This is a genomic window from Wolbachia endosymbiont (group A) of Scambus nigricans, assembly GCF_947251485.1.
Classification (GTDB): Bacteria; Pseudomonadota; Alphaproteobacteria; order Rickettsiales; family Anaplasmataceae; genus Wolbachia; species Wolbachia pipientis.
Window position 1 is genome coordinate 400,701 of the sequence record NZ_OX366356.1, and the last position, 57,671, is coordinate 458,371.

At 35.1% G+C, this 57,671-nt stretch carries 59 protein-coding genes, 2 tRNA genes, 1 other RNA gene and 8 pseudogenes (1 of these 70 only partly in view); 27 read left to right on the forward strand and 43 right to left on the reverse strand.

Annotated features, from left to right (window positions below; genetic code table 11):
* Positions 1-40: 40 nt before the first annotated feature.
* Entirely contained in the window at positions 41-862 is an 822-nt protein-coding gene (locus OPR46_RS02230; RefSeq protein WP_265043798.1) for a uracil-DNA glycosylase, read from the reverse strand.
* Positions 852-1,391, reverse strand: coding sequence for a peptide deformylase (def, locus tag OPR46_RS02235; RefSeq protein ID WP_265043801.1), 540 nt, complete (start codon positions 1,389-1,391; stop codon positions 852-854). The genes OPR46_RS02230 and def overlap by 11 nt, the downstream gene beginning before the upstream one ends.
* Positions 1,392-1,529: 138 nt before the next feature.
* On the opposite strand from def, the gene ftsA reads away from it, so the two are divergent.
* Together ftsA and map are read left to right on the forward strand one after the other, a co-directional pair.
* On the forward strand, positions 1,530-2,768 hold the full coding sequence (gene ftsA / locus OPR46_RS02240) for a cell division protein FtsA (RefSeq protein WP_265043803.1): 1,239 nt from the start codon (positions 1,530-1,532) through the stop codon (positions 2,766-2,768).
* A gap of 132 nt (positions 2,769-2,900) precedes the next feature.
* Positions 2,901-3,683: a type I methionyl aminopeptidase gene (gene map / locus OPR46_RS02245; RefSeq protein WP_265043807.1), complete on the forward strand. Its 783-nt coding sequence runs from the start codon at positions 2,901-2,903 to the stop codon at positions 3,681-3,683.
* A gap of 27 nt (positions 3,684-3,710) precedes the next feature.
* Here the strand turns inward: map and OPR46_RS02250 are convergent.
* A pseudogene (locus OPR46_RS02250) lies at positions 3,711-4,996 on the reverse strand (MFS transporter).
* A gap of 283 nt (positions 4,997-5,279) precedes the next feature.
* Between OPR46_RS02250 and rsmH the strand changes: the two are divergent.
* Together rsmH and ftsL are read left to right on the forward strand one after the other, a co-directional pair.
* On the forward strand, positions 5,280-6,161 hold the full coding sequence (gene rsmH, locus OPR46_RS02255; protein WP_265043809.1) for a 16S rRNA (cytosine(1402)-N(4))-methyltransferase RsmH: 882 nt from the start codon (positions 5,280-5,282) through the stop codon (positions 6,159-6,161).
* Complete coding sequence (gene ftsL / locus OPR46_RS02260) at positions 6,158-6,463, forward strand: cell division protein FtsL (protein WP_265043811.1); 306 nt, start codon at positions 6,158-6,160, stop codon at positions 6,461-6,463. Before rsmH ends, ftsL begins: the two co-directional genes overlap by 4 nt.
* A 51-nt stretch (positions 6,464-6,514) precedes the next feature.
* Here ftsL and OPR46_RS02265 read toward each other — a convergent pair whose 3' ends face one another.
* A complete protein-coding gene (locus OPR46_RS02265; protein WP_265043812.1) occupies positions 6,515-6,814 on the reverse strand; it encodes an ETC complex I subunit in 300 nt (99 codons plus the stop codon).
* A gap of 145 nt (positions 6,815-6,959) precedes the next feature.
* Between OPR46_RS02265 and OPR46_RS02270 the strand changes: the two genes are divergently transcribed.
* Together OPR46_RS02270 and pth are read left to right on the forward strand one after the other, a co-directional pair.
* Positions 6,960-7,571, forward strand: coding sequence for a 50S ribosomal protein L25/general stress protein Ctc (locus OPR46_RS02270; protein WP_265043813.1), 612 nt, complete (start codon positions 6,960-6,962; stop codon positions 7,569-7,571).
* The gene (gene pth, locus OPR46_RS02275) at positions 7,571-8,119 is read left to right on the forward strand and encodes an aminoacyl-tRNA hydrolase (RefSeq protein WP_265043815.1); all 549 of its coding nucleotides are present in this window, start codon (positions 7,571-7,573) and stop codon (positions 8,117-8,119) included. Before OPR46_RS02270 ends, pth begins: the two co-directional genes overlap by 1 nt.
* 494 nt (positions 8,120-8,613) lie before the next feature.
* On the opposite strand, the gene ubiH is transcribed toward pth, so the two are convergent.
* From ubiH to OPR46_RS02295, 4 genes and pseudogenes are all read right to left on the reverse strand, one after another.
* Positions 8,614-9,762, reverse strand: coding sequence for a 2-octaprenyl-6-methoxyphenyl hydroxylase (gene ubiH, locus OPR46_RS02280; RefSeq protein ID WP_265043817.1), 1,149 nt, complete (start codon positions 9,760-9,762; stop codon positions 8,614-8,616).
* Between the two features lie 460 nt (positions 9,763-10,222).
* Positions 10,223-11,233, reverse strand: a complete 1,011-nt coding sequence (locus OPR46_RS02285) for an Mrp/NBP35 family ATP-binding protein (RefSeq protein WP_265043819.1) — start codon at positions 11,231-11,233, stop codon at positions 10,223-10,225.
* A 7-nt stretch (positions 11,234-11,240) separates the two neighbouring features.
* A pseudogene (locus OPR46_RS02290) lies at positions 11,241-11,552 on the reverse strand (nuclease/transposase family protein); the annotation flags it as partial.
* Positions 11,553-11,647: 95 nt separating this feature from the next.
* Entirely contained in the window at positions 11,648-11,923 is a 276-nt protein-coding gene (locus OPR46_RS02295) for an HNH endonuclease signature motif containing protein (RefSeq protein WP_264723744.1), read from the reverse strand.
* A gap of 194 nt (positions 11,924-12,117) precedes the next feature.
* Here OPR46_RS02295 and OPR46_RS02300 point away from each other — a divergent pair, with 194 nt between their 5' ends.
* A complete protein-coding gene (locus OPR46_RS02300; RefSeq protein WP_151807816.1) occupies positions 12,118-12,420 on the forward strand; it encodes a transposase in 303 nt (100 codons plus the stop codon).
* 37 nt (positions 12,421-12,457) lie between these two features.
* Positions 12,458-13,027 carry a transposase gene (locus OPR46_RS02305; RefSeq protein WP_406833324.1) on the forward strand — a complete coding sequence of 190 codons (570 nt, stop codon included), beginning with the start codon at positions 12,458-12,460 and terminating at the stop codon, positions 13,025-13,027.
* A 232-nt stretch (positions 13,028-13,259) separates the two neighbouring features.
* Here OPR46_RS02305 and ispG read toward each other — a convergent pair whose 3' ends face one another.
* The 16 genes and pseudogenes from ispG to OPR46_RS06555 all read right to left on the reverse strand — a co-directional run bounded on the left by ispG (position 13,260) and on the right by OPR46_RS06555 (position 24,552).
* Positions 13,260-14,540 (reverse strand): flavodoxin-dependent (E)-4-hydroxy-3-methylbut-2-enyl-diphosphate synthase, encoded by a 1,281-nt coding sequence (ispG, locus tag OPR46_RS02310; protein ID WP_265043822.1) that lies wholly within the window; start codon positions 14,538-14,540, stop codon positions 13,260-13,262.
* A gap of 16 nt (positions 14,541-14,556) precedes the next feature.
* Positions 14,557-15,177: a TRP75-related protein gene (locus OPR46_RS02315; protein WP_265043824.1), complete on the reverse strand. Its 621-nt coding sequence runs from the start codon at positions 15,175-15,177 to the stop codon at positions 14,557-14,559.
* Positions 15,178-15,391: 214 nt separating this feature from the next.
* The gene (locus OPR46_RS02320; protein ID WP_265043826.1) at positions 15,392-15,910 is read right to left on the reverse strand and encodes a hypothetical protein; all 519 of its coding nucleotides are present in this window, start codon (positions 15,908-15,910) and stop codon (positions 15,392-15,394) included.
* A gap of 154 nt (positions 15,911-16,064) precedes the next feature.
* Complete coding sequence (locus tag OPR46_RS02325; RefSeq protein WP_265043828.1) at positions 16,065-18,191, reverse strand: FtsK/SpoIIIE family DNA translocase; 2,127 nt, start codon at positions 18,189-18,191, stop codon at positions 16,065-16,067.
* Positions 18,192-18,470, reverse strand: coding sequence for a YggT family protein (locus OPR46_RS02330; RefSeq protein WP_006279515.1), 279 nt, complete (start codon positions 18,468-18,470; stop codon positions 18,192-18,194).
* Positions 18,471-18,787: 317 nt separating this feature from the next.
* Positions 18,788-19,021, reverse strand: coding sequence for a type II toxin-antitoxin system RelE family toxin (locus tag OPR46_RS02335; RefSeq protein WP_265043829.1), 234 nt, complete (start codon positions 19,019-19,021; stop codon positions 18,788-18,790).
* Positions 19,012-19,233, reverse strand: coding sequence for a hypothetical protein (locus OPR46_RS02340; RefSeq protein WP_320109362.1), 222 nt, complete (start codon positions 19,231-19,233; stop codon positions 19,012-19,014). The genes OPR46_RS02335 and OPR46_RS02340 overlap by 10 nt, the downstream gene beginning before the upstream one ends.
* An 83-nt stretch (positions 19,234-19,316) precedes the next feature.
* Entirely contained in the window at positions 19,317-19,565 is a 249-nt protein-coding gene (locus OPR46_RS02345; RefSeq protein WP_265021295.1) for a type II toxin-antitoxin system RelE family toxin, read from the reverse strand.
* A gap of 43 nt (positions 19,566-19,608) precedes the next feature.
* Complete coding sequence (locus OPR46_RS02350; protein ID WP_095742622.1) at positions 19,609-19,830, reverse strand: hypothetical protein; 222 nt, start codon at positions 19,828-19,830, stop codon at positions 19,609-19,611.
* 102 nt (positions 19,831-19,932) lie between these two features.
* A complete protein-coding gene (locus OPR46_RS02355) occupies positions 19,933-20,226 on the reverse strand; it encodes a type II toxin-antitoxin system RelE family toxin (protein ID WP_320109363.1) in 294 nt (97 codons plus the stop codon).
* On the reverse strand, positions 20,207-20,425 hold the full coding sequence (locus OPR46_RS02360; protein ID WP_006279413.1) for a hypothetical protein: 219 nt from the start codon (positions 20,423-20,425) through the stop codon (positions 20,207-20,209). The genes OPR46_RS02355 and OPR46_RS02360 overlap by 20 nt, the downstream gene beginning before the upstream one ends.
* Before the next feature lie 200 nt (positions 20,426-20,625).
* Positions 20,626-21,063, reverse strand: a complete 438-nt coding sequence (locus tag OPR46_RS02365; RefSeq protein WP_006279412.1) for a ClpXP protease specificity-enhancing factor SspB — start codon at positions 21,061-21,063, stop codon at positions 20,626-20,628.
* Positions 21,064-21,086: 23 nt separating this feature from the next.
* Positions 21,087-21,416: a transfer-messenger RNA gene (ssrA, locus tag OPR46_RS02370) on the reverse strand.
* 124 nt (positions 21,417-21,540) lie between these two features.
* Positions 21,541-22,131, reverse strand: coding sequence for a CvpA family protein (locus tag OPR46_RS02375; protein ID WP_015588828.1), 591 nt, complete (start codon positions 22,129-22,131; stop codon positions 21,541-21,543).
* Between the two features lie 57 nt (positions 22,132-22,188).
* Positions 22,189-22,785, reverse strand: coding sequence for a riboflavin synthase (locus OPR46_RS02380; RefSeq protein ID WP_265043833.1), 597 nt, complete (start codon positions 22,783-22,785; stop codon positions 22,189-22,191).
* Between the two features lie 67 nt (positions 22,786-22,852).
* Positions 22,853-24,552 (reverse strand): annotated as a pseudogene (locus OPR46_RS06555) (hypothetical protein).
* A 146-nt stretch (positions 24,553-24,698) separates the two neighbouring features.
* Between OPR46_RS06555 and pheS the strand changes: the two are divergent.
* A complete protein-coding gene (gene pheS / locus OPR46_RS02400) occupies positions 24,699-25,742 on the forward strand; it encodes a phenylalanine--tRNA ligase subunit alpha (protein ID WP_265043840.1) in 1,044 nt (347 codons plus the stop codon).
* The gene (glmU, locus tag OPR46_RS02405; protein ID WP_265043841.1) at positions 25,743-27,035 is read left to right on the forward strand and encodes a bifunctional UDP-N-acetylglucosamine diphosphorylase/glucosamine-1-phosphate N-acetyltransferase GlmU; all 1,293 of its coding nucleotides are present in this window, start codon (positions 25,743-25,745) and stop codon (positions 27,033-27,035) included.
* Positions 27,036-27,677: 642 nt separating this feature from the next.
* Here the strand turns inward: glmU and OPR46_RS06870 are convergent.
* Complete coding sequence (locus OPR46_RS06870; protein ID WP_265043842.1) at positions 27,678-27,863, reverse strand: hypothetical protein; 186 nt, start codon at positions 27,861-27,863, stop codon at positions 27,678-27,680.
* Positions 27,864-28,146: 283 nt separating this feature from the next.
* Between OPR46_RS06870 and rplU the strand changes: the two genes are divergently transcribed.
* The 9 genes from rplU to OPR46_RS02455 all read left to right on the forward strand — a co-directional run bounded on the left by rplU (position 28,147) and on the right by OPR46_RS02455 (position 32,901).
* Entirely contained in the window at positions 28,147-28,449 is a 303-nt protein-coding gene (rplU, locus tag OPR46_RS02415) for a 50S ribosomal protein L21 (protein ID WP_265043843.1), read from the forward strand.
* A 10-nt stretch (positions 28,450-28,459) separates the two neighbouring features.
* On the forward strand, positions 28,460-28,729 hold the full coding sequence (gene rpmA, locus OPR46_RS02420) for a 50S ribosomal protein L27 (protein ID WP_006279564.1): 270 nt from the start codon (positions 28,460-28,462) through the stop codon (positions 28,727-28,729).
* A gap of 9 nt (positions 28,730-28,738) precedes the next feature.
* A tRNA-Ile gene (locus OPR46_RS02425) sits at positions 28,739-28,815 on the forward strand.
* A gap of 57 nt (positions 28,816-28,872) precedes the next feature.
* A complete protein-coding gene (gene metK, locus OPR46_RS02430; protein ID WP_151807781.1) occupies positions 28,873-30,045 on the forward strand; it encodes a methionine adenosyltransferase in 1,173 nt (390 codons plus the stop codon).
* Between the two features lie 251 nt (positions 30,046-30,296).
* The gene (locus tag OPR46_RS02435) at positions 30,297-30,497 is read left to right on the forward strand and encodes a hypothetical protein (protein WP_265043844.1); all 201 of its coding nucleotides are present in this window, start codon (positions 30,297-30,299) and stop codon (positions 30,495-30,497) included.
* Positions 30,488-31,036 (forward strand): head-tail connector protein, encoded by a 549-nt coding sequence (locus OPR46_RS02440; RefSeq protein ID WP_265043845.1) that lies wholly within the window; start codon positions 30,488-30,490, stop codon positions 31,034-31,036. The genes OPR46_RS02435 and OPR46_RS02440 overlap by 10 nt, the downstream gene beginning before the upstream one ends.
* Before the next feature lie 135 nt (positions 31,037-31,171).
* Positions 31,172-31,582 carry a tail completion protein gp17 gene (gene gp17 / locus OPR46_RS02445; protein WP_265043846.1) on the forward strand — a complete coding sequence of 137 codons (411 nt, stop codon included), beginning with the start codon at positions 31,172-31,174 and terminating at the stop codon, positions 31,580-31,582.
* Positions 31,557-31,946, forward strand: a complete 390-nt coding sequence (locus OPR46_RS02450) for a phage tail protein (protein WP_265043847.1) — start codon at positions 31,557-31,559, stop codon at positions 31,944-31,946. The genes gp17 and OPR46_RS02450 overlap by 26 nt, the downstream gene beginning before the upstream one ends.
* A 169-nt stretch (positions 31,947-32,115) precedes the next feature.
* Entirely contained in the window at positions 32,116-32,901 is a 786-nt protein-coding gene (locus OPR46_RS02455) for a hypothetical protein (RefSeq protein ID WP_265043849.1), read from the forward strand.
* A gap of 444 nt (positions 32,902-33,345) precedes the next feature.
* Here OPR46_RS02455 and OPR46_RS06955 read toward each other — a convergent pair.
* From OPR46_RS06955 to OPR46_RS02505, 9 genes and pseudogenes are all read right to left on the reverse strand, one after another.
* Positions 33,346-33,624, reverse strand: a pseudogene (locus tag OPR46_RS06955) (IS3 family transposase); the annotation flags it as partial.
* A 103-nt stretch (positions 33,625-33,727) separates the two neighbouring features.
* Positions 33,728-34,661 (reverse strand): annotated as a pseudogene (locus OPR46_RS06960) (IS3 family transposase); the annotation flags it as partial.
* Positions 34,618-34,818: a hypothetical protein gene (locus tag OPR46_RS02475; protein WP_265043852.1), complete on the reverse strand. Its 201-nt coding sequence runs from the start codon at positions 34,816-34,818 to the stop codon at positions 34,618-34,620. The gene OPR46_RS02475 and the pseudogene OPR46_RS06960, both read right to left, overlap by 44 nt.
* 283 nt (positions 34,819-35,101) lie before the next feature.
* Entirely contained in the window at positions 35,102-35,359 is a 258-nt protein-coding gene (locus OPR46_RS02480) for a hypothetical protein (protein WP_265043853.1), read from the reverse strand.
* Positions 35,360-35,452: 93 nt separating this feature from the next.
* A complete protein-coding gene (gyrB, locus tag OPR46_RS02485; RefSeq protein ID WP_265043854.1) occupies positions 35,453-37,840 on the reverse strand; it encodes a DNA topoisomerase (ATP-hydrolyzing) subunit B in 2,388 nt (795 codons plus the stop codon).
* A gap of 95 nt (positions 37,841-37,935) precedes the next feature.
* A complete protein-coding gene (locus OPR46_RS02490) occupies positions 37,936-38,280 on the reverse strand; it encodes a hypothetical protein (protein ID WP_265043855.1) in 345 nt (114 codons plus the stop codon).
* Positions 38,281-38,310: 30 nt separating this feature from the next.
* Positions 38,311-38,919: an SCO family protein gene (locus OPR46_RS02495; protein ID WP_265043856.1), complete on the reverse strand. Its 609-nt coding sequence runs from the start codon at positions 38,917-38,919 to the stop codon at positions 38,311-38,313.
* 44 nt (positions 38,920-38,963) lie between these two features.
* Positions 38,964-39,659 (reverse strand): DNA polymerase III subunit epsilon, encoded by a 696-nt coding sequence (gene dnaQ / locus OPR46_RS02500; protein ID WP_265043858.1) that lies wholly within the window; start codon positions 39,657-39,659, stop codon positions 38,964-38,966.
* A 24-nt stretch (positions 39,660-39,683) separates the two neighbouring features.
* Complete coding sequence (locus tag OPR46_RS02505) at positions 39,684-40,334, reverse strand: Tim44/TimA family putative adaptor protein (RefSeq protein WP_265043859.1); 651 nt, start codon at positions 40,332-40,334, stop codon at positions 39,684-39,686.
* A gap of 164 nt (positions 40,335-40,498) precedes the next feature.
* On the opposite strand from OPR46_RS02505, the gene secB reads away from it, so the two are divergent.
* The 3 genes from secB (at position 40,499) to putA (ending at position 46,886) form a co-directional block, all read left to right on the forward strand.
* On the forward strand, positions 40,499-41,002 hold the full coding sequence (secB, locus tag OPR46_RS02510) for a protein-export chaperone SecB (protein ID WP_006279761.1): 504 nt from the start codon (positions 40,499-40,501) through the stop codon (positions 41,000-41,002).
* 14 nt (positions 41,003-41,016) lie between these two features.
* The gene (gene acnA / locus OPR46_RS02515; protein WP_265043860.1) at positions 41,017-43,611 is read left to right on the forward strand and encodes an aconitate hydratase AcnA; all 2,595 of its coding nucleotides are present in this window, start codon (positions 41,017-41,019) and stop codon (positions 43,609-43,611) included.
* Positions 43,612-43,745: 134 nt separating this feature from the next.
* Positions 43,746-46,886: a bifunctional proline dehydrogenase/L-glutamate gamma-semialdehyde dehydrogenase PutA gene (gene putA / locus OPR46_RS02520; RefSeq protein WP_265043861.1), complete on the forward strand. Its 3,141-nt coding sequence runs from the start codon at positions 43,746-43,748 to the stop codon at positions 46,884-46,886.
* A gap of 141 nt (positions 46,887-47,027) precedes the next feature.
* On the opposite strand, the pseudogene OPR46_RS06655 reads toward putA, so the two are convergent.
* Positions 47,028-47,869, reverse strand: a pseudogene (locus OPR46_RS06655) (transposase); the annotation flags it as partial.
* Here OPR46_RS06655 and OPR46_RS02535 point away from each other — a divergent pair.
* Both OPR46_RS02535 and OPR46_RS02540 read left to right on the forward strand, forming a co-directional pair.
* Positions 47,861-48,091, forward strand: coding sequence for a hypothetical protein (locus OPR46_RS02535; RefSeq protein ID WP_265043862.1), 231 nt, complete (start codon positions 47,861-47,863; stop codon positions 48,089-48,091). The pseudogene OPR46_RS06655 and the gene OPR46_RS02535 sit on opposite strands and share 9 nt — an antisense overlap.
* Before the next feature lie 102 nt (positions 48,092-48,193).
* Complete coding sequence (locus tag OPR46_RS02540; protein ID WP_265043863.1) at positions 48,194-48,424, forward strand: hypothetical protein; 231 nt, start codon at positions 48,194-48,196, stop codon at positions 48,422-48,424.
* Here the strand turns inward: OPR46_RS02540 and OPR46_RS02545 are convergent.
* From OPR46_RS02545 to OPR46_RS02570, 6 genes and pseudogenes are all read right to left on the reverse strand, one after another.
* Positions 48,377-48,724, reverse strand: a complete 348-nt coding sequence (locus OPR46_RS02545) for a DMT family transporter (RefSeq protein WP_265043864.1) — start codon at positions 48,722-48,724, stop codon at positions 48,377-48,379. The genes OPR46_RS02540 and OPR46_RS02545 overlap by 48 nt on opposite strands.
* Before the next feature lie 12 nt (positions 48,725-48,736).
* Positions 48,737-49,051, reverse strand: a complete 315-nt coding sequence (locus OPR46_RS02550; RefSeq protein ID WP_010082606.1) for a DMT family transporter — start codon at positions 49,049-49,051, stop codon at positions 48,737-48,739.
* A 99-nt stretch (positions 49,052-49,150) separates the two neighbouring features.
* Positions 49,151-50,257: a D-alanyl-D-alanine carboxypeptidase family protein gene (locus OPR46_RS02555; protein WP_265043865.1), complete on the reverse strand. Its 1,107-nt coding sequence runs from the start codon at positions 50,255-50,257 to the stop codon at positions 49,151-49,153.
* Positions 50,258-50,753: 496 nt separating this feature from the next.
* Complete coding sequence (locus tag OPR46_RS02560; RefSeq protein ID WP_264339297.1) at positions 50,754-51,512, reverse strand: cell division protein FtsQ/DivIB; 759 nt, start codon at positions 51,510-51,512, stop codon at positions 50,754-50,756.
* A pseudogene (locus OPR46_RS02565) lies at positions 51,493-52,438 on the reverse strand (D-alanine--D-alanine ligase). Before OPR46_RS02565 ends, OPR46_RS02560 begins: the two are co-directional and overlap by 20 nt.
* A 493-nt stretch (positions 52,439-52,931) precedes the next feature.
* The gene (locus OPR46_RS02570) at positions 52,932-53,306 is read right to left on the reverse strand and encodes a ferredoxin family protein (RefSeq protein WP_010082601.1); all 375 of its coding nucleotides are present in this window, start codon (positions 53,304-53,306) and stop codon (positions 52,932-52,934) included.
* A gap of 61 nt (positions 53,307-53,367) precedes the next feature.
* On the opposite strand from OPR46_RS02570, the pseudogene dprA reads away from it, so the two are divergent.
* A pseudogene (dprA, locus tag OPR46_RS02575) lies at positions 53,368-54,559 on the forward strand (DNA-processing protein DprA).
* Between the two features lie 74 nt (positions 54,560-54,633).
* On the opposite strand, the gene OPR46_RS02585 reads toward dprA, so the two are convergent.
* Positions 54,634-55,362 (reverse strand): triosephosphate isomerase, encoded by a 729-nt coding sequence (locus tag OPR46_RS02585; RefSeq protein WP_265043871.1) that lies wholly within the window; start codon positions 55,360-55,362, stop codon positions 54,634-54,636.
* Positions 55,363-55,386: 24 nt separating this feature from the next.
* Positions 55,387-55,459, reverse strand: a tRNA-Thr gene (locus OPR46_RS02590).
* 78 nt (positions 55,460-55,537) lie between these two features.
* Here OPR46_RS02590 and rsmA point away from each other — a divergent pair.
* Complete coding sequence (gene rsmA / locus OPR46_RS02595; RefSeq protein ID WP_265043873.1) at positions 55,538-56,350, forward strand: 16S rRNA (adenine(1518)-N(6)/adenine(1519)-N(6))-dimethyltransferase RsmA; 813 nt, start codon at positions 55,538-55,540, stop codon at positions 56,348-56,350.
* A 116-nt stretch (positions 56,351-56,466) separates the two neighbouring features.
* On the forward strand, positions 56,467-57,671 hold the 5' portion of the coding sequence (guaB, locus tag OPR46_RS02600) for an IMP dehydrogenase (protein WP_265043875.1). 289 nt of this gene lie beyond the right edge of the window; only the first 1,205 of its 1,494 coding nucleotides appear in the window; it begins with the start codon at positions 56,467-56,469; its stop codon lies beyond the right edge, outside the window.

The following is a 57,671-nucleotide window of genomic DNA, read 5'->3' on the forward strand; positions in this document are numbered from 1 at the left end:
AACATGCTGCAAAAAACTATGCAAGAGGTCTACCACTTTATTAGGTATTTGTGCAGTTATTGGTGTTATCAAGATACTCCCTAATCTTCTTCAAGTCCTCCCAGGCTAAACGTTTTTGTGCCGGTTGGCGAAGTAGGTAAGCTGGATGAAATATAGCGGCTGTGGTGATTGAATTGGACAAATATTGGTTAGTGTACGTATGAAATCTACCACGCAAATTCGATATAGTTTTTGTGCTGTCAAGAAGGCTATAACATGCGATTCCCCCGACTAAAATTAGAATTTGTGGTGAAACCAGTTCAACATGCTTCTCAACAAATGGTCTGCACATATCAAGCTCTAGGTCGGTTGGCTTTCTATTGCCAGGTGGGCGCCAAAATACAGTATTGCTTATGTATACCTTAGTGCGATCAAGATTGATTGCATTTAACATTTTATCGAGCAACATTCCACTTGCACCACAAAATGGTATGCCTTGAAGGTCTTCATTTGCTCCTGGAGCTTCACCAACGAGCATAACTTTTGCGTTTGGATTACCATCGGAAAAGACAGTATTAGTTGCAGTTTTTTTTATCTCACAACCTTCAAATGATTCAACTGCACTTCTTAGTTCATCCACACTATTACATTTGCTTGCAAGTTTCCTTGCTTCGATTATCCAGTCACTTGGAAACATGTCTTTTCCATCTTTAGTGTCACCCCAGCGCGTATCTGCATCTTTCTTCTTGGTCCCAGTTTGGATAACAGAGGGTTGTACACTCTCTTTGCTCTCCAATTTTTTTTCCTCTTCACCCTCCATTAGTGTGCAATCAACGCCCACTTCATGGTAAAATTTTAATAATTCTAGGTCTTTATTGCTCATAATGCTTTTTAACCTTTTGTGCTTTTTTCATGGCCATATCATACTTTAATTTAGATAAATGTCTAATATATAATATGCCGTTTAAGTGATCTAATTCATGCTGAATACACCTTGCAAGCCAACCACTAGCTTTTAGCGTCTGTTCTTCGTTATTTAAGTCTCTGTATTTCACAGTTAGATACTTTGGACGCTTAATTTCATGACTTTGCTCTGGAATTGAAAGGCATCCTTCCTTGAGAATTACTTGTTCATCGGATAATTCTGTAATCTCAGGATTAATCATGTAAAATTTGCCAGTTGAGCCATATCCTGCTGGCTCATTTTCAATCGTTTCTAGCTGAATATCCATAACAAAAATTCTCTTTAACACTCCAACTTGCACTGCAGCAAGGCCAAGACCTTCTGCATCATACATAGTTTCGAACATGTCGTTTGCTAATTCTTTAATTTTATCGTTTATATCTGTTACTTCACTGGCACGTGTGATTAGTCTTTCATCAGGGGCAATTACAATTGGTAATATGGACATAAAAATTATAGTTCTATGTTTTGCTTTTCCTTTTGTCCAGAATTTAGTGTATATTAAAATGTTGCTATATCTATAATAGAAATATAAATTATTAAAGAAAGCTACAATTTAAATGAAATTGCGTAATAAGGTTAACTAATGTACTCTGCAGTAATAGCAAAACCAAAGAGAAATGTTTTTGCTGTTTTAGACATAGGTACAACAAAGATTATTTGTCTAATCGTTAAGATAAATGGCAACTTCAGCTATAAAGTAACAGGAACGGGTTATAAGATTGCAGAAGGTGTAAACGGTGGATCAATAACTAATGTAAAACACGCAAATTACTCCATCTCATCAACTATAGGTTTAGCTGAACAAGTATCAGAAGAAACCATAGATCAGATATATGTGAACATTGCTGGATGTGGCATCTCATCTTTCAATGTACATAATGAAATTATTGCAGCTAACCATGAGATTTCTGAGCGTGATATAAGACGTGTAGTTTTTCAAACATTTGAGAAATATATTGAAGACAATGTTATCATTCACAATATACCACTAAAATATCACTTAGATGACATGACTGACATAAAAGAAGTTGGTGGATTGTACGGAAAAAGACTATCTGCTGATGTTAATGTTGTCACTGCTTCGCGTCCAGCGCTTACCAATATTGAAAACTGTATTACCAATAATGGTGGATTAAATATGGCAGGTTGTATTGCTTCTGCATATTCTGCAGGTCTTGCCTGTCTGAGTGGAGATGAAAAAGAGCTCGGGACTGCTATTGTTGATATAGGCGGTGGGTGGACTGCAATTGGAATTTTCAAAAGAGGGAAACTTGTGTATGCAAGCAGCGTTCCAATTGGTGGTGTTCATATCACTCGAGATATTGCTTACGGGCTATGCACAAGCATAGAACGTGCAGAGTATATAAAAATACTGTATGGCAGCACTATCGTAACTTCAATAGATGAGAATGAGTACATTACAATGCAAAACAACGAAAATGATGAACCTACTCAAGTATTCAAATCTGAGCTTATTAACATCATAAGACCAAGAGTTGAAGAAATACTTGAAATGGTAAGAGAGCAATTTCAAGAGCAGAAAGATCCAATTAATAAAGTAGTGATCACAGGTGGAACTAGTCAACTCACAAGCATGAAGGAAATTGCAGGCTATATATTCAATAAGCAAGTTCGAATTGGGTGCCCTGAGTCTTGTAGCGGTCTTGATGGCGAATATGATAAAAATCCTGTATTTTCTGCTGCTATAGGCTCTATAAAGCTAATAGTTGACACTTTTTATAAAAATAATTCTGGTATTTTAGGTCAGGATGGTAAAATGAGTAAATTGTATAATTGGGTTAAATCAAAAGTTACAGTCTAGATTTCTGTTTTACCACCTTTCATACAAATGACTTGACACTAGGATCCATAGGACTTATTTTTATAATATGTAAAATTATTATGTTTATGTACTTGCGAGTAAGCGTACCAATTACAATAAGACATGGAAAATATGAACATAACTATACACTCACAAGAAGATTTTGAATTTATGCGCAAGGCTGGCAGGCTTGCTGCTGAAACTCTTGATTTCATTGCACCGTACGTAAAGGTAGGGGTGACAACTAATGAATTAAATGATCTATGCCATGACTTTATAATTAATGCAGGTGCAATTCCAGCACCACTAAATTATAGGGGGTATCCAAAATCAATCTGCACCTCAAAAAATGCCGTTGTGTGCCATGGTGTTCCTGATGATACACCGCTTAAAGATGGGGATATTTTGAATATTGACGTTACGGTGATTTTAAATCGCTGGCATGGTGATACAAGTCGCATGTTTTGGGTTGGCAAGCCATCAATAAAAGCAAAACGTTTATGTGACGCTACTTATAATGCGTTGATGGAAGCAATCAAACAAGTTAAGCCCGGCAATAAGTTAAATGAAATAGGGCTTGCTATAGAGAAATATATTAGAGATTTTGGATATTCTATCGTACGCAGCTACTGCGGACATGGTATAGGAAAAGTCTTTCATGCTCCACCAAATGTAGTGCATTTCTATGATCAAGATGAAGATCTTGTCTTAAAGGAAGGTATGTTTTTTACAATAGAGCCAATGATTAATGCTGGAAAACATGAGACTCTGCTCAGTAAACTCGATGACTGGACAGTAACAACACGCGATCTTTCACTTTCTGCTCAATTTGAGCATACACTTGGAGTAACAAAAGATGGTGCTGAAATATTCACATTATCACCTAAGAATTGGCATTTCCCACCTTATAATTAGATTTTTTTAAATTCTGCTATACTGCAACTATACTTGGTTTACTTTGGGTAATTTTGAAGAAAGCTCACCCTTAATTTGCGATATAGCAACTAGCCCAATTAATGCACAGAAAATCATGTAAAAACTAGCTGAAGTCTCTTGTCCTGTAACCTTGATAATTGTTGTGCATATAAATGGTGCAAGGCCGCCAAAAAATCCAGCAGCTATATTTCTTGATAAACCAAATCCACTGTACCGAACCTTTGTTGGAAATAATTCGCACATAAGTGCACTGACAGGACCAAGCGATGCAGCTATTGGAATTATAAAAAGAATGTGTGCCAGCAAGTATAGCCTTTCTTATAATAGTCCGAATGCGATAAGATATGTGTTTATGGCTATAGCAGGCCAGTAGCATATTACGGTCTGTTCGGATTATTGTAAAAAGAGCTATAATTGCCACTACATAACATTGAAAAAACTGGATAACTCACTATTACAAAAGCTATAAATGCAAATTTCATAACTTTTTCTCTTCCTACCTTATCAGAAAGTATTGCAAACAATATTGTCAATCCTCCGAGCGCAATTTGACTCAGTATTTCCACTATATGATTAAAATGAGTATTTACTGTTAATATTTTATTCATAAGCACATTGAAAAATACCAAATATATATATAGAGAGACGCATTTTCAACCAAGTCAATACCTATTGATATTAGAACAGGCTTTTGTAATTGTTTAATAACTCTTTTAGTGGCAATTTAGACGGATTTTTTTGTCTTTTATACTCTGGGCTTTCATCAAGTATATATCTCATATATATGCTAATTAATCCCATTGCTAAACTGAAAATGAAAGGTAATCTCCACCCCCAAGATTCAAAATCAGATACTTTTTTGCATATGAGTACCGCTATCAGGCTTAATACTGAACCAAAAATTGCGCTTAATACTTCAATGCTGCCAAAAAATCCTTTTTTGTTTTTAGGAGCATGTTCTATTAAAATGGTGCATTTCCTGCTTCTCCTCCAAGGGATATACCCTGCAATAGCCTTAAACAAACTACCAGAATTGATGCTAGTATTCCAATGCTTTGATAACCTGGAACAAAAGCAATTAATACGGTTGATAAAGTCATTAATATAATCGAGAGCAATAAGGCAACTCTTCTGCCATGTTTATCACCAATGTGACCAAATATAGCAGCACCGACTGGTCTCATTAAGAAACCCACTGCAAACACTCCAAAAGCCTTCAATACGCTGGTTAGTTGATCATCCGATGGAAAAAACACACCACCTATTATGTTTATTAAGTGGCCAAAAAGCATGTGGTCATACCACAATAAAGTGTTACAAATCAAACTTGAAAATATTACTTTTGTTATTTGCTACATAATTTCCCTATAGCCTGTTTGATCTTATATATAAAAAAAATGTGAACGTTATGTGAATATTATATTAACAATATTAAACCTTGATTTTAATATTATTGCTCATATATTCCGATAAGATACCATATTTTGGCAAGAAAATCTATGTACATAAATAAAATTGATGTGAAGAGTAGAGTAGAGTAGGATATCTACACCAACTGTACTTAAATTTTTTGATATGACACACACTTCAGTTTTGTTAAAAGAGATGCTATCACTACTATCACCGCAGGATGGTGGCATATACGTGGACGCCACATTTGGAGCTGGAGGGTATAGCAAAGCAATATTGGAGTCAGCTGATTGCAAAGTATATGCAATTGATAGAGATGAAACGGTAACTAAGTTTTATGATGATTTAAGCGTTAGATATTCAGATAGAATAAAACTATTCATTGAGAAGTTTAGTAATATTAAAAATTTATTAGATAGCAACAATATTGAGGGTATCGATGGAATAGTTTTTGACATCGGAGTTTCATCTATGCAGCTTGATAACGGGGATAGAGGGTTCTCATTTTTACATGATGGTCCACTCGATATGAGTATGGATAACTCTTCTTATATAAACGCTTCAACGTTTGTTAACGCTTTACGCGAAGAAGAAATCGCAAATACTATATATAACTACGGAGGCGAACGTCATTCTCGCAAAATCGCAAGAGCAATAGTAAATGCACGGAAGAAGAAAACTATCAAAACTACATTTGAGCTTGCGGATATTGTACGTTCCGTGGTATTTCGTGGAAAAAGCAAAATTGATCCTGCAACCAGAACATTTCAGGCAATCAGAATATGGGTAAACGATGAGCTGGGAGAACTTGAAAAGGGCATTAAAGCTGCATCTGAGATTTTAAGTGAGAATGGCAAATTAATTGTCGTCACCTTTCATTCCTTAGAAGATCGTATAGTCAAAACTTTTTTTAAAGATTTATGTGCTACTGATTGCAAGACATTCTCTCTGCTAAATAAAAAAGTGATCGAAGCAAGTATAGAAGAAGTAAGTGCAAATCCGCGTTCACGCTCAGCAAAACTAAGAGCTATACAGAGGTTGTCGTGAGAACTTTCTGCATCATCTCAATAGTTATGTTTTTTCTTAGCATTGTAGGACTATTTAAGGTAAAATTACATGTTCAGTCATTAAATAGAGAGCTAATAAAAATAAAAAGTGAAATTAATTTAGTGCAAAGTGATATAAAAGTTTTACAAGCAGAATGGAGCTATTTGAATAATCCAAAAAGGCTTGCAAGTCTTGTAAAGAAATACCTGAAAAATAACTCTTTAATACTGGCTAGCCAGGTTAAAAATCTTGACTCTTTAAATGGCAGCAGCGTGCTAGCACAACTTAAAACCCAGAATTAAATTGGTTATATTAAGCCTTACCTTTTACAGACAAGCACACCACAATAAACCTTACTTTAGTATGAAATTGCTTGCGTAAGATTTTGGCAGCCTCTTAACATTTTTTGGCATTTCAATTATGTATTTAACGTTGCATTTTTTTGCGTAGAATACTGCTTTTTCAAGAGAATCAAACTTTAATAAAATCTGTTTTTTTGGATCTTTTGAGCCAACCCAACCCATTAAAGGTTCAATGTAGTAAGAACCAGATTCAATTTTTAGGTGCCAGAAATTTGTATTACCTAAACCAGATTGTGTTGCAGTTCTTGTTGGTCTATAAATCCTAAAAACTACTTTATCGTCAATGCCCATAGTTCTTGTTAAATAAGCTTAAATATATATCCAAATAAATCCTTTCACAAACAATTAGTATGAAAGAATGAAGTTTGAAATAAATATTTTTATGTTATATTATTATTAAATTATATTAAAAGGATTAGCTGAATAGGAGTAACCGATGACGCAACAGGAAATAGTAACAATTAATGCAGAGTTACGTGACATAACAAAAACAAAAGCGATGCATTCTCTAAGGAAGAAAGGAAACATCCCTGGAATCATATATGGAAAGGGCCATAATAATGTAAATTTGACATTGTCTGCAAAGGAATTCACAAAGCAATATAAGTCAGGTTCTCTTTCTGCACATTTGATAGAGCTGAATATTTCGGGCAAAAAGGAATATGCTCTTGTTCGCGATATCCAATTGCATGTAGTAAAGGATACTGTGCAACATGTTGATTTTCAATTTGTTGATAAAGGCAGCGAAATTAAAATAGACATACCTCTATCATTTGTGAATGAAAGTAAAGCCCCAGGGGTCAAGTTAGGTGGAGTGCTTAATGTTTTGTGTCGTTCTATTGCTGTTAAATGCTCTCCTGATAAAATACCTCAGGTTATTGAAGTTGATTTATCCGGTAAAATGATTGGCCAGTCTATACATATTAATGATGTAAAATTACCAGAAGGTGTTAAGTTTGTAGCCCATGAAGAAGAAAATTTTACCATTGTTACAATTTCTGCTGCCGATAGTGACGTTGAAGAACCTCAAGCAGAAACAGAGGAATAGTGGAGCTGATAGTTGGGCTTGGTAACCCTGGTAGTCAATATGAGTTAACTCATCATAATATCGGCTTCATCGCCGTTGATGCAATCTGCAAATATTGGGGTTTTCAGTTGTTCTCTAAAAAAGCCGATTATCTGATAACCTCTGGCATGATTAATGATAATAAAATCATGTTAATAAAGCCTTATTCATTTATGAATAATTCAGGCATCCCTGTTGCAAAAATACGAAACTTTTACAAATTATCGCTAGATAATATCGTTGTCATACACGATGACGCTGATTTGGAACTTGGAAGAATAAAAGTAAAGAAAGGTGGTAGCTCTGCTGGACATAATGGACTTAAATCCATAGATAGTTTTATTGGCAACGATTATTGGCGCTTGAGATTTGGAGTGGGTAGACCTGAAGATCAAAAAAGCTTAGCAGATTATGTATTATCAAAATTTTCAAATTTTGATAATGTTACTCCCTTAGTAGAAAAAATAGCGAAAAATATACACTTAATGCTGCAAGGAGATAATACAGCTTTTATCAATTCGATTATATAATACTACGAAACACAAAAATAAATTTCACATAATTAAAATAACAGATTTCTTGCATAAGCCACAATTGTCATTCAGTAGGAACGAAAAATTTCCTTGACAAACTCCGCCAACCTCCTTATTACAGCATTAAGGGTGTTTATGACTCAAAACTTGTTTTTGACCTGCAGGTTCAATGACAAAATTCAGTAAAAAACTCAGGGTATCTTTTGGCGGATTACATAAAATTATAGCGGCTGCATGTCTTTTAAAATTTTTCTACATTCAGCCAAATCGCGCTTAAACTAAGCGTCAGAACATTATTACAGCGCCAATTTAAAGTATTAAAGGGTCAAAACTCGCACCACGGAGCTTCTTTGCCTTTTTTTTGTTTGGTAAATTTCTTAATGTTTGTAGCTAAACGACAACCGTCATCCCGCTACGTGTTAGCGGGATCTAGAGATACCGCGGCGGTATGACGTGGGAAACCTGACTTGCATTAACTATAAAATAGTGGTTTATATAAACCCCATAGCATGCCGAATGAAGCTTTTTTTGAGAAAATTTGAATTTTCAACTGCAATCAAGCCAAGATTTCTTAGTGCTTTAGCGCAGAATATTCTGTTGGAGAACATCCTATTTAATCCATCAGTTGCAAGCGCCATTGTAAAATTATCAAAGTATCTGTTACGTGAAATTTTCTTTAATAAATAACTACTGCCAACATCAATACCAGATGCTTTTGCGGCAACTACGTGCTTTATAATACTTTCTACATCTCTAATTCCAAGATTAAGCCCTTGACCTGCAACTGGATGAATTGAATGTGCTGCATCGCCGATAAGCAAAACTCTACCCTTATATAACTTTTTTGCGAAAACAAAACTTAAAGGATAAAGTTTTCTTTCACCCTCTAGTTTTATCTCTCCTAAATAAGAACCAAATCTTTTTTTAAGCTCTATAATAAATTCTTCTTCAGACAGATCCATTAGCATTTTTGAAATTTCAGATTTTTCTGTCCAGACTATTGAAGAAGTATGGCCACCCTTCACCGGTAGAATTGCAAATGGACCGCCAGGAAAAAAACGCTCTACAGCTAAGTTTTGGTGATGCAGTTCATGCTTTACATTAAATACTATGCTACTTTGTTTATAATCAAATTTCACTGTCGGTATAGAAAATAACTCTGGTAGTTTAGAGTTTTTGCCTTCAGCGCAGATAAGTAGCGATGATATTAATTCCTGGTTATTATCAAGAATAACTTCCACATATCCTGAATCACAAGCAATTGTTTTATAGGAATGTGGAGAGTATATATTTAGTTTATTCAGAAAATTATTGTTGATTGCATTCCATATAGTAGCATTGTTAATAACATAACCCATTGGTTCTTCACCAACCATTTTGTGATTGTAATGCACAGTAACCGCATCTAATATGCATATATCAAGTATTGGCTCAGCTTCGCTTTCTATAAACTGCCAAATCCCTAATTTTTCCAATATTTTTTTCGAGCCTTGAGAAATAGCAAATGCTCGATTATCATCTACTACACGTGGCAAACTATTTTTTTCAATTACAGCTACAGACACAGAGTTACAACTGAGGCCAATTGCAGTAATAAGACCAAGCAACCCACCACCTGAAATGATTACATCATAATTCATTTTATTTACGCTAATTGTAAAATTATATTTTATCTATTTTGAAAATAGTTTATAGCCTTTCTTATAATAGTCCGAATGCGATAAGATATGTGTTTATGGCTATAGCAGGCCAGTAGCATATTACGGTCTGTTCGGATTATTGTAAAAAGAGCTATAAGTAGAAAAAAGGCAACTCCCCTGTCATCCCAGTAGCCCTCTTCTTGTCATCCCAGTGCGTGACACTGGGATCTTATTTTACTTTATAATGATGTCATTCCAGTCTGGAATCCAGCCTTTCCATAATCATCAAAACGTTGTATTTTAACATAAAACAGCTATTTTTATACTTAATAAAATTCCTGGATCCCAGACTGGGATGACACCCTTCTGGTAGACAATGTTCGTACAGTTGTGGATTCATTCGCGGTATAAATTCCGCTAACTAGTAGCGGAATGACGGTTTTTCAAATTGTAGGTAAACCTAAGCCACTTTAGCTATAACATCTTTAGCAATGTCTTCATAAATCTCTGCCAAATCTTCACTTAGCATTAAAGGATTTCCACAATCAGAAGCATGACATATTTGTGGATCCAGAGGAATCCTGCCTAGGAGTTTGATGCTCAGCTCCTCAGACATTCTTTTTGCGCCGTCTTTTCCAAATATGTATATTTCTGAGTCATTTTGAATGAAATAACTCATATTTTCCACAATGCCAATAATCGGTATACTGAGCTTCTTAAGCATATCATAAATTTTGCGAGCATCGATTAAAGAGAGCTCCTGTGGAGTTGAAACTATTATCGCCCCGGTTAAGTTAAAGTTTTCCATAAGACTTAAATGCACATCGCCAGTTCCAGGTGGTGTATCAACTATCAAATACTCTATATCGGACCATTTTGTTCCCATGAGCAGATTATAAAGTGCTTTTGTGATCATAGGTCCGCGCCATATTGCTGCACGATCCTTGTCAACAAAATAGCCGATTGAAATAGTATGCAGTCCATACCTTTCTATAGGTATTGCTTTTCCACCCTGTATTTCTGGCTTTAATTTTTCAGTGCTAAGCATTTTAGGAATTGAAGGACCATATATATCTGCATCAACCAGAGCAACTTTGTGTTTTAACTTTGCTAATGAGAGAGCAAGATTTAGCGCAACTGTGGATTTACCTACGCCTCCTTTACCAGAGGCCACAATAATTATATTTTTCACTCCTTCGATATGTAATTTAGCTTTTTGTTGCCCAGTTTGTTTTTGACAAGTAGCAACCACGGTCACTTTTGTCACCCCCGGTATAGCTTTAACAGCTTGCTCACAATTTCTTCTTAATTCTTCGTTTGCTTGCGTGTCACCGGCAACTTCAAGCGCAAAACCAATGTCCCAGCCTTTAATAATGATTGAGGATATTATGCCAAGAGCGATCACATCTTTACCGCTTTTTTGCTCTATGACTTTTTTTAAGTTCTCTCTTACAATTTCTTCGTTGATCATTAGCCTTTTAGGTGATTTCTTCCTGAAGTCGTTTAATCTCAGCTTGAGGAAGGCCGGTTGTCTGAGAGATAATATCAATAGAGATGTCAGCTTTAAGTAGGTTTTTTGCTACTTCAATCTTTCCTTCAATCTTTCCCTCATCAAGTTTTTTAGCGAGGATGCCTTCTTCTTTCCGCAGATCCATTATTCTTTCTTCATATGCTACTAAATCTTTTTCATTCCAGCTAAACCTGTCTGATTCATCGTAGGCTAACTTTATTATTGGTGCTTTTTCTGCTATTTTCCTTAAGTCTTCTTCCGTAGTTTCATCTGCATACTGTTGTCTAAGTGAAGAAGGTCGCCCCTCCTCACTCGACTTCAAAACCGTACGTGAGACTTTGCGCCTCATACGGCTTCTCTCTAATTTGGTGCTTGTCATGCACACCTCCTGTGTAATTCATCGTGACAATGTCCATGTAACAAAGATAAGTTTTTGATCATGTTGTTTCGTCTATTCCGGTCTTTGTGATGTATTTCTATTATATCATCACTTTTAAACCATAGTCTACAATTATCACATTTACTTTGTTGTAACTTCAATAGTTTTATTACTCTTAATGGCTTATCTGGTATTTTTCTCAGACGTTTACCCCAATAAACCCAATCACCATCATATGGAGATCTGGTTTTTTGCACTTTGTTTAATAACATGATTGCTGTGTGTAATAAGATGTATCTTGTTACTTGTCATAAAACGCCAGTTATCGTTATTATATTTTTTAAAGTATTTTCTTTTTATCCAGCATTTCCCTTTGTTTGGGTGCCTAAAGACTGCCCTTACCCAGAAAAAGTGGAGAGAAAGAAAGGAGTTTTTTCGGGTAAAATAAAATTTTGGAGGATTAGAAATGGTAAGAGAATATACGGCAGAATTCAAATTGGAAGCTGTTAAGCTGGCAAATGAACAAAGAAAGGTAGGTCAACCAGTTGCAAAAGTAGCAAGAGATCTAGGAATAAGGGATAGTGTATTAGGAAAATGGATGAAGAAATATAACGAAAAAAAGTCAGCGGCAAATGCATTTCCAGGTAGAGGTAACATGGCTCCTTATGACAAAGAGAGGTTTGATTTACAAAGCAAGAGTAACAAGGGAAAGAGACATTTAAAAAAAAGCCCTGGCCAGTCAAAAAGAGTAAAATATTTTTTTATATAGTATAGCTCTTTTTACAATAATCCGAACAGACCGTAATATGCTACTGGCCTGCTATAGCCATAAACACATATCTTATCGCATTCGGACTATTATAAGAAAGGCTATAACTGAAGAACAGTCTATGGCCAGAAGAAGGAAAGCTAATAGATTAGCAAGATCGCAGGGATATACATCCTCTAAAAGAAATCAAAAATTGTTGAACTGGTCAATATTTATAACTAATGTTCCAGAAAATAAAATTAGTGCTGAGCAAGTATTAACGATTTACAGAGTAAGGTGGCAAATTGAGTTATTATTTAAATTGTATAAAAGCCATATCAGGCTTGATAAGCTAAAAGGAAAGCCATGCAGAGTATTATGTGAACTATATGCTAAATTGTGCGCAATTCTTATATTTCACGGCATAGTTGGTTGCACAGAAGTGAAAAAGAATACAGAACTTAGCTTAACAAAGGCATTTATTGAGCTAAAAAGGCGGGTTAGAAAGTTATTTTTAGTATTAACCAAAATTAATAGTTTAAAAGAATTTCTTAAAAAACTCACTATAACTTGGTCGCGATTTTCATTAAAAGACAAACGTAGAAGGGCTAGAGTATCCACTTTATAGCTCTTTTTACAATAATCCGAACAGACCGTAATATGCTACTGGCCTGCTATAGCCATAAACACATATCTTATCGCATTCGGACTATTACAAGAAAGGCTATAACCTCTCTAAATTTGCTCACAATCTCTTAACTTGACGCGTATGCTTTTTTGAACATTCCCAACGAAAAAAGAAAAACAAGGTTTAATTTTCTTTTTTATTTGCGATTTATCTATTAATTAACCGTGAAAGGTTACGTGTAATGCTTCTTCACATAATTATCAATAATTGCCTTAAATTCTTCAGAGACATTATCACCTTGTAAAGTTTTGAAATATTTGCCGTTTTTGTAGACTGCTGAAACAGGTTTTTCTCCATATCCAGGTAAGCTGATTCCCAAATTTGCGTGTTTGCTTTCTCCAGGACCATTTACTATGCATCCCATAACAGCAATGTTCATATGCTCTACACCTGGATTTTTTTTCTTCCACATCGGCATATGAGTTTTTATATAGCCATTCACTTCTTCAGTTAATATACGAAAACGATCGCTGCTCGTGCGCCCACAACCAGGACATGAATTAACCTGAGGGTTAAAGTATCGCAAGCCTATAGACTGCAATATTTCCTGACACACCACCACTTCATTAGTACGCGATTCACCAGGACGTTGAGTCAAAGAAGCCCGTATTGTATCTCCAATGCCATTTTGCAATAAATAAGTAAGCCCTGCTGCGGTATTTACCACACCTTTATTGCCCATACCAGCCTCAGTTAAACCCAAATGCAGCGCATAATTGGAAGATTTTGCAAGTGCCATATAAACTAGAATTAAATCTTGCACTTTGCTAACTTTACATGAAATGATTATTTTGTTTGAATTTAGACCAATTCCTTCAGCTTTTTTTGCACTATCAAGAGCAGACATTACAAGTGCTTTGCGCAGTATAACATCAGAAGGCCTTGAATTACTAAGCGAAGAGTTTTCATCCATTAATTTTTGCAAAAGGTATTTATCAAGACTACCCCAATTTACCCCAATTCTAACCGGAAGATCGTGCATTATTGCATACTCTATCACCCTTTCAAACTTCTCATCACGTTTGTCGCCAAAGCCTATATTGCCTGGATTGATTCTAATTTTACCCAGCATTTTGATGTTGTCTGGATAATCTTGAACTAATTTATCTAGCTCATATTGACCGCAGCCTACCAATATTTTACCGTCAAAACCTTCTTTATTTATCTCTTCTACCATATAAGGTATTGCTCTTGCTACCTCCTCTGAGTTCAAGGCAATTCGCACCAATTCTGAACCTGTACGCGCTAGTTCTGTTATCTCTTTTGCATAATGTTTTGCGCTACTTTTTATATTATCAGAATCTATATGCACACCAAGCGCCATAGATTGTACAACTACAGGATTATTTCCGCCTATCTTTACTTTTCCAACTTCTACAACATGAGTTTTGTGCCTGGAAATTGGCGATAATTCACATGCATCGTCATTCAATATCAGGTCTGTATCTAGCATATTATTAATTGTGATACTATTTTACTGTGTCAGCTACGCTGCCAAACGAACTTGAACCATTCAAACTATAAGCATCTACGTTATCCAAATTAGCAATAGAATCATGTGAGCACGTTCTTCTTGAAGGAGTTTCTTTTACAGTGATATTTATAGGAGAAACTTTCTTTTCTCGTGTTGAAGTAACTTTCTTCCCTTCTTGTTGTTCACTTTCATGCTGCTTACTTTCATACTGAGAAACTGGCTCTTGATCTATAAATACAGCACCCTTTAAACGTGCGATATTAATACCATGCTGATTTATCATAGCGCTCTCTTCATCGTCGACTATGCACGCTTCCATGTCATTTGGCTCATTATCAAGACTAGCAATTTTTTTCTCTTTTAATTTTTTGATTAGATCTTCTTTATTTATAGCTCGATCTTGTGACTTTTTTTTCTTGAGCAATTCCCTACGCTTCTCATACAGTTTATATGACTCAGCAAAATCCTCATCTGTATGAAAGTTTGCACCACCAGGGTTACCAGGAGGTATGTATCTCTTACTGAGCTTAGATTTAGCTCCAGCACTATGCACAGTAAAAAAGCTAGAAACCAAAAACATTAATATAAACAAAACTTTAGAAAAAATCCTAAGCATATGGTGCTATAGTAAATATCGTGTTTTAAAAGATAGCAATTAACAAACTTTAAGTAAACCAGAATCTTTACTAACTTTACAATACAAATATTTTTCTAAAAAGTGATATGTTTACTATCAAAAAATCTACATAGGCTAAGAGAAGAGGAAGATGTTACAAGTTGCGTAACACCTTTTCAAGAAAAGTGTTATGCAGCTATATGTTTGTCAACTTTTAAGTCATCCGTAGTTTTTTAGTACCATCGTTAGCATCTACATTATTAAGTTTTGCGTCTGGTGTATCTTTAGACAAGTTCTTTTCTTTCTCCCTTTCACACTTAACTCCCTGATAGATACAGAATGCAACAAAACTAGTTATCGCTATTACGGCAACAGCAGTGGCTATGGTACAAATTAGTAGTGTTTTTTCTTGATCTGCTACTGCCTCTGCAAGTGTTTCCACTTTTTTTTGCAGGCCGTTTAAGTGCTCTTGCATACCTTGAAACTGCTCAGTACCAATCTTGTCTTTTAATGCACTAAAAACTTTTTCAAACTGCTCAGCATCTATCTTTTGAGCTTCTTGCCATTCTTTTAATGCACTAAATACCTCTTCAAACTGTTTAGCATCTATCTTTTGAGCTTCTTGCCATTCTTTTAATGCACCAAAAACTTTTTCAAACTGCTCAGCATCGATTTTTTGACTTTCTTGCAATTCTGTTACACCTAACCAATTGCACAAAATTCCTTTTACCATTTTAACCCCCTAGTTAATTAATATATTATAATTTTACATTCCCAATGTTTAAATTATTATTAAATTAACTGTCATTATGTATTGACCTTTTAATAATTTTGTTTGACTTGCTTTTTGAAAGTGCGGAAACTTAAATTAAGGTATTACAAGATTGTTATTCAACCAATATCTCTCTTTTCCCTGAGTAATTTGGAGCGCTGACAATACCTTCCTTTTCCATTCTTTCAACGATGTTTGCTGCTCTGTTATAGCCTATTCTAAGCTGCCTTTGAATGTAACTGGTTGAAACTTTTTGATCTCTTTGAATGATGGCCACTGCTTGGTTATAGAGGTCATTTTCTTCATCCTCCGTTTCATCGTGTGACTCTGTAGAAGAATTTTCATCTTCTTTAGTGATTTCCTCCATGTAGTTTGGCTCACCTTGCATTTTCAGATGATCAACTATATCTTGCACCTCATTATCACTTACAAATGGGCCGTGAACTCGAATGATCTTACCACCAGAGGCCATATAGAGCATGTCACCCATGCCGAGCAATTGTTCAGCCCCTTGTTCGCCAAGTATTGTACGGCTATCTATCTTAGAAGTAACAGCAAAACTGATTCTCGTTGGAAAGTTCGCCTTTATCACACCTGTGATCACATCCACAGATGGGCGTTGTGTTGCCATTATGATGTGTATTCCTGCAGCACGAGCCATCTGAGCTAAGCGTTGAATAGAGCACTCTATTTCTTTGCCGGCAACAAGCATCAAATCTGCCATTTCATCCACGATCACTACAATATATGGAAATGTTTCCATCTTGATTGGTATTTTTTCAAACAAAGGTTTGCCTGTTGTTGAGTTAAAGCCAATCTGCACAACGCGCTCCAATTCTATTCCACTATTCATCGCTTCTGTGATTTTTTGATTATAGTTTATGACATTGCGTACATTCAAATACGACATCATGCGATAGCGGTTTTCCATTTCTTTCACGATCCACTTAAGAGCGACTACAGCCTTTTTTGGCTCTGTTACTACTGGCGTTATTAGATGTGGTATTGCATCATATATTGAAAGCTCAAGCATTTTGGGGTCGATCATTATCATCTTGCATTCGTCAGGACTTAATCGATAAACGAGTGAAAGAACCATAGTGTTAATCGCAACTGATTTACCAGACCCTGTGGTTCCAGCAACGAGCAAGTGAGGCATTTTAGTTAGATCTGCAATAACTGGTTTTCCACTTATTTCTTTGCCAAGCGCAATTGGAAGATTTAAGTTTGCATTTTGGTATTCTGGTGATTCAAGCAAATCACGCAGCATTACAATTTCCCGTTCCTTGTTCGGCAACTCTATTCCCATAGCATTTTGCCCACGAATTATTGAAATACGTGCAGAGAGTGCACTCATCGAACGTGCAATGTCATCTGCAAGGCCAATTACTCTTGCAGATTTCGTACCAGCTTGTGGTTCAAGTTTGTATAAAGTCACAACCGGCCCATAGCATACACTGATAATTTTTCCTTGCACGCCAAAATCACTCAGGACTTGTTCCAGCAGAGATAAATTTTTATTGCTCTCCATCTCATTCAGCTGCTTTCTCTGCAAAGACTCTTCTGCTTTAGAAAGTAAATGGATACTTGGAAACTCGAACTCACTGGAAGGTTTAAAAATTTCTTCAGTCTGTCTTTTTCTTGGTTGCTGTCTAGTAGTGACTTGAGCTTTATGTTTTTCTTCTACTACTAATGGTGCAACTGAATATTCAGCAGTTTTACGTGATCTGAAGAATAGAACATTTACAAATAAGCAAGCTATTTTTTTGAATAGGAAAAATATAGAGTAAGTTGTTCTCTTCCAACCAACCAATCCTACAAGACCTATTGATGTTACTATCACAAATACATAAAACGGACAGTGATTAACGAGTACATTCCCTATTATTCCACTGTGTCTGTACCTTGCAATGACGCCTAGCGAAAGTTGTGGTAATATAGCACATATCCCTAAATTGATTAATATTAAACAGAGAATTTTCAGCAGCCTTTTTGCTGGCCTGAAGATCAACAAGTAAACTATGGTTGTAGCTATTGTAACACTAGTTAATCCGAGAAATTGAACCAATATATCAGCTAAATATGAACCTACTATTCCACCTAAATTTGTCACTTCCTCATTTGTAGCCGTGTTTAAGGAAGGATCTTTATAGTTATAGCTAAAAACTGATATAGATATATATATATATATATATATTAAAAGGGATAGATATATTGCTGATTTTAGACATTTTTTTAACATCTACCTAAAGTAGTAAGCTACTGTATATTTTACAAAGTGAATTGTTATTAGCAATATCATTATAGATAAATCTAATCCGTTGAACGGTGGTATATATCTTCTAATAATCTTTAGTGGTGGATATGTCAATTGGTTCAAGATGTGCATTATGCTACTGACAGTTTCATTATATATGTTCACCATATTAAGTTTAACCAGCCAGTTTAGGACAACCCAACATATTAGAATGAAGCTATAAAGATCAAGTAACGTATTGAGTAGATATATGATTGGATGCATACATATCTATTACACGAAAGTTATATAAAAGACAAGTATTTAGCCTTTTCAAACTCAAAATGTTGTTTTTGCTGAACCAAAAAAAACTTCATTTTTTGAGCTGCGCAAAGCCACCTAAAGTAGAGAATGGACAAGGAAGGAGGAGTGTATAATATATATTAATGTTGATATTTATTTCTTATAAATATCAACTCTATGTCCTATCTCTGTGATAGTTATAGCTCTTTTTACAATAATCCGAACAGACCGTAATATGCTACTGGCCTGCTATATCCATAAACACATATCTTATCGCATTCGGACTATTATAAGAAAGGCTATACTATATGATCTAATTGATTTACTCTGTAAATTACACGATAGTCACCAACTCTTAGCCTTCTACGTCCTTTTAAGTTATGATGTAGTGGTTCACCAAAATTTATTGGGTCAACTGTAAGACGTTCTTTTATAGCCTTTTGAACTCTTAGCCTTATTGTCTTTGGAAGGTTTGGTAAATCTTTTTCAACAACACTCTTTAGAGACTTAACCTTGTAACGCTCTAATCCCACTTAATATCTTCAAAATCAACTGTTTCTGCACCTTCAACATCACGCTCACCAGAAATTTTAGATACTAAAAAATCCTCCATTTCAAGCTCAACTGCTTCTCTAAATAGTTTTCCTGCTAATTCTTGAACGGGCTGTTTAGTAAATTCAGATAATTCAGCAAGATGCTTTAAAGTTTCTTCGCTAAGAGCTATGTTAATGCCTGAATTTGCCATATGTTTTACCAAAGTCCACTAATAATTATACAACATTTTTTTTAATTTTTCAATAAAGAAAGGAGTGGTGTATAAAAATATATTTAATGTTTCAGTAGGTCCAATATTGCCTGCTTGTAAATATTGTCCCTGTGTCCTATTGAAACAATAATTACTATACGTTTTGCAGTATTTACACGGTAGACAATACGATAATCATCAGCAACTTTTATTCTTCTATGTTCCTTTAATCTCTTGCGTAGCAACACACCGTTACCAATAGGATCAGTCTCAAGATACTCTTTTATTGCATCTTTAATACTTGGCTTTACATCTTCCGGCAAGGAAGACAAATTTCTTTTAAGAACATGCTTTAGATATTTAATGGTGTATTGCTTATTTCCAGATGTCTTCACTATCCTCTACTTCTTCTGCATCATCAGAATTTAACTCCCTAATAATTTTGGAAAATGCAATATCTTCCGCTTCAAGTTCGATTGCTTCCTTGACTAGCTTTTCTGTTAATTTTTGAACAGACTGCTTGGTGGCTCTAGCTAGTTCAACAAGATGCTGCGAAGTTTCTGGGTTGAAAGTTACACTAACTTTTGAATTTACCATAAGTTTTACCAAAGTCTACTACTATAGCTATTTTACAACATTTTTTTTAATTTTTCAATAAAGAAAGGAAGGAGGGCTGTATAAAAATATATTTAATGTTTATCAAGTAGCCTTCTCATAAATGGTGTCTCTATGTCCTGCTGTAGCAACAAACACCTTATGTTTTGCAATATTTACAGTATAAATAATTCGATAATCACTAACCCTTGTTCTTCTATACCCTTTTAGCCTGCCACGTAATGGTTTACCAAATTTAATTGGATCAGTTGTAAGCCGCTCGTTTATCGCTTTTGTAATCCTTGATCTTATTGTTTTTGGAAGATTTAGAAAATCTCTTTCAGTAAAGTTTTTTGAGTAGACAATATCGTATTTCAGTTTATGTCCTCTCCCTTTCAGATAGTACTGTGTTCCAGTCTACATCCTCACATTCCTTAATAGTTTTATATAACGCAATATCTTCTACTTCGCACTCGATTCCTTCGATGACTAACCTTTTTGCTAGTTCTTGAACGGATTCCTTGGTGATTTCAGCTAACTTAGTAAGATTATGTGAAGTTTTTGGGTCAAAAGTTATACTAATTCCTGAATCTGTCATATGTTTTACCAAAGTCTACTAATAATTATACAACATTTTTCTGAATTTTTCAATAAAGGAAGTTGATGATATGTAAGAAAAATTTTGCCACCTGCGTTAATAAATAATTAAAGATTTAGCATATTTATCTACCCTCTATTCTATTGCTTAAGTTAGACCACTTTTTTCTATTAATATTTTTTGTTTATAAAGATGAGCAGTTACTCATCACGCAGTTGATCTATGGATATAATACTACCGTTTGATAGTTTTTCAGTACATTTTTCACTTTTGTATTCTTTATCAGAGTCGATACTGATTTTGTCAAATATTAAAACATCTCCTGAAATTTTATCACGAAACTCACTAATAGCAAAAAACGGTATAGTAATTCGCTCTTGTTTTCCTTGAAAACTCAAACTGACGCTAAATTTATCCTCAGAAACTTTTAAATCATAGAATTGATGCTGTAATATAATAAGCATTTGAGTAGGGTATGACTTTTTCAAACGATCTGGCATGGTCACACCATTAAAATATGTGAAAAATAATATTTCTAAGTGAGGGATAAAACCATTACCTGATATAACATCTAAAGTCTTTTTGATAACTTGAAACTTAGCAGAATTGAGCAGTTTTTTGTAATCTGTTTGCTCCATATAACTTTCACATACGTAAATTTTGGGGGAACTTCTGTTACCCGGCGTTCCCTAAACCGTGCTTTAGTAATAAACCGGTTGTGCTAAATTAAGCAGCAACACGATATTCTTCAGCAGCAAAATTATCGTTTGCATTTAAATTATGAACTCTTAGCGGTGGTGTCTAACCGAGCAAAGCTACCATCTTTACTATGCATGTCGATCCTTAATCGCCCCCGTATAATTAAAAAACATGGTGGAGGCGCCGAGCACTGCCCTCGGGTCCAATACACCTATTACAAGGTAATTTTATTGCTATAGTACACAAAATGTACATAGCTATTATATAGCAACATTAAATAAATGTCAAGATATTATGACCTTAAGTTGATTTATTGCTAAAACAAAATTAATATTTCCAGTAAAAAATTCTGTGCTCTTAACCTGACACATATGGCTTTTTGAATACTCCCAATGAAAATATTTATAAATAAATATTTACTCTTCTTTTTTATTGTTTTTAGGTTTTTCTTGATCAACCATTTCTCCACCGATCTCTTTTATTTTTAGTATCAACGACTCTGGTACATACATGTCAATTACTTCTTCTGCTGTCACAAATAAAGCCTGATAAGAGTGTGAATTTATTATCCAATTAGGCAATATGTCTTCTGCTTCTATTTTATACTCTCCCTCTTTTTTGTCATATACTGTGTAGCAATATAAGTGCACAGCAAAAAATAATACATAAGAGAGCAATATTCCTTTAAGCACTCCGAGAAAGATTCCAGTAACTCTATCGATAAACCCCAACCTTATGGGTAATAATATGTACATTAGCCAGTTATTTATTATCATGAATATAAGATTAAGTATAATAAATACAGAGATTGTAGAAAGTATGTTTAGTGTAACTTTAGAATCAAAATATTTACTATAATTTGGAGTGAAAAAATCATAGTGATTAGCTGTCAGAAAGACCGATAAAAATAGAAACATTAGTGCGCATAGCTCTTTTATAAAGCCTCTAGTTACCGAGATTATTACGCATAGAACAACAATGAAGATAATTAGGCTATCGAAAAGCATGTTTTATATCTATATGGTTTTCAAGATATAATAGTTGTAAATAACAAGGTTGTAAAATTAATTGTATTTATGCTGCATCAATTGATCTAAATACCTAGCGATCATGTCAATTTCTAAATTCAAATAATCATTTACTTTGTTGTACTGAAAAGTTGTATTTTCCCATGTATAGGGAGTGATATTTACTGTAAATTCCTGATTAATAACTGAATTCACTGTGAGGGAAACCCCATCTAGTGTAACGGAGCTTTTTTTTGCAACAAATTTAATTAATTCTTGTGGGCACGATAGTTTGATTTCATGAGAATCTAAATTTTGATTAATTGTTAAAAATTTTACTATCCCATCAACATGACCCTGAACCAGGTGGCCATCGATCTTATCGCTTAATCTCATTGCTTGTTCGAGATTTATTTTTTTTCCTATTCTCAACGTATTTAAGTTAGCAACCTTCATAGTTTCTTGAGATGCTTGGACTGTAAATATATCGCTCATTATATCAACAACAGTTAAACACACACCAGAGCAAGCTATTGAATCTCCTTTATTTATAGAGGATAAATTTTGTGTCTTGATATGGAAAATTTGATCAGAGTTGGAGTGAGTGGTAGTATCAGTTATAGTCCCGATATCCGTGATAATTCCTTTAAACATATGGTGAAAATAAATAATTTTACCATGAAAGATCTCTTAGGACAACTTGTTTACATTTTGGGTAAGTTTAAATACGAGAAGGAGATTTGTTCTGTTCAATAGATTCTATAGAATATTCAGAATATATAAAGCGAGCTAAATTCAAAATACACAGCGCGATTAATATTGGCAACCCTATGTTCAATGCTAACCCAATACTTTCCCTTTTTTCTGGTGGCACTAATCCTTTTAACATTGACACTTTTCCTAATGGAAAATGCCATAAGCAAAGTGTTGATGCAGATGCTACTATTATAAATAGACAAAAATAAGCCTTTTTTGAGGAAAATACAGTTTTTAACGGTGATTTGAGTGTAATGTTAGTAGGTGGTAGAGTTTTAGCTTCATTTGTTGCTGGTGAAAGATCTTTAATTGGTAAAGGGTTTGTAGATTTATGAGGAGTATTTTCATGTTGTGGAGAAGGTTGTTGTATATAAACACCTGAAACTAATTTAAGCAATTGCTCTTTTTTTTCTATATACTTGTTTTTGTAAATATTCTTTACCTAAAAGTGAGTTACTAAGAGGTTGTGGCCTTTCGAGTATCTGTAATACTTCTGATATTTCGCCTGGCTCTAATATTGCATGTAATTGTTTATCTTGAAAGTAAACAATATTGAATACTGAGCTGAAAATATTGCAAAATGTTTCTGGATCTTGATTTTTGTATCCACTCATCACTTCAATAAATATTTTATCGAGTTTTTCCCCTGTGCTCAATTTGGTTATCTATCATAGCTACTCTAGCATCATTTTGTGCTTGTTTTATGGCTAATGGTTTTTCTTTCTCTGATAGTTCTTTGGTCTGCTTTTTTGACTTCTTTTTTCTGTTAGCCTTAAAATACTCTGTGTGCGAAGTAGTTTGACCGAAATCAGAAATAAGCATTGTGACGTCTTCTATTCTTCTTTCGTCGATTCCATCTTTTTGTGTTACCTTGTCCTGTTTTGTCTCTTGAAGTGTTGGATGGTAAGTCAAAGCCCTCTGGTTTCGTATGGACAGTTTTGGTGGCTGTTGAAAGAAGAATTGTATTGTATTAAAAAAATTGGATAGCCGAAAAGAAGATCCAAACCAAAAAAAATTGTCACGTATTGCAGCAACAACTATTGGAACCCGCATCACTTGCTTTTTACTACTTGTTAAATTATAGCCAAACAGGACTGTAACTGGTACGATTTGTTTATTTTGTGCATTTTTTTGGTTAGTTTCACTCTGTTCTTTTTTGTCTTCATTTTCAGTTTTTTCTGCATGTTGTAGCTTTTCATTTAGAAATAACTCGATTTGGTACAAGTTGTCCAGGTTAATGTTTTCAACGTCTGTTTGTAGCGTTATCGTTGTGCCCTGCAGAAGGATTTGAGGCGGAGCACTATTTACGAATTCTTCTACAGTTTTATAACTGTTAGTTTTACAGTAGTTATTATATAGTTCACTGCTTTCTTTGGGCACTTTTATGTTGGCTGTAAATTTTTTTTCCCGGGAAAGGCAGATTTTGAAAAAATCAATTAAAGGGTTTATTCGAAATAATCTTATATTAAAGGTGTCTTTATCTGTTGCTGTTAGCTCAAATGAAAATTTTTGTATATTGCTTTCAATACTTCTCGAGCGAATAGCACTGATCTTAATTGTTTCGCTAGAAAATGCTTTACTTATGTTTCTGGATTTTTCCTTAAAGAGCTTAGGTAAATCCTCTATTTTATACTTATTCTTAGTTTCAGTGTTACTGTTGTGCATAGTTGATACAGCAAATTCATCAACGCAAAGGTAAATGAAAAAGATTAATTAGTCAATAAATTAATAATCAGAATAGGGCAATTTTTCGGATTGTTGATGATATTTAAAATTTCACTATAATGAAAGTTTAAGCCAGCGTTTTTAAGATGAATAAAGAGTTATTAGATGACATACTTTCACTTGAAGATAAAGCAGTTTCCGAAATTGAGAATGCTTCTTCTTTACAAGATTTAGAAAAAGTTAGGCTATCATATTTGGGAAAAAAGGGTGTAATTAAAGCTTATTTTGACAACTTAAAAGAGATAGAAGACGCAGGAAAAAAGCGCAATTTAGGCGAAGTCATCAACGTTTTACGTAATAAGCTAGATCAGCTTATAATGAATAAGGAGAATATACTAAAAGCCGAAGAAGTTAACTTTAAATTGCAGAACGAGGCAGTTGATATCACGTTGCCTGCGAGGCCAGAAAAAATTGGCAAGGTCCATCCACTCAGTAAGGTTCTAAATGAAGTAAAGCTTATTTTTGCACATATGGGTTTTAAGGCAGTTGATGGCCCTGACATTGAAGATGAATTTCATGTATTTGATGCACTGAATACTCCAAGTCATCATCCTGCACGAGAGGAGCAAGATACCTTCTACTTAAAGAATAAAATAGATGATAAAAGAATGGTACTGCGCACTCACACCTCATCTGTACAGATTAGAACCATGGAAAAAACAAAAAAATTCCCAATTAAAATAGTAGCCGCAGGTAGAGTATACAGAAACGACTTTGATGCAACTCACACCCCTATGTTCCATCAAATAGAGGGGTTATATGTCGATGAGAATGTCAATATGGGCCAGTTAAAATTTACTATTCATCACTTCCTTAATAAGTTCTTTGGCAATAAAGGGCTGAAGATACGTTTTCGTAATAGTTTTTTCCCTTTTACCGAGCCTTCTGCGGAAGTGGACATAAGTTATAAAGGTAGTAAATGGATAGAAGTACTGGGATGCGGTATGACGCATCCAAATGTATTTCAAAATGTTGGAATAGACCATACTAAATACAACGGTTTTGCGTTTGGCATTGGTATAGAAAGGCTTGCAATGCTAAAATATCAAATTAGCGACCTGAGGAGCTTTTATGACAACAAAATCAGCTGGCTTGATCATTACGGTTTTCATTTTTCATCTTTAAGATAAGTGATAAGTAAAACTCATACGTTCGTTATACTTGCTGCAGGGCATGGCAGGCGGATGAATTCAGATTTGCCTAAGGTCCTGCACAAAATAGGCAATTTTTCCATGCTCCAGCATGTCATTTACAATGCAAAACAGTTAAATCCTGAAAACATAGCTGTTGTAGTTGATCTGCCTTTAATTGAAAGACTAAAGTGCTTTGAGGATATACAGTTAATTACACAAGAATCAACACTCGGCACGGGAGATGCAGTCAAAACTGCGATGAGAAACCTGAAAGAATTGCCAGATTCGAACATAGTTGTTGTGCAGTATGGAGATACTCCGCTCATAAAAAGCAGCACAATAACTAAAATGGTTAGTTGCTTAGAAGGCAAGGCTCTAGTTTGCCTAGGTTTTAGGACAAGCAATAAAGAATACGGTAGGTTAATTATTGAGAATGGTTCCTTAAGAGAAATCGTAGAAGCAAAGAGTGATAAAAATAATCATGAAGAATTTCTTGCAAATGCTGGAATAATGGTTGCATGTGCAAAGAATTTACGTGAATTGGTGGAGAAAATAGAGTGCAATAGCTCAACTCATGAATATTACTTGACCGATATAGTTTCCATTGCAGTGAAGAGTAATTTAAATGTCGGTTACGTTATTACCGGTGGAGAAGAAGCAACGGGAATAAATAACAGAAATGACCTTATAAAAGCTGAGTTTTACTTTCAAGAAAATAAAAGAAAAATTTTTACCGACTCCGGAGTAACGCTTGTTGCACCAGAGACTGTTTTCTTTTCTCTTGATACGCAAATTGCCAGAGATTCAGTGATTTACCCATATGTTTTTTTCGGTACTGGAGTGAAAATAGAGTCTGGTGCGAAAATACTGCCATTTTCGCATTTAGAAAACTGCTTAATTAAAAGTAATGCTGAGGTCGGTCCATTTACCAGAATACGGGGAAACACAACAATTGGTAATAAGGCAAAAATAGGAAATTTTGTGGAAGTGAAAACAAGTGAAGTTGGTCAAAACACTAGAATAAAACACTTAAGTTATATAGGAAATGCTAAAGTAGGGCAGGAGAGTAATATAGGAGCAGGCACTATTGTTTGTAATTATGATGGGAAAAATAAACATGAAACGAATATAGGGAGCAATTGCTTTGTTGGCGCCAATAGCTCACTAATTGCGCCGCTTAATATTCATGATGAATCTGTAATTGCAGCAGGTAGTGTTATAGTTGAGAATGTACCAGAAAAAAGCCTTGCAATAGCAAGAGAAAAGCAAGTAACTAAGAGAATAAAGTAGTCTAATTTAATTATGTTGTTGTGTCATTTTTAATATTAGACTTCTTGCATAACCATATAACAAACTTTTATTGGGAATAGAAACGAAAAAACTTCCTTGACAAACTCCGCCAGCCCCTTTATCACGGCAGTGAAGCTATTGTATTTGCTTTCGCCAATCTGCAGATTAAAAGGTAAGGATTACTTAATGTATCGGCGTCTTATGTTTAATTTTTTGCAGTATATAGATACTGTATGTCTTTACAAAACTTCATCTACATCTAGATTTTTATCTAAATAAGCTGAACGCGCTTATAAAGCGTTACAAGACATCAAAAAATGCCAATACTCGACAGAGATAGTAAAAGACTAGCTAACTCGGGGATTCTTTGTCTTTTTTTCTGCTTAGTAAATTTCTTAAACATTTGCAGCGTAGGTTAGTTGCAATTAAAAGCAGCTGAATTTCCCTTGTCAAGCGTTTAAAACATAAAAAACGCCAATATTTTAAAGCGGACAATAACCACGGGGCTTCTTTTGCCTTTTTTTTCGCTTGGTAAATTTCTTAATGTTTATAGCAACATGAATTGGGCAGGAAGGTGTAATTCCAGTGCTCCTTTTTTCGTCACCCGAGCCCCTATGATGTCATTCCAGCGCCTCTATGATGTCATTCCAGTGCTTGACACTGGGATCCAGTTTTCCATATAATCTCATCGAAAATGTTGTAACCACTTTCTATGCTAGTTTGCTTGCTCACAAGCAAACTTTCCTGGATCCCAGTGTCTGGGCACTGGGATGACAGAAGAAGGAGGCGCTGCCGTCTTGGATGGAAACCAGTGTCAGCTACTTTCATGACATCATCATAAGGTAAACCAGTGTCAAGCTACTCGGATGACAGGAGAAGGGGCTACTTGCATGACGGTGTCGGTAAACTTAGAGCTATAATAACTATTTGCCTTTTTTCTGCTTAGGTTATGCAAGAAGTCTACTGTCTGAGAAAAGGTAGATAAAAGATGAAAACAGATAGAAGTATTTTAGTAGCTCAAAAAGAACGTTAAGTCATGCTTTTTATTTATATTGACAGCGTATATGACATCGTTTACGATTAAAGCTAATAACAATAATTTATATTTATCATGTTTGCAGTAATTGAGACTGGTGGAAAGCAATATTTAGTAAAAGAAGGTAGTATAATAAAGGTAGAGAAGTTAGAAGCTGAAGAAAAAAAAGAGGTGGAAATCAATAAGGTGATTTGTATTTCAAATAATGGCTTATCTTATTCATCTAATGCTACTGTTAAAGCTGAAGTGTTGGAGCAGTGCAGGGGGAAAAAAATTATAATCTTTAAGAAGAAAAGAAGAAAAAATTACCGTAGGAAAACTGGTCATAGGCAGTATATAACTGTTCTTCGTATAAATGAAATTAGTCTTCAAAAGTAAGAGGTAAGATATGGCAACTAAAAAATCAGGTGGTAGTTCATGTAATGGTAGAGATTCAGCGGGTCGTAGGTTAGGAATAAAGAAGAATGGGAAGGTTATTCCTGGTAACATAATTGTGCGCCAAAGAGGCACAAAATTCCATCCTGGAAAGAATGTTGGTATAGGTAAAGATCATACGATTTTTGCTAAAATAGAAGGCTGGGTCAGCTTTAGAAGGTCAGCAAATAAAAAGACTTTTATTGATATCGTGCCTACAGATAATATGAAAGCTTCAGCTTGAATAAATCATGGGTCTGTAGCTCAGGTGGTTAGAGCGCACGCCTGATAAGCGTGAGGTCGGAGGTTCAACTCTTCCCAGACCCACCATTTAGTAGTTACTAACTGTGTTTTCTATAGCGGTTTTGATATTGTATAAGCAAAAACATGAGTTTATATAAAAATTTAGTAACCAGTGAATCAGTGGCGGCTGGTCATCCAGATAAAGTAGCAGATCAAATTTCAGATGCAATACTTGATGAGTACCTTTTTACTGATCCTTTTGCGCGAGCTGCAATAGAGACTTTAGTCACCAAAGATAACGTTATTATAGCTGGGGAAGTGTTTGGGCCTAACATCAAAAATAGCAGGATTGAAAGTATTGTACGGAATACAATAAAAGATATTGGTTACAAGCACGATGGGTTCCACTGGAGAAAAGTGAAAGTAAATATATTGCTGCATGAGCAATCAAATGACATTGCAATAGGGTTGGATCAAGGTGCTGGAGATCAGGGCATAATGTATGGCTATGCAACAACAGAGACAGAAAACCTTATGCCGGCACCCATTTTTTATGCACACTCGATTCTGAAAAATATCATGAGCGCAGTTAAAGAAGCAAAACTTGGTCCAGATGCAAAGTCACAAATCACTTTGGCATATGAGAATAACCTCCCGGTACGTGCTGAAAGTATTATTGTCTCAATACAGCACCCTGAGGATTTGGATCAATCAAAAGTAAAAGAAATAATTTACCCTTACATAGTTTCATCTTTACCTGAAGGATGGATGTGTCCTGAGGAAAATCTCTTAGTCAATCCAACTGGTAGATTTGTTATTGGTGGACCGGTTAGTGATTGTGGATTGACCGGACGAAAAATTATGGTTGATACTTATGGAGGTTATATTCCACACGGTGGAGGAGCGTTTTCCGGAAAAGATGCAACCAAAGTTGATAGATCTGCGGCTTATATGGCAAGATATCTTGCTAAAAATATTGTCTTTGCAGGTTTGGCTGAACGTTGTCTTGTGCAGCTTTCTTATGCAATTGGTGTATCAAAACCTACTTCATTCTATATTGATACATTTGGTGCGAATAAGGTAGAGGAAAGAGTAATTAAAAAGTTTATCGAGAATAATATAGATTTATCAACAAAAGGCATAATCAAGCATTTATCGCTTAATCATCCTATATATAAACGTACAGCCTGTTATGGACATTTTGGTAAACAGTCGGAAAGGGACGGTGGATTTTCTTGGGAAAACATGGACTTATCTGCTGATCTTTGTAGAGAATTCAATATAGAAGGTAATAGTAAAATTTCTTTAGATTGCTAAAATTTTTGATTTACAGCCCCATATTTATATACTAGCTTATTGTTAAAGCATAGCACGCTTTTTCATAATAATTATACTACATTAGTAATAATTTTTATATTCAATTTTTATTGTGAGGCTTATATAGCCTTTCTTATAATAGTCCGAATGCGATAAGATATGTGTTTATGGCTATAGCAGGCCAGTAGCATATTACGGTCTGTTCGGATTATTGTAAAAAGAGCTATATTTATCAATTCAACATTAAAAGGGTGTTCTTTTATTTTATCAATAAGATCAGAAAACTCTTTTACAATTACGTTGTACAGTTCTCCTTCTATTTCGTTATACACTTTATAGCTCTTTTTACAATAATCCGAACAGACCGTAATATGCTACTGGCCTGCTATAGCCATAAACACATATCTTATCGCATTCGGACTATTATAAGAAAGGCTATATTATGTCAATAAGATCTACTTCACCAAGAATATCTGTGCAACGTAAATCTAAGCTTAAATCTTTTCCGGTTACTTTAGAAGAGGTTAAATCTTTTTTACGCATTGAGAACGACCAGGATGATAAGTTGATTTCAGATCTAATTTTTATGGCTACTGATTATGCTGAGTGGCATATGGAAAAGTCACTAGTAAAGCAAACATGGCAAGTTTCATATGAAGATTATGTACCTCGTAGGATCTATTTAAGCTATGGCCCTGTGAGTAAGATAGTATTGGCTACTGCAATGATGTCTAAAAATCAAGAGAAGAGAACACTTAAGTATTATTTTAGTGATGTAGGGGGCTACGTTGAGTTTTTCAATTGTTTGAATGCAATAAGAGTTGATGTTGTATACGAAGCTGGTTATGACAATGTTCCTGAGCAGATAAAACTAGGTATTATGCGGTATGTTTCTGCTCTTTACAAAAATCGTGAATCGGAGGTAAGTAGCCATTTATCTGAAGTGAAGAAGGTATATTCTCCATTTCGCGAACCAAAGGTTGTTTTGTAGATAAGGATGAAATATAGCTAAAGTAAATAAGACTTGCCAACGTCATACCGCGATTCATTCGCGGTATCTCTTAACATAGATCCCGCTAACAAGCAGTGGGATGACGAGTTTCTATATATCTTTCGAGGGTTAATCATGGAAAAAATTCAAGCTATAAACGAGTTGTACAATAGCGTTTATGCAGCACTAAAAGCAAATTCTGATTTAAGGAAATATGTTACTAACATTTATGACTACTTACCTAAACAGGTCACCATTCCTTACTTGAGATTGCGCGCAGTGAATTATAGCAACCTGCATATGCTGTCCAATTTTGCTACAAAGGCAAGATTTTCATGCGACATATATACTTATCATATAGACAGTATGTTTGCCATTATAAGGCATATTAACTTGATACTTAAGAGTATTAAATATTCTGATAATGAAACTATTTTGGAAAGTAATTGTGCTATGGATCAGCACGATGAAATTTTACATTCAACAATTAATTTTGATATTTTAATAAAAGGAGGTGATAATGAGCAAATTACAGCTAAAAATTAAAGATCATGACAATAATTTTATTGTGTTAAATAATATAAGAAACCTAAGGTTTACTTTGCGTAATAACAGAGAAGAGGTGAGAGATATTTCTTCTTTTGGCTGGAGAAAAGTATTGGACTCTGCTGGAAGCAGACATATTACGATAAAAATTAATGGAATTTTAGACTCTGTATTAGCTGATGAATTATTACGTAATTCTGCTATGCTGAACTCTAATAATGATTATGAAATTAGTTTTAATGCTAAAGAAAAGATAAGGCTTAGGTGTTCAGTTGAACTGTATGAGAGGTATTATGACCCCGCTGCTTTTGACAGCTTTACTGTCGTTTTAGCCAGTGCTGAAGTTGTAAACGCTTTTCATTAATGTTAATTTAATCTTTTTATATACAATAGTATAGCCTTTCTTATAATAGTCCGAATGCGATAAGATATGTGTTTATGGCTATAGCAGGCCAGTAGCACATTACGGTCTGTTCGGATTATTGTAAAAAGAGCTATAACTGGTGAGAATTTTAACTAAATTAAAAAAAATCATGAACGACAAAGACCTTTTCGAGGAAGACGGTGATAATATTGAAGAAAATAACGATGATAAAAGAGAGAAAAGTTTAGAAAATGAAAATCAGCAAAATCAAGAAGAACAACACAAAGAGGAAGATAAGCAATACATAATACAGTATATTCAAGACTATTTGAAAGTTTTTGAGGATATTCTAAATCAGATCGACGAAGGAATTGATAATTCGGATAGTTACGAAAGGACTATGCAAATAAAGCGAAGCATAGACAGGCTCATAGAGACTTTATATAGTCAGGCTGAGTCTGAAGATATTGATGCAGAATTTGAAACTACCAAACACACTCGCGATAAATCAGAATCTATGAAAAGAGTTAGAGAGAAGAGAAGAAAGCAAGTGATAGAAGAAGTATTAAGTAGCATGTTTGCCCAGCAACAAAAGGAGCTAATGAACGCTAAACACTTAAGTCATGGACATGAAACAGCAAAAGATGGGGATGTCCACGAAGCAAAGGAAAAAGTGAAGTCTTCAATCAGGGGAGTGTTGTTTTCGGTGATTGCTCATAGGATGGATCCAAGAAGGAGGGCAGGGGAAACTGCTGACGGTAACGAAAAGCAAGCTCATATATATGGCAGGGAAGCAGTTGGTGGAGCTTTAGGTGCATTGTTAAAAACGTTTTTAACAGCAGTTATTGCCGTTGTGTGTGAAATTGCTAAGCCACTTCAGAAACCGGAAACATCTTTTGCAAAACAAGTTGAAGAAAGCAGAAACGCAGATTCACAAAAGGGTCGATCTGTGTAGATTTCTCCTTGTAATAATCTTTCGATTCTACTGTCTGTTAATTCAAATTAGGGTTATAAAATTTTAGAAGCCAGCTCTTATATAACCAATTTATAGCAAGAAATTACGATACAAAAATCAGCGTCCGTTAGAAAATAAACATAACACAGGGTGATAGAGTTGCCCCTATCCATAAGCGTCAGTTAAGCTCAAAATTGTAAGCTTAAAATATGGTTGAATAATTATTAATAATAGTATATAATTATTAACGTTTTTCAGGCATTTTTGTTATGGGTGCGCCAAGTAAGCGTTTAGAATACAATTGGTGAAAATCCAACTGACCTTACCCAGAAAAAGTGGAGAGAAAGTGTGGAATGTTTTTTACAAAAAGAATGATGCATCAAATTGTTCTGGAATGCAATAGTTATAGCTCTTTTTACAATAATCCGAACAGACCGTAATATGCTACTGGCCTGCTATAGCCATAAACACATATCTTATCGCATTCGGACTATTATAAGAAAGGCTATAATAGTGACGTTGTTTGTTATAAAAAATTTCTATGTATTCAAATATTGCAGTTCTAGTGTGTTGAGCAGAGTGTTGTGAAGTATCAATAAGTATTTCTCTTTTCAATTAGCTAAAGAAGCTTTCTGCAACAGAATTGTCGTAACAACAGCCTTTATTACTCATCTATATTCTTTACAGCTAAGAGATATTGATACCCTTGCGCAGTATATAGCTCTTTTTACAATAATCCGAACAGACCGTAATATGCTACTGGCCTGCTATAGCCATAAACACATATCTTATCGCATTCGGACTATTATAAGAAAGGCTAATATTATGAACCTTGGTCACTGTGCAGCAGTAGATTTTTAACAGGTTTACGCCTATTAATGGCCATTAATAAAGAGTTCATAACCAATTGTTTATTTATTGCACTACTCATTAACTACCATACGTGAGAATTATTGCTGCCAAATATAGCCATCCCTCCTTGGTTTTGATGTAAGTAATCCCATACTTTATTTGGTTGATCAACAATAAAGTTTTGGTCTAATATATTGGGAGCTACAGCTCTATTATCTGTTTGTTGTTTTTTAATTTTAAACTTTCTTCTCAGTATAGCCCTGATGTCATTTTTCTGCATAATACTTTGCACCGTTTTCAAATTGCAACTTTTACCCAAAGCCTTCAATTCAGCATGAATTTTAGGAGCTCCATATCTACATTTAGAAACTTGATATATTTTTTGAATAGCTTCGAGTAGCTCTTTATTTGCTGATTCTCTACTGCTTATTTTTCTTGTGGTCCACTTATAGTAGCCACTAGCAGAAAATCCTACATAATTCCTGTACTTTATAGCATTTATAGCCTTTCTTATAATAGTCCGAATGCGATAAGATATGTGTTTATGGCTATAGCAGGCCAGTAGCATATTACGGTCTGTTCGGATTATTGTAAAAAGAGCTATACTATATAAAAAAATATTTTACTCTTTTTGACTGGCCAGGGCTTTTTTTTAAATGTCTCTTTCCCTTGTTACTCTTGCTTTGTAAATCAAACCTCTCTTTGTCATAAGGAGCCATGTTACCTCTACCTGGAAATGCATTTGCCGCTGACTTTTTTTCGTTATATTTCTTCATCCATTTTCCTAATACACTATCCCTTATTCCTAGATCTCTTGCTACTTTTGCAACTGGTTGACCTACCTTTCTTTGTTCATTTGCCAGCTTAACAGCTTCCAATTTGAATTCTGCCGTATATTCTCTTACCATTTCTAATCCTCCAAAATTTTATTTTACCCGAAAAAACTCCTTTCTTTCTCTCCACTTTTTCTGGGTAAGGGCACTTGGCAACAGTTGCTCTACTTTCTCCTTCATCCAATGCCTCCATTGCTTTTTTCCTTAAGTCGTAACTATACGCTGCTGGCATACAAACCCCTCTACCATAAATCCATTCTTACCTTATTGGGATTATTATGAGAAGAGCTATAACTCTATGGGAGGGAAGCAAAATCTGGGATTCGGCCTTAATGGCATTAGCGTTGCATCAGCTTCACCCTCCCTGTTAGGTATTTAGCTCTAATGCCTCACATCATAAAGATATAGCTCTTTTTACAATAATCCGAACAGACCGTAATATGCTACTGGCCTGCTATAGCCATAAACACATATCTTATCGCATTCGGACTATTATAAGAAAGGCTATATAAGTGTCAAGCTACTTGGATGACAGGGGAGGGAGGCACTGGGATGACAGGAGAAGGTAGTGGGATGACACCCTGACAACCGTCATCCCGCTGCTTGTTAGCGGGATCTAGAGATACCGCGAATGAATCGCGGCATGACGTAGGACTGCTTTCATTCCAGTGCTTGACACTGGAATCCAGCCTTTCTGCAATCTCATCGAAAACGTTGTAACCACTTTCTATGCTAGTTTGCTTGTGAGTAACCTGGATTCCAGTGTCAAGCACTGGAATGACACCGTTATAAAGGAACCAGTGTCAGCTACTTGAATGACACAGTCTTTGCTTAAACCCGTAACGTTCGTACATTTTGCTAAAAGTTCAAATATCAACATCATGCACATTAAGTGCATTGCTATTAATAAAATCACGGCGTGGTTCAACTATATCACCCATTAATATTGAAAATATGGAATCAGCTTCTTCACAATCTTTTATTTCAACCTTTAATAAAGTTCTAGCCTCAGGATTTAACGTAGTATCCCATAGCTGATCAGCATTCATTTCACCAAGACCTTTAAATCTCTGCAGAGTTAAACCTTTTTTACCATAGTCCATTATTATTTTTGCAAGCGTACTTGGAGAAGTGATTCTTATTTCAGTTTCTTGTGACTTTAAAAATGAATCACCATTAAATAAATTACTTATACCATCAAGCAAACTTAATATGTTTTGCATATCTTTGCCTTCAAGCATACTAAGTGCAAATATATATTTGTCTGCCAATCCTTGAAACAATTTAGAGATATGAATTTCTTTTTCTTCATCTTTTATTTCCACTTCCCAAGTGTATTCGCTGTACATTAACTTCAAATACTTTAATATCTCATCAGCCGATGATAGAGCATTCTTTTTACTTAAAATTAGCAATGACTCTAAGAGATTTTGTGGTATTTCTCTATCATAATTTTTGCTAATATTAGAAGTGCTAACGCATTTATTCAAAATAAGGCGCAAGTTGTTAAATTCTGTAGCTGTACCACTTAGTGTTAATCTTTTAACTGCTGAGTTTATTATATACTCTTCAAAAGTTTCGTCATCTTTAATATAAGTGTCTTTGGCATTCTTTGTAACTTTATAGAGGGGTGGCTGTGCTATGTATAAGTAACCTTTTTCAATAACTTCACGCATATGTCTAAAAAAGAAAGTTAGAATCAAAGTTCTTATATGTGAACCATCAACATCTGCATCTGTCATGATGATAATTTTATGATATCTAGCTTTTTCAATATCGAAGTGTTCACTCCCTATTCCAGCACCAATTGCAGTGATTAAAGAGCCTATTTCTGCAGATGAAAAAATACGATCTAAACTTACACGTTCTACGTTTAGAATTTTTCCTCTTAAGGCAAGCACTGCTTGTGTTTTACGATTACGCCCCTGCTTTGCAGTACCACCTGCTGAATTACCCTCTACTATAAATAATTCCGATAACTCAGGGGCTTTTTCCTGGCAATCAGCAAGCTTTCCTGGCAGAGTTGCAATATCAATATTGTTTTTGCTTTTAACTAACTCTCGTGCTTTTCTTGCAGCTTCTCTTCCTTTTGCTGACCTAATTGCTCTTTCTACTATGCTTGCTGCCAATTTGGGATCAGTTTCAAGGATTGTGCTTAATTTATCAGAAACTATACTTTCTACAACTGCACGTGTTTCAGAACTAACTAGTTTATCTTTTGTTTGTGAAGAAAACTTAGGATCAGGCATCTTAAGAGATAAAACACAAGTTAAACCTTCTCTAACGTCCTCTCCAGTTAAATTTACTTTTGCTTTCTTTAAAAACCCTTCATTAGTTGCATAGGTATTGATACATCTAGTTAGTGCAGATCTAAATCCTGCCAAATGCGTACCACCATCTCGTTGCCGTATATTATTAGTGAAACACAACATATTCTCATAGTAGGAATCATTCCATTCCATCGATATTTCCAAGCTGATGCCAAGATCTTCTGCATCTCCTTTCATACTGGCAATTTTAGTTACATGTGTCTTATTCTTATCTAAATACTGCACAAAATTTGCTGTACCAAAATTGTCTTTAGATTGATTGCTCTGATTGAAATGAGATTCTGTATATGGTTCATTGCGCAGATCACGTAAAGTAATGTCGATATTTGAATTTAAAAATGCTAATTCTCTTATACGACTTTCAAGCGTTGAGTAACTGAAATTAATGCCATTAAAAGTCTCTGTTGATGGCATGAACGTGACTTTAGTTCCTCTTTTGTTTGTATTTTCGTTGACTACCTTTAAAGGTTCAATAGACTCACCATCTTCAAAACGCATAAAGTGTTCTTTCTTATTGCGCCAAATAATTAATTCCAACCAGCTTGATAATGCATTCACAACTGAGATTCCAACACCATGTAATCCCCCAGAAACTTTATAGGTATTGCTGTCAAATTTACCACCAGCATGGAGTTGAGTCATTATTACCTCTGCTGCTGATATTCCTTCTTCTTCATGAATGTCAGTTGGAATGCCACGACCATTGTCGGTTACTGATACTGAACCATCTTTATTTATGCTAACTTCAATTTTATCACAATATCCAGCTAAAGATTCATCTATTGCGTTGTCAACAACCTCATATACCATGTGATGCAAGCCAGATCCATCGTCAGTGTCACCAATGTACATACCTGGACGTTTCCTTACAGCATCAAGACCCCTTAAGATTTTTATTGCATCGGCATTATAACTATTTTCCATTAGATTGCTTTATTTATACACGTTAATTGATGTTACATTCAGATATACTAGTTAGCAACATTTTTAAACTGATAACCCATGTTAAAAGCACAATTTTACGAATGTTTATTTTTGAAGACAGCAAATAGTGTCATTCCAATGTGTCTTCCATAACTGTACGAACATTCATTTTTGAAGGTATAGCCTTTCATAAGTAGCGATGCAACAAAGCCCACTGGAATCCAGAAATTTTGCTTATAACTGAGCTGATGAGCTAAAGGTAGTTGTCTTACGCTAAAACAAACGTTTTTAATTAAGTTGCATAGAAGCTGGATCCCAGTGTCTGGGGAGTGGGATGACACCCCACTGGTGGGAATTGCTCCCAAACTACAACGTTCGTACAGTTGTGTGTGTCTTCCCATGGAGATTGCTCTCAAATCATAATGCTCATGCAGTTGCATGCTCGACTAATTAACAGAAAAATCTATAATTCAGTTTACGTATTTTCTTATCTCAGCCAAAATCTTATCAGATTGACTTTCGTCTGAATTTAAATCAGCTGCAAAGTGTGTAACATATTTTCCTCCAGGGCCAATAAGGTACATTATTGAAGAATGGTTGATTTCTTCTTCTCCACCAACTTTGCTAGCATATACTTTATACTTTGCAATTACTTCGTCTATTTTTTCTCTTTCACCAGTTAACATTTGTATTCTGTGGTCAAATTGCTGCTGAAATTCTTTAAGTCTTTCCGTGCTATCGCGCTCAGGATCGACTGTGATGAATAATGTTTGTAGCTTGTTGTTAGTTTTCTCATCTAACTTTGCAAGTGTTTCTGAAATTATTCCAAGGTTCATAGGGCAAATTCTTTTGCATGAGGAAAACCCAAAGAAAATCATCATGTATTTATCTTTAAAATCACTACTGCGCAAGATCTGTCCGTCCTGATTAATTAAAGAAAAATCTCCGCCTATCTTAACTTCTGCGTTGTGAATCGCTGCTGGGGCAAATATGCCTTTTTTAGTGAAATAACAATAACCTAAAAAAACAACTGCTAATGCTGCTAGCACATTAGATAATAATCTTATAAACCTTACCATTAGAATGCTCTCAGTAAAATTGAATTGTATCTTTATTGGTTAACCTATTCAATATATTTATTCCAAAGTGTATTGTTAATTTTGTCTAACAGTTTCTTATGTTCATCAATTTCTTCACTATTTGGTAAATGTTCTCTGGGAGTTAGATTACGTACTTTATGCTGAACGAATGTGGAGTTACTGTCCTGATTGCATTCATTATCAAACAGAAAGGTTTGTAACCCTCCTGTAAGTTCAACATATACCTTTGCAAGCAATTGAGCATCAACTAGTGCTCCGTGCAATTCTCTATTCTCTAGCGATATATCAAAACGCTTACATAATGCATTCAAAGAAGCAGGTGATCCTGCGAATTTTTTCCTCGCAAGAGGTAATGTATCTAGCACTCTGTCTGAGGAAATTAACCCAGCATTCAGCTTGCTTAACTCCATGTTAAGGAACTTAACATCGAATTCAGCGTTGTGAATTACCAAAATATCATTAGATATAAAGTCAAGAAATTCAAGTGCAACATCTGAAAATAATGGTTTACCTTCTAAAAATTCTTCACTAATACCGTGAATCTTAAACGAGTGATAAGGTATATCTCTTTCTGGGTTAAGGTACCGATGGAATACTTTACCTGTTGGAATACGATTAATTAATTCCACACACCCTATTTCAATAATTCGATGACCAGATTCAGTGTCAAGACCTGTCGTTTCAGTGTCAAGTACTAGTTCGCGTAGCTTGCTTTCCATGGTTAACTCTAAATAAAACTAATCTTACTTGTCATTTGTCTTATCGTTACTTGTCTTTTTATAGTGAATAGAAACAAGCAACCAGCTTGGGTCTGATGAATTAACATTTTTTTTGAATTGCCATACATCCTCAACTTTATTAATAGTGGATGTACTACCTGATATTATATCTCCTTCATTGTTCTTAACGAAGTTAATTTGCTCTGAAAGGAAATATACTACAATAAACACTGCGTTTTTTACTAGCTTTATTTCTAAAATCTTTTGTGAAACGATAGAAACAATTATAGAGTCGTGTATCTCTTTACGATGTTTAATCTTCTCTACAAAGTTGTTGTATAAATCTTTATCCAAGAGAGATTTTAACTGGGACAGATTTCCTTGATTGAAATATTTTATTATTAATTCAAAAGCTATGCTTGAACCTTCTATAAAGTGGGAAATAGAAAAATCTTTGTTTTTTTTTAATATTTGTTCATAAGTAACTTTTATTGAATTTTCATCATTGCTATCAATGTAACCCTCAATGTTTTCTACTACTTCTTCTCTACTTCGGCTTACATCCAATACACTAGTTAGCTTTTTTAGGTTGAGGTTGGCTGACCTTCCTAAAGAATTATACAAACGTGAAAAAATGAACGCCGCTAATAAAGCATATATTACAAGCTCTATCATAGTAACTCAACTCCTTGGCATATAAAGTATCCGAACATTATTAATTATTAATGAAAATATGTTTTGCATATCAACTTATAATCAGGTTTGCTATTCGTTTGTAAATGAATATATTATATAAGAAAGTGTTAAATATCTCAACTTAATTAAAGGAGACGTAAGAAATGCCACAACAAAAAATGAGAATTCACGGTCAATATGTTAAAGATCTATCATTTGAGAATCCGAATTCGCCATTCCTTTCTTCTAGTAAAGCTCCAGATATTAATGTAATGGTTAATATCAATTCAGCAAAATTAGAAGGGACGAAAAACAAAGAAGAAGTGAATGAAGAAAAATCTTTCCATGAAATTACTTTGCATATAGAAGTCAAAGCAACGGTAAAAGATGAAGGCATAAAAGATGGCGTAGCTTTCATTTGTGAAACGAAATATTGTGGTATTTTTTCAATAGAAAATTTAAAAGAGTTGAGTGAGGAAGAGGTAAGACAAGCTTTGTTTATTGGCGGACCTACTTTTCTTTTTCCTTTTGCAAGAGAAATAATTGCAAGAGTTACAAGTAGTGGTGGATTTCCCCCACTGATGCTAGATCCGATAGATTTCGAAACTATGTATGAGCAGCAAGGTCAACAACAAAAAAGTAACGGCAGTAATTCCAATTTTAACTAATATAGTGTGATAGGATGAACAATTCTTTAAATGCAAAAACGACTTTAAACATTGACGGGAAGTCATACAACTATTTTAGCCTAAGTAGTGCTAGTGAATTTTTAGGGATAGATGTGACTAAATTGCCTTGCTCACTTAAGGTTCTGCTTGAAAGTTTATTGCGCAATGAAGATGGAGTAAACGTAAAGCTAGATGACATAAGAGTACTAGCAGACTGCGTTAATAAACACACTAATCACGAAATTAGCTATAAACCAGCAAGGGTGTTGATGCAAGATTTTACAGGGGTTCCTGCTGTTGTTGATCTAGCTTCAATGCGGGACTATGTTAAGAAAAATGGAGGAAACCCAAGCAATATAAATCCGTCTGTACCGGTTGATCTTGTGATTGACCATTCTGTTCAAGTAGATAGTTATGGAAGTGTTTCTGCATTCAGTAAGAATGTTGAGCTAGAAGTAAAAAGAAATTTGGAGAGATATCAATTTTTAAAGTGGGGAGAATCGTCCTTCACAAATTTTAGAGTAGTGCCGCCTGGTACAGGGATTTGCCACCAAGTGAATCTTGAATATTTAGCGCAAGTTATGTGTAATAATGATGGAGTCATATATCCTGATACTTTAGTTGGTACTGACAGCCATACTACAATGGTTAACGGATTATCAGTTCTTGGTTGGGGTGTTGGAGGCATAGAAGCTGAGTCTGTGATGCTTGGTCAACCAATTAGTATGGTGATTCCAGAAGTAGTTGGATTTAAATTAATTGGCAGATTGTCGGAAGGAGTAACTGCGACCGATTTAGTGCTGACGGTTACCAATATCATAAGAACAAAAGGCGTTGTTGGTAAGTTTGTAGAATTTTATGGTGATGGTTTAGATTATTTATCTTTGGCAGATAGAGCCACTATAGCAAACATGGCCCCGGAGTATGGCGCAACTTGTGGATTTTTTCCAATTGATCAAAAAACGCTAGATTATTTAAGCTTAACCGGAAGGCCAGAAAAGCTGATTAAGCTAGTTGAGGCTTATGCGAAAGAGCAAGGACTGTGGCGTAGTAGTGACGAGTTAGCATTTTTTGACACACTAGAGCTTGATTTATCAAGCGTGGAGCCAGTAATGGCTGGTCCCAAAAGACCACAAGATAAGGTTTTTCTTTCACAAGTGGCAGAGTCTTTTTCTAAATCATTTTTAGTTAATGAGTCAAAGGAAAGCGATAAACTCCAAGATGGAAGTGTAGTTAGTGCAGCAATAACAAGCTGCACTAATACTTCTAATCCAAGTGTGATGATTGCTGCAGGTCTTGTAGCTCGTAATGCAATTAAACTTGGATTAAAATCAAAGCCTTGGGTTAAAACTTCTCTTGCTCCAGGGTCACAAGTTGTAACAGAATATTTAGAAAAGTCTGGATTGCAGGTAGATCTAAATGCTTTGGGTTTTAATCTAGTTGGATATGGTTGCACAACTTGCATTGGGAATTCTGGTCCATTTAATAAAGATATAGAAGATGGCATTAAAAACAAAAACTTAACCGTTGCTGCAGTTTTATCTGGCAATCGTAACTTTGAAGGAAGAATTCATCCGTTAGTCAAAGCTAATTACTTGGCATCTCCGCCACTTGTTGTTGCATATGCACTTGCTGGTACTGTGCAAATTGATCTGACAAAAGATTCAATATGCAAAGATAAGAATGGAAATGATGTCTATCTCAAAGATATATGGCCAACAAACAATGAAATCGAAGATTGTGTTAAAAGTGTGGTAACACGTGAGATGTTCATACAAAAGTATAAGGATGTTTTTTCTGGTGATGAACATTGGCGAAAGATAAAGTGTGAAAAAAGTGAAATCTATAATTGGGATGCAAACAGCACTTACATACAAAATCCGCCTTATTTTGATAACTTATCACCTAAAAATAATAAAATCGATATAAAGGGTGCACAAATATTGGCAATGTTTGGCGATAGCATAACTACTGATCATATTTCCCCTGCGGGAAATATTGCCTCGAGTAGTCCTGCCGGTCTATATTTAAAAGGGCTTGGAATTGAACCACAGGATTTCAATTCATATGGGTCTCGCCGTGGTAATCACAATGTAATGATGCGTGGCACTTTTGCTAACATTAGAATAAAAAATGAAATGGTTAGCATCGAAGGTGGATATACAAAATATATTCCTTCTCAAGAAATTATGTCAATTTTTGATGCAGCAATGCGTTACAAGGAAAATAATGTACCTCTAATCATTGTTGCAGGAAAAGAATATGGCACAGGTTCAAGTAGGGATTGGGCAGCAAAGGGTACTTTATTGTTGGGGGTTAAAGTTGTCATTGCAGAAAGCTTTGAGCGTATACATAGGTCCAACTTAGTTGGTATGGGTGTTCTTCCACTTGTATTTCAAAATGGAATAACCAGAAAGATATTTGATGGTAGTAAGGTAATAAGCATAAAAGGTGAAATAGTGCCAGGTGGAAATCTAGAATGTATCATCAAAAGAAAGGATAATTCAAGGCAATTAATTCAACTCAAATGCTGTGTACAAACCGCAACTGAGACTAAATACTTGATGTGTGGTGGAGTGTTGAGCTACATACTTGCACAATCTTTTTGATTTAGTGAAGTTATTGCATGGACTTCTTTTAGCCAGCCCTGATCCCTTTGTAAATAGCAATTTGCTCTGCGCAAAGTTATGATATAATTTCACCATACATATGGTGTCGGAGTATTTTTTGGAGATAATTATATATGATAAGCTCTATACAAGAACCTAATGAACTCAGAAAACGTTTACAAGGATTTTATCGTACTGATGAAAAGAGTTATATACGTTATCTTGTAGAAAAAGCAGAGCTTTCGGCTGATTCAAAAAATAGAATTTATAATATTGCAAAACAAGTTATTGAAAAAATCAAACACAATAAATTAAGTATTGTAGATTCCTTTATGCAGCAATACTCGCTTTCCAATGATGAAGGAATAGCATTGATGTGCCTTGCTGAATCGCTACTTAGAATACCAGATGATTATACAATAGACGAGCTAATCAAAGATAAAATTGCCAATCAAGAATGGAGTAAATATTTAGGATATTCTTCTTCATTGTTCGTCAATGCTTCCACGTGGAGTTTAATGATAGGCAGCAGTATATTGAGAGATAATGAAGGCGATTCGAAGTTCTATTACGCAATTTCTAAGTTACTTAAGAATTTAGGAGAACCGATCATTCGCAAAGCAGTAAAACAAGCAATGTCTATGCTTGGTAATCATTTTGTTGTTGGAGAAACCATAGAAGAAGCTTTAAGGTACGCAAAACTAGATGACAATAGTAAGTTTTTATACTCTTTTGATATGCTTGGCGAAGCTGCTCACACAACTGAGGATGCAGAAGAGTATTTTAATTCATACATGCACTCAATAAAAGCTATAGGTGAATCCACTGAAATAAATGATTGTTTTAAATCCCATGGAATTTCAATCAAACTTTCTGCTTTACACCCACGTTATGAATTTAGTCAATTTGGCCGAATTGCTGGTGAGATATTCACTAAGGTTTTAGATCTCTGCCGCGAGGCAAAAAAATACAACATTTCACTATGCATAGACGCAGAAGAAACAGAAAGGCTTGAAATTTCCTTAATCTTGTTTGAACAATTACGGCTTGATGAATCACTTTCTGAGTGGGAAGGGCTCGGCTTGGCTGTACAAGCATATCAAAAACGTGCTTTATCTGTTCTTGACTTTGTAGAGGATGTTGCTATTCGATCAAAGCACAAAATTATGGTGAGGCTTGTAAAAGGTGCATATTGGGATTCAGAAATCAAGTGTACGCAAGAATTGGGATTAAATGATTACTCAGTATTTACAAGAAAAAGCTATACTGACGTATCTTACCTCGTGTGCGCACAGAAACTTTTGAGTAAACCAAACAGCTTTTACCCATGCTTTGGAACTCATAACGTCTATACTTTTGCTTCTATCATGGAACTTGCTGATAAAAACCACCCTGGATTTGAATTTCAACGCTTACATGGAATGGCAAAAGACTTATATGATTATGCAATGTCAGAGCTTGCAACAAATGTTAGCTGTCGTGTCTACGCACCCGTTGGGGAACATAGTGACTTGTTGCCTTATCTTATAAGACGCCTTCTTGAAGGTGGAGCTAATAGTTCGTTTGTTAATCAAATAAGTGATCCTAACGTTAAAATCGATGAGTTAATTTCAGATCCACTGGAAAAAGCTATAAATTTTAATTATGAACCTCATCCAGGCATTCCATTACCACAAGATATTTTGGGACCAGAAAGAAAAAATTCCTTGGGGATGGATATTAGTGATTCTGTGATAGTCTCACAATTTGCAGATGATATAAAGGGTTTTAGTGAAAAAAAGTGGCAAGTTGGACCAATAATTGATGGAAAAGCACTATTTGATAATGCTGAATTTATCGAAGTAGTGAATCCTGCACATTTGGAAAATGTAATTGGAGAAGTGTCAAGTGCAACAAGCAATCAAGCTTTAAACGCTCTTGAAATAGCACATAGTGCTTTTGCTAAGTGGCAGAATGTTTCAGCAGAAGAGCGCGCTAAATGCCTTGAAAAAGCTGCAGATTTGCTTGAGGAAAGGATGAAAGAGTTAATTTACATTCTGATTGTGGAAGCAGGAAAAATTTTATCCGATGCAATAGCAGAAGTAAGAGAGGCAATCGACTTTCTGCGTTATTATGCAATGATAGCAAAAAATGAACTGAGCGACTGGAAAAAATTGCCGGGCCCAACAGGTGAAGATAACTTCATCTTTTTTGAAGGCAGAGGAGTTTTCTTATGCATATCACCGTGGAATTTTCCGCTCGCTATCTTCATTGGGCAGGTCTCAGCTGCACTTGCAGCAGGTAATGCAGTGCTGGCAAAACCGGCAGAGCAAACGCCGATTATTGCCTACGAAGCTGTTAAGATACTACATGAAGCTGGGATACCAAAGAATGTGTTACACCTCATTCCTGGGGATGGTGGATATTTAGGCAAAATATTAGTTCCAGACAATAGAATTGCCGGAGTAGCTTTTACTGGCTCAACACAAACTGCTCAAATAATCAATAAAATGCTTGCAAATAGGGATGGTCCTATTGTGCCACTTATTGCTGAAACAGGAGGGCTCAATGCTATGATAGTTGATAGCTCTGCTCTTTTAGAGCAAGTGGCTATGGATGCTTTGCTTTCTGCGTTTCGTAGCAGTGGTCAACGCTGTTCTGCACTTAGAGTGCTGTTTATTCAAGAGGACATAGCAGAGAAGCAGATAAAAATGATATGCGGTGCAGCGCAAGAACTCAAGATTGGTGACCCAATACAACTTAGTACTGATATTGGTCCAATAATTGACAAAGCATCTATCGATATGCTAACTCAACATACGCAAAAAATGTCAGAGGACGAAGATTCAAATCTGTTATTTAAAGTACCCATGGATACAAATTCTCATAATGGTTATTTCTTTCCTCCATATATTTATGAAATACAAAAAATTTCGCAATTAAAGCAAGAAGTATTTGGTCCTATTTTACATATCATACGTTTTAACAAGTCACAATTAAATGAAGTTATAAGTGATATAAATAGTACTGGATATGGACTCACGTTTTCTTTGCAGAGTCGTATACAAAGTCAAATTGATACTATAAGTAAAAAAATATCAGTTGGAAATGTCTACATCAACCGTAACCAGATAGGTGCAGCAGTTGGGATACAACCATTTGGTGGTAGAGGACTATCTGGCACTGGGCCAAAAGCTGGTGGTCCTCATTATTTACAGCGTTTTTCTACAGAAAAAGTTGTAAGTGTTAACACTACAGCATTTGGTGGTAACACTACACTTATGTGTTTGGATTAATTTGCAGGCCCTAATTTTTCTTACCCCTAAACTAGACGTTCGTGCAGTTATGTACACAGCGCTAAAATCCGAAAAGGACCAGCTCATGCACTGAAATAAATCGTATCCATTCAGCCAATGACGTCAACTTAAGAACTTTCATTAGCAAACTCTCCTAAAGACATGATGGCGTTTAGGCTTATCTACTTTATTGCGGCTGTCCCGGTCGGATTTTAACTTTATAGCTCTTTTTACAATAATCCGAACAGACCGTAATATGCTACTGGCCTGCTATAGCCATAAACACATATCTTATCGCATTCGGACTATTATAAGAAAGGCTATACTTAAAAAGGGCTTGAAAGTTTTTTGGCGCAATAAGTACCTGATAGAGTTTCTGTCTCATTATAGCTCTTTTTACAATAATCCGAACAGACCGTAATATGCTACTGGCCTGCTATAGCCATAAACACATATCTTATCGCATTCGGACTATTATAAGAAAGGCTATACACTAAATAAAACTGAAAAATTTAAACGATACTCAGTAATTTGATCTGGGTTCCAAGGCCCTTGTGCATCACATATATGAAGCGATAATATATTGCACATGACCAAGTTTGCCCAAAATTCTTGTAATACAGGCTCTCCAGAAAAATTCTCTAACTCTGCTCCTACTTTGAGTCGTTTCCTCTATGTGCCACCTTAACACATAAGCTTTGCTCCAAAGTCTCGGTCAAAAACTCTGTTTCTCAGTTGGCTAATGTCAGCACTATAACTCTTACTTTCTGTCCTTTCATTTTATTTTTTAGCTTTTCATTTTCTAATATAAAATCAAAATCTAATTCTAATTCGCCAGCGTTCCCATAGCTTACTATAATTTCTTTTTTGCAAGCAAAAAATAAAATCTACTTCCAAATCATAATGCTGCTGAATGAATTTTACTGAAGACAATCATAGATAAATAATAATTTCTCTTGATTTAATAAACGCATTTGAGTGATATAGCTCTTTTTACAATAATCCGAACAGACCGTAATATGCTACTGGCCTGCTATAGCCATAAACACATATCTTATCGCATTCGGACTATCATAAGAAAGGCTATAATTTGTAAGATAAGATCTTTTCCTTTTTGCATGCCTCACCTAAAAAAGACACATTTTAAACTTTTTTGTTGCAATAAAATAGAAACAAAAGTGCTGTCCCTTGCACTCTTTGGATAATTTAATGATAAAAAATTTAGAGAGAAATTTTATACACAATCTCTGACATTTTTCCTTAAGTTGACGCCATTGTGTGAACGGTTACGGTTTTCCGTCTTCACCATGCTATATATAGCTCTTTTTACAATAATCCGAACAGACCGTAATATGCTACTGGCCTGCTATAGCCATAAACACATATCTTATCGCATTCGGACTATTATAAGAAAGGCTATAGAAAAAAGTCTGGATTCCAATTTGTATGACAATATGGAGTATCTGCTTCTTTCATCCCAGTGGGATCTTTTATTCCATTTTATCAACAGTTTGTTTTGCAGTATCAAACAATTTTAATCCTATAATCCCGAATGTAACTAAAATAAAGCATATTACTTCGAATAAATTAACTGGTTCATCAAATAGGTAAACTCCAAGTATCGAAGCTCCTATAGCGCCCACTCCAGTCCAAATTGCATAGCATACTCCGATAGGTATAGAACGTGTAGCGAGCGAAAGTAAATATGTACTAAGAGCCATGGAGAGTATGCTAATTATTGATGGTACGAGATGAGTAAATCCATAACTATGCTTAAGTGTTATGACCCAGAACACTTCAATTAGTGACGATAAGAGTAAATATATCCAATTATACATAAATTTTTAGGTTTAAATAGAGAGCTTTAGCCCTATGCTTCCTATTACAATTAAAACGATACATAAAACTTGAGATAAATTAATATTCTCTGTGAAAGTGGTTGCACCAATTATAGTTATTCCAATTGTGCATATTCCAGAGGAAACTGCATAGCATACCCTAATAGGTAGAAAGCATGCTGCAAGAGATAAAAAGTAAATGCTAATGATCATAATTACCAATGTTGCAATCGAAGGCACAACTTTAGTAAAACTGTTACTAAACTTTAGCGTTACAGCCCACAGTATCTCTAGGATACTAGACAGCAACAAATACAACCAGCACATTTTCGTAACATTTCAATCTTGTATTGTAACAGAAATTGTTAGTTAAAACTACACTAAAGTGCAATAGATCTCTCTTTCGGAATTGCTTTAATATCAAACTTAAAACAACATCCTAAAAAACTTTTCTACGAAATTCAATTCCTGCACGTCATTTGCTGCATAAAGTGGTGTAGTTTGTTGCTCAATACCTGGTATTTCTACAAAAACTTTGCCCACTTCTTGACCTTTTTTAATGGGTGCAGGTATCATATCTTTATATTCAATACGCACCTTAATTTGGTCATGCAATTTGCGGTTGTAAGTTATGGTAACATCGTTTGCAACTGTAATAGGCACTTTTCTATCTTTTCCATAGAGAACATTTACTTCCTCAACTACGCTGTCTTTAACGAATATTTTCTTAGTGTTAAAATGATTTAAGGAGTATTGTATCAATCTTTTTGCTTCTTCTATTCGCTCTTTCTCAGTGTTTAAACCATTTACGACAGCAAAAATTCTCCTATCATTTCGTTTTGCAGATGCTACAATGCCGTAACCACCAGCATTTGTATAACCGGTTTTTAAGCCATCAACCCCAATATCGTGAAAAAGTAGAAGATTTTTATTCTTTTGTACAATTTCATTATATGTCAAATATTGTTCGGAAAATAAATCATAATATTCAGGAAAATCGCTGAAAATCCTTTTTGCCAGCATTACCAAGTCTTTTGCGTTCATAAAATGATCTTCATCTGGCCACCCGCTTGAGTTGACAAAATGACTGTCATTCAGATTCAAATTTTGTGCAACTTCATTCATTTCAGCCACAAAATTCTCTTCTGATCCTGCAATGCCCTCGGCTAGTGTTATGCAGGCATCATTGCCTGAGACTATTGTAATTCCTTCAAGTAATTCCCTCACCGTAACGGATTGACCTTCTTTCAAAAACATAGAAGAGCCTCTCCTTTCCCACGCTTTTCTACTTACTCGAAATTTATCCTCCATGTGTATTATTCCAGCTTTTAGATAATCGAAGGCTATATATAAAGTCATTAGCTTGCTCATTGAAGATGGGGCCATTTTTTCATCAGAATTATGGTCAAAAATGAATGAGTCTGAAGCTAAATCTAAGACTACTGCTTGCTTTGCTTTGGTTCTAAACTGGTATGAGTATGAAGAAAAAGGAAGTATAAAAACTAATAGCAAAATTACCAATCTGCTTAACATATCTATAATTTTAAATTTATAGTGCACTAATTAATAGTATAATTTTACAGGGGCATTTCAATAGATCTCTTGCATAAAAATTCCTTGACAAACCTCGCCAGCCCCCTTATCATGAAACTGAAGCTATTTATTTATCTTCTCTGTACAGATTAAATGACAAAAAAACTCACGTATCTGGCCTCTCATGTTTAATTTTTTGCACTATGTGCACCTTATGTCTTTATAAAACTTCTAGGTTTTTACCTAATATAAGCTAAAATGCGCTATTTAAAACATAAAAAAACGCCAACTTAAAAAATGGATAGTGAATAACTAGCTACCCTAGGGTTTCTTTTGCCTTTTTTTCGTTTGGTAAATTTCTTAATATTTGTAGCTAAACGACAACCGTCATCCCGCTGCTTGTTAGCGGAATCTATGTTAAGGTATGACGGTCCGCTACTTGTTAGCGCCGCGGCGGTATGACGGTTAAGTATCCCGCTACTTGGATGACAGCAGATCACCTCTTCACAAAAATTTTATCAGTAATACGCATATCAATGATACTCCAATCGCTGAAAGTAAAATCAGTTGTATTTTGCAAGTGGTTTAAATAGTCCCATGCACTATAAGGATTATCTTCAGGCAGTTTCACTGTGGAACCGTTATCAAATATGATATTCCATCTTCTATTCCCTATATAAGCAAAAGAGGAAATGTGGTCACTTAATTGAGTTTTACTCTCTAACACATCTTTAACAAATTCTAGGTTTGATAACGAGTTTTGTCCTGTAATTACAACAAGATCATCTACTGGATAGTCATCTACGATCACTTTGCCTTCGAAATCAATTACCGAGGTCTTGTTATTGTCTTTCCAGAGAGCAAACGGTTTATGTTCATCTATATTAATGTGTAGGGTATTAGGTAAAATTCTGTGAACTCTTACGTATTTTATCCATCTGCTTACGGATTGTATATTACCGGCAAGTTTTGAAAGTGATATATACAGGATAGGTTGCGTTCTATCTGTCAAACTTAGAATATCCTTTTTGTTTGTAAATTTATTGCCGCTCACAACTACTTCGTCGATTGAAAATCCACTACTGAGTAATAAACTGGATAGGCAGTCATTATACCAAGTAAAGTAGTAATTAAATCGATTTATTATTTTATCAAGTGAGCTGTAGAGTATTAGCGTAAGAAAAAGTGCTGTGATAATAACCAAGGCACACTTGCGCAAAAAACTCCTTTGGCTTCTAGTAACATTGCTCAACATGACTTAAATCCCTAATATTTTTGTGCTGCTTCAATAATAATTTTAACTAATTCATTAAAATTGATTCCTTTTGCCAATTTTGCAATTTCTGGCACTAATGATAACTCAGTAAAGCCAGGATGTGTATTAATCTCAAGCATTTTTAAAGTGTTATTTTTGGGATTATAACGGAAATCTGAGCGGGAAATAGTTTTGCATCCTAAAAATTGATGAATTTTCAGTGCATGTTCCAAGGTCATTTTATATATATTGTCAGGAATTTCAGCAGGAAATATATGTTCTGCAAATCCATCTGTATACTTTGCTTCATAATCATAGAATTTATTTTTTGGTCGTATTTCTATAGTGCCAATTGCTTCATTTAGCAATACAGCAGTATGTAACTCTACACCTGGAATGTATTCTTCTATAATCCTCTTTTCCATTATAGTAGAACTGTTATCTTTCAGTTCTAAGTAATCCTCGTGCGAGAAAATTATGTGCACTCCAATACTTGAACCTTCGTTAATTGGTTTTAAGACGTACGGATAATCGATTTTAATATTATTTTTTAGTACATCTTCTCGGCTAATTACATAACCTTTTGGAGTGTCGATACTAAGGGATCGAAATATATGCTTTGACATCACTTTATTCATAGCAACAGCAGAAGCCATAACTCCTGAGTGTGTATATTTTATACCTAAAATCTCCAGTAAACCTTGAATGCAGCCATCTTCACCATAAGGTCCATGCAGAGCGATAAAAGCAAGGTGGGGATTAATTTTTTTAAGCTTTTCAGCAATGTTGCTGTCAACATCTATTTCTATTGCATTATATGAAAGGCTATCAAGCGCCTTTTTTAATGCTTTTCCACTCATAAGCGATACTTCTCTCTCACAAGAAAACCCACCACTTAAAATTGCTATAGTTGGAATCATGGGCATTCTATGTTTTACTATATAGCATATATAAAAGATGCTCTTATCTTCAATAGAAAAAACGCTTTGAAAAATTCTATAGCTCTATCCTATGCACAACTGTACAGACATTGCAATTTGCAGGTGGTGTCATTCCAGTCTGAAATCCAGCTTTTTCATAATCATCAAAACGTTGTATTTTAACATAAAACGGCTACTTTTATACTTAATAAAATTCCTGGATCCCAGCGTCAAGCACTGGGATGACACCGTCATAAAGGAACCAGTGTCAGCTACTCGGATGACATCATCTTTTTTTCTGGATCCAAGTAGTCAGAGCACTGGAATGACATCATAGGGGCTCGGATGACAAAGGAGAGCTACTTGCATGACACCATCTGCCACCTGCAAATTGCAATGTTCGTACGATTGTGCGTCACGCGTTGGAATGACAAAAAAGAGTGAGTTGCTAGTTTTTCATATGGTTATGCAAGGAGTCTGATCTTTTTCTTTGTTAATATTACTCTAAATTTTCGTCAAAATAAGCTGTTTTATCCTTTTTTTCCTTATACTCTTCTGCAGTATAGAGGGGTTGCTTTTTAGCTGTGATATTTGGCCACTTTTGTGAGTATTCTACATTTATATCGTAAAATAACTTGAAAGTTTTTTGTTCGCTGCTCAGCAACTCTTCATCTAGTTCTAAAATATCTTTTATGGAATCATCAGTTACAATTGCATCTACTGGACACTCAGGTATGCACACTCCGCAATCAATACATTCATCTGGGTTAATCACGAGCATGTTTTTGCCTTCATAGAAGCAGTCAACGGGACATACTTCCACGCAGTCTGTATATTTACATTTTATGCATTTATCTGTAACAAAATGCGTCATAAAACACTGTATATTTGCATTATCTTGGGTACACTAAATTGATAAGAAATTCAAGCTTTTTATGAAGATAAATAAATTGAACAACAAAGAATTAGAAGTATGGTTAAGCCTGGCTAGAACCATAGGACCAATAAAGTTTTTTAGTATACTAAGAACACACGGATCGCTAGATGAGGTGCTAAAATATCTCAATAGGGTGGCTAATGATAAGGTGTATGGCATTCAAGATGCACGAGAAGAAATCAATAATGCAGAAAGAATTGGAGCTAAAATTATACCCGCATGTGACCCAGATTACCCTGATCTTTTAAGAAATATCCCTAGTTGTCCTCCTGTAATAACTGCGCTTGGTGATATATCATTATTAGGCCGTGAGATAATTGCAATAATCGGTGGGCGTAACTCTTCAATGAATGGAAGAAATTTTGCCAATAAGTTGGCACTTGATTTAAGTGAAGCTGGTTTTGTTATCATTTCTGGACTTGCAAGAGGAATTGATACTGCAGCAAACAGTGTAATATACAAAAATCACCCCACTATTGCTGTTACAGCAAGCGGAATTGATGTGGTGTATCCAAAAGAGAATTTTGATCTATACAAAAAAATCACTGGGAATGGTGGGTTGGTAATTACTGAGCTTCCATTTGTTACTAAACCAAAGCCTCAGTATTTTCCTCAAAGGAATCGAATTATATCTGGCCTATCGCTAGGTGTTGCAGTGATTGAAGCATCGAAACGTTCTGGCTCTCTAATAACAGCAGATTTTGCTTTAAATCAAGGGAGAGAGGTGTTTGCAGTTTCTGGTTTCCCTTTAGATTCACGCTGTAGTGGTAGTAATTATTTAATTAAAAACGGTCTAAGCTTATCGAATCCGCTGATGACATAATAGAGAGTATTAGGTTTAGTTTACCTCCGCAGAAAAAAAACCTATTTGATGTTGAGCACCACTCTGTTAACCAAAAACAAGAAAAATTACAACAGGCAAAATCTGTTATAGTTGATCATATTATAGCCTTTCTTATAATAGTCCGAATGCGATAAGATATGTGTTTATGGCTATAGCAGGCCAGTAGCATATTACGGTCTGTTCGGATTATTGTAAAAAGAGCTATAACTTTGTACCTGTTGATATAGATGAACTTATATTAGCAAGCGGACTTTCTACCAACATAGCTCTAATGGCTCTTTTAGAACTAGAGTTGGAAAACAAAATAGAGCGTTCACCGGGGAATAAAATATCGTTAATTTTCTAGATTACTTTAGCTATACTAGATGTTCGTACAGATATATGCTTGACACTGGAATGATGACATTTATCATAGGATTCTTAGTTGCTGATTTTAGAATTGATAAGAGAAAACTTTTTTTCAACTTGTTGTATAATTTTATAAAAGTGATCGAAATCTAAGCTTGCACTGCCAATTAAAACTCCTGATAAATTTGAAATATTTAACAAATTTTCTATATTTTCTGAACTAACTGAACCACCATATATAATGTGTTTTTTACCAGTACACAATTTTATTACCTCTATCACCTCAGTAATTGCATCATTATTTGGCACATGACCTGTGCCTATTGCCCATATTGGCTCATATGCTACGGTATATTCACCGTGTGTTGGCAAGCGGTTTTTACATTGATATTCTATTACTTCTTTTGTTTTTTCATTCTTATGATCTTCTGAATTTTCACCTACACAGATAATTGGGTGTAAGCCTGATTCTATTGCTATTTCCGACTTAAGTTTTATTTCACTATCTTTTTCATTAGCCCTTTCAGAGTGCCCAAGTATTACGTAAGTACACCCTAGTTCTTTTAACATTTCTGCGCTAATTTCACCTGTGTAAGAACCGGACTTTTTCTGATGGCAATTCTGTGCTCCTATACTAATATTATTGCTTAGCTCTATACTATCTGGCAATGATGTAAAAGGAGGGCAAATCACTAGCTTAGAGGTAATTTCGTTGCTCTTGTTGTTAAGTTTGCCTATAAAGTCAACAAATGAAGAACGCATTCCATTCATTTTCCAATTTGCTACTATTAAAAAGGACATCAACTTTACTTATATGGGCGAGAGTGCCGGCTGTCGGACTTGAACTGACAACCTACTGATTACAAGTCAGTTGCTCTACCAATTGAGCTAAGCCGGCGTTAAACACATTAATAATATACAATTATCAATGAATTTTCGTCAACTAATTTTTAAAATACTGTATAATGAAAATAATATGAAAAAATTTTTACTGAAGCCAAAAAAGAATCTAGGGCAAAATTTTATTTTATCGAGTGAGATAACAAAAAAAATCGTCGCTTTAGCTGGTAGTCTGGAAAATTTTAATGTCATTGAAATTGGTCCTGGATATGGTGCATTAACAAGAGAAATATTGGTGCATAATCCAAAGTCTCTACTTTCTATAGAAAAAGATAGAGATTTAGTAAAACACCATGACCAACTGCTAAATGAGCATCAAGGAAAGTATAGAATTATAGAAGCGGATGCACTGCATGTTACAGAAGAAGAGCTGATAGAGCGCCCAGTTAAAGTTATTGCTAACTTGCCTTACAATATCTCGGTAGTGTTATTTTTAAAGTGGTTAAATAATATAAAATTTTTTACGAACTTGACATTAATGTTTCAAAAAGAGGTAGCAGATCGCATTACGGCAAGACCCAATTCTAAAGATTATGGTTCCTTATCAGTGCTAAGCCAGTTGCTATGTGATATAAAAAAGGAATTTGATATTGAACCTAAAGAGTTTTTTCCAAGACCAAAAATACATTCTTCAGTAATTACAGTAAATCCTTTGCCTACCCCAAAGTTTGCAGTAAATTTTGAAACCTTAACAAGATTAACACGTGTCGTTTTTTCTCAAAGAAGAAAAATGCTGAGAAATAGCTTGCAAAATATAACGAACCACGCTGAAACTGTCCTTGAAAACGCTAAATTGAGCGGAAACCAGCGTCCAGAAAACTTAACTATTGAGCAGTTTTGTTTGCTGGCAAATAATGTAGAATGCTTATTTTGCAATAAAATGTATTAGCAACCATATAGCTTTTCTATCTCCTAAAAACAGTTAGAGCTATACAATTAAAGGCTCCTAGCTAATTTTGCCTATTGCAATTTAATTAATTGGCGTATAAGCTTTAAATAAAGCCTATGAAAAAAATGGAAGCTTGTTATTCGTTTGACGATATACTTCTTTTGCCAGCCTATTCTAATATATTGCCTTGCGATGCAGATACAAAAACTTATTTAACAAATAGTATAGAACTAAATATCCCTCTCATATCCTCTGCAATGGATACTGTTACTGAATCGGGCTTTGCAATAGCTATTGCCCAACATGGAGGGATAGGTTGCATACATAAGAATTTATCAATAGATGAACAAGTTTTAGAAGTGAGAAGGGTGAAAAAATATGAAAGTTGGATCGTGTATAACCCAATTACGATTTCACCGGATAAAACAGTTGCGGAAGCAATTTCATTAATGAGAGAGCACAATTATTCTGGCATTCCTGTAGTTGATCAACGCAAGTTAGTTGGAATTTTAACTAACCGAGATGTGAGATTTATTGAAGACCAGAACATGAATGTAAAAGTTTCCGAAGTGATGACAAAAGATAAGTTAGTGACAGTGCGGGAGCAGGGAGTGAATAGTGCCTCAGCAATGAAATTGTTGCATGAAAATAGAATAGAAAAGCTTTTGGTCGTAGATGAAAATTCTTGTTGTATAGGTTTAATTACGGTTAAAGACATTGAAAAATACAATAGATACCCAAATTCATGTAAAGACAGTAAAGGGCGTCTCAGAGTTGCCGCTGCAATTGGCACTGGTAAAAAAGATGGTATAGACAGATGTGAAGCTTTGATCGGAGAAGAAGTTGATGTAGTTGTTGTGGATACTGCTCACGGTCATTCCGAAAACGTTATCAATACCATTAGGGAAATAAAAAAGATGTATCCTAATACGCAATTAATTGGCGGAAACATTGCAACAAAGGAGGCTGCTGAAGCGTTGATTGATGCGGGTGTTGATGCAGTGAAGGTTGGAGTAGGACCAGGATCAATCTGTACAACCAGAATAGTTACAGGTGTTGGTGTGCCACAATTCTCTGCAATCAAGAATGTTGCAGAGGCGTGTAGAGCAAGAAACGTCAGACTAATTGCTGATGGTGGGGTAAAATACTCAGGAGATGTTGCAAAAGCTATTGCAGCTGGTGCTGACTCTGTGATGATTGGTTCGATTTTTGCTGGCACTGACGAAAGCCCAGGTGAGATTATTATGTATAAGGGCAGAGCATATAAAGGCTATCGAGGAATGGGATCTATTAGTGCAATGAAACGAGGTTCAGCTAGCCG

Excerpts from the sequence above, each read along its gene's own strand:
- OPR46_RS02315 (WP_265043824.1), bottom strand. The coding sequence starts at position 15,177 with ATGCTTAGGATTTTTTCTAAAGTTTTGTTTATATTAATGTTTTTGGTT.
- dnaQ (WP_265043858.1), bottom strand. The coding sequence starts at position 39,659 with ATGGAAAGCAAGCTACGCGAACTAGTACTTGACACTGAAACGACAGGT.
- pheS (WP_265043840.1), top strand. The coding sequence starts at position 24,699 with ATGAATAAAGAGTTATTAGATGACATACTTTCACTTGAAGATAAAGCA.
- rsmA (WP_265043873.1), top strand. The coding sequence starts at position 55,538 with ATGAAAAAATTTTTACTGAAGCCAAAAAAGAATCTAGGGCAAAATTTT.
- OPR46_RS02305 (WP_406833324.1), top strand. The coding sequence starts at position 12,458 with ATGCTACTGGCCTGCTATAGCCATAAACACATATCTTATCGCATTCGG.
- def (WP_265043801.1), bottom strand. The coding sequence starts at position 1,391 with ATGTCCATATTACCAATTGTAATTGCCCCTGATGAAAGACTAATCACA.
- OPR46_RS02325 (WP_265043828.1), bottom strand. The coding sequence starts at position 18,191 with ATGTTAAAAAAATGTCTAAAATCAGCAATATATCTATCCCTTTTAATA.
- secB (WP_006279761.1), top strand. The coding sequence starts at position 40,499 with ATGCCACAACAAAAAATGAGAATTCACGGTCAATATGTTAAAGATCTA.
- OPR46_RS02230 (WP_265043798.1), bottom strand. The coding sequence starts at position 862 with ATGAGCAATAAAGACCTAGAATTATTAAAATTTTACCATGAAGTGGGC.
- OPR46_RS06870 (WP_265043842.1), bottom strand. The coding sequence starts at position 27,863 with ATGAAAGTAGCTGACACTGGTTTCCATCCAAGACGGCAGCGCCTCCTT.
- gp17 (WP_265043846.1), top strand. The coding sequence starts at position 31,172 with ATGGAAAAAATTCAAGCTATAAACGAGTTGTACAATAGCGTTTATGCA.
- OPR46_RS02285 (WP_265043819.1), bottom strand. The coding sequence starts at position 11,233 with ATGATCAACGAAGAAATTGTAAGAGAGAACTTAAAAAAAGTCATAGAG.
- OPR46_RS02585 (WP_265043871.1), bottom strand. The coding sequence starts at position 55,362 with ATGTCCTTTTTAATAGTAGCAAATTGGAAAATGAATGGAATGCGTTCT.
- OPR46_RS02300 (WP_151807816.1), top strand. The coding sequence starts at position 12,118 with ATGGTAAGAGAATATACGGCAGAATTCAAATTGGAAGCTGTTAAGCTG.
- OPR46_RS02295 (WP_264723744.1), bottom strand. The coding sequence starts at position 11,923 with ATGTTATTAAACAAAGTGCAAAAAACCAGATCTCCATATGATGGTGAT.
- OPR46_RS02320 (WP_265043826.1), bottom strand. The coding sequence starts at position 15,910 with ATGGTAAAAGGAATTTTGTGCAATTGGTTAGGTGTAACAGAATTGCAA.
- acnA (WP_265043860.1), top strand. The coding sequence starts at position 41,017 with ATGAACAATTCTTTAAATGCAAAAACGACTTTAAACATTGACGGGAAG.
- OPR46_RS02380 (WP_265043833.1), bottom strand. The coding sequence starts at position 22,785 with ATGTTTAAAGGAATTATCACGGATATCGGGACTATAACTGATACTACC.
- OPR46_RS02365 (WP_006279412.1), bottom strand. The coding sequence starts at position 21,063 with ATGGAGCAAACAGATTACAAAAAACTGCTCAATTCTGCTAAGTTTCAA.
- map (WP_265043807.1), top strand. The coding sequence starts at position 2,901 with ATGAACATAACTATACACTCACAAGAAGATTTTGAATTTATGCGCAAG.
- gyrB (WP_265043854.1), bottom strand. The coding sequence starts at position 37,840 with ATGGAAAATAGTTATAATGCCGATGCAATAAAAATCTTAAGGGGTCTT.
- OPR46_RS02375 (WP_015588828.1), bottom strand. The coding sequence starts at position 22,131 with ATGCTTTTCGATAGCCTAATTATCTTCATTGTTGTTCTATGCGTAATA.
- rpmA (WP_006279564.1), top strand. The coding sequence starts at position 28,460 with ATGGCAACTAAAAAATCAGGTGGTAGTTCATGTAATGGTAGAGATTCA.
- rplU (WP_265043843.1), top strand. The coding sequence starts at position 28,147 with ATGTTTGCAGTAATTGAGACTGGTGGAAAGCAATATTTAGTAAAAGAA.
- ispG (WP_265043822.1), bottom strand. The coding sequence starts at position 14,540 with ATGCTAGATACAGACCTGATATTGAATGACGATGCATGTGAATTATCG.
- OPR46_RS02270 (WP_265043813.1), top strand. The coding sequence starts at position 6,960 with ATGACGCAACAGGAAATAGTAACAATTAATGCAGAGTTACGTGACATA.
- OPR46_RS02360 (WP_006279413.1), bottom strand. The coding sequence starts at position 20,425 with ATGACAGATTCAGGAATTAGTATAACTTTTGACCCAAAAACTTCACAT.
- OPR46_RS02545 (WP_265043864.1), bottom strand. The coding sequence starts at position 48,724 with ATGTATAATTGGATATATTTACTCTTATCGTCACTAATTGAAGTGTTC.
- OPR46_RS02550 (WP_010082606.1), bottom strand. The coding sequence starts at position 49,051 with ATGTGCTGGTTGTATTTGTTGCTGTCTAGTATCCTAGAGATACTGTGG.
- OPR46_RS02495 (WP_265043856.1), bottom strand. The coding sequence starts at position 38,919 with ATGGTAAGGTTTATAAGATTATTATCTAATGTGCTAGCAGCATTAGCA.
- OPR46_RS02475 (WP_265043852.1), bottom strand. The coding sequence starts at position 34,818 with ATGCCAGCAGCGTATAGTTACGACTTAAGGAAAAAAGCAATGGAGGCA.
- OPR46_RS02505 (WP_265043859.1), bottom strand. The coding sequence starts at position 40,334 with ATGATAGAGCTTGTAATATATGCTTTATTAGCGGCGTTCATTTTTTCA.
- ftsA (WP_265043803.1), top strand. The coding sequence starts at position 1,530 with ATGTACTCTGCAGTAATAGCAAAACCAAAGAGAAATGTTTTTGCTGTT.
- OPR46_RS02330 (WP_006279515.1), bottom strand. The coding sequence starts at position 18,470 with ATGCATCCAATCATATATCTACTCAATACGTTACTTGATCTTTATAGC.
- OPR46_RS02555 (WP_265043865.1), bottom strand. The coding sequence starts at position 50,257 with ATGTTAAGCAGATTGGTAATTTTGCTATTAGTTTTTATACTTCCTTTT.
- OPR46_RS02490 (WP_265043855.1), bottom strand. The coding sequence starts at position 38,280 with ATGCAACTGCATGAGCATTATGATTTGAGAGCAATCTCCATGGGAAGA.
- OPR46_RS02560 (WP_264339297.1), bottom strand. The coding sequence starts at position 51,512 with ATGTTGAGCAATGTTACTAGAAGCCAAAGGAGTTTTTTGCGCAAGTGT.
- OPR46_RS02440 (WP_265043845.1), top strand. The coding sequence starts at position 30,488 with ATGTCAATAAGATCTACTTCACCAAGAATATCTGTGCAACGTAAATCT.
- rsmH (WP_265043809.1), top strand. The coding sequence starts at position 5,280 with ATGACACACACTTCAGTTTTGTTAAAAGAGATGCTATCACTACTATCA.
- OPR46_RS02350 (WP_095742622.1), bottom strand. The coding sequence starts at position 19,830 with ATGGTAAATTCAAAAGTTAGTGTAACTTTCAACCCAGAAACTTCGCAG.
- OPR46_RS02265 (WP_265043812.1), bottom strand. The coding sequence starts at position 6,814 with ATGGGCATTGACGATAAAGTAGTTTTTAGGATTTATAGACCAACAAGA.
- OPR46_RS02455 (WP_265043849.1), top strand. The coding sequence starts at position 32,116 with ATGAACGACAAAGACCTTTTCGAGGAAGACGGTGATAATATTGAAGAA.
- putA (WP_265043861.1), top strand. The coding sequence starts at position 43,746 with ATGATAAGCTCTATACAAGAACCTAATGAACTCAGAAAACGTTTACAA.
- OPR46_RS02450 (WP_265043847.1), top strand. The coding sequence starts at position 31,557 with ATGAGCAAATTACAGCTAAAAATTAAAGATCATGACAATAATTTTATT.
- OPR46_RS02340 (WP_320109362.1), bottom strand. The coding sequence starts at position 19,233 with ATGGCAAATTCAGGCATTAACATAGCTCTTAGCGAAGAAACTTTAAAG.
- ubiH (WP_265043817.1), bottom strand. The coding sequence starts at position 9,762 with ATGAATTATGATGTAATCATTTCAGGTGGTGGGTTGCTTGGTCTTATT.
- OPR46_RS02570 (WP_010082601.1), bottom strand. The coding sequence starts at position 53,306 with ATGACGCATTTTGTTACAGATAAATGCATAAAATGTAAATATACAGAC.
- OPR46_RS02540 (WP_265043863.1), top strand. The coding sequence starts at position 48,194 with ATGCTATATATAGCTCTTTTTACAATAATCCGAACAGACCGTAATATG.
- metK (WP_151807781.1), top strand. The coding sequence starts at position 28,873 with ATGAGTTTATATAAAAATTTAGTAACCAGTGAATCAGTGGCGGCTGGT.